At 33.4% G+C, this 57,671-nt stretch carries 50 protein-coding genes and 1 tRNA gene (2 of these 51 cut by a window edge); 28 read left to right on the top strand and 23 right to left on the bottom strand.

The features are described 5' to 3' along the window. Nucleotides 1–964: the start of a tetratricopeptide repeat protein gene (locus IQ05_RS06775; protein WP_144891307.1), read on the bottom strand. 1,097 nt of this gene lie to the left of the window's left edge; only the first 964 of its 2,061 coding nucleotides appear in the window; it begins with the start codon at nt 962–964; its stop codon lies beyond the left edge, outside the window. A gap of 153 nt (nt 965–1,117) precedes the next feature. On the opposite strand from IQ05_RS06775, the gene IQ05_RS06780 reads away from it, so the two are divergent. The 3 genes from IQ05_RS06780 to IQ05_RS06790 are packed head-to-tail and all read left to right on the top strand — an operon-like array spanning nt 1,118 to nt 3,909. Beyond that, complete coding sequence (locus IQ05_RS06780) at nt 1,118–1,408, top strand: STAS domain-containing protein (RefSeq protein ID WP_144891309.1); 291 nt, start codon at nt 1,118–1,120, stop codon at nt 1,406–1,408. A gap of 24 nt (nt 1,409–1,432) precedes the next feature. Beyond that, a complete protein-coding gene (locus IQ05_RS06785) occupies nt 1,433–2,692 on the top strand; it encodes an MATE family efflux transporter (protein ID WP_144891311.1) in 1,260 nt (419 codons plus the stop codon). A 38-nt stretch (nt 2,693–2,730) separates the two neighbouring features. Beyond that, complete coding sequence (locus tag IQ05_RS06790) at nt 2,731–3,909, top strand: glycosyltransferase (protein WP_144891313.1); 1,179 nt, start codon at nt 2,731–2,733, stop codon at nt 3,907–3,909. Here IQ05_RS06790 and IQ05_RS06795 read toward each other — a convergent pair. The 3 genes from IQ05_RS06795 to IQ05_RS06805 are packed head-to-tail and all read right to left on the bottom strand — an operon-like array spanning nt 3,906 to nt 9,764. Then, the gene (locus IQ05_RS06795; RefSeq protein ID WP_144891315.1) at nt 3,906–5,459 is read right to left on the bottom strand and encodes a cellulase family glycosylhydrolase; all 1,554 of its coding nucleotides are present in this window, start codon (nt 5,457–5,459) and stop codon (nt 3,906–3,908) included. The two genes, IQ05_RS06790 and IQ05_RS06795, sit on opposite strands and share 4 nt — an antisense overlap. After that, a complete protein-coding gene (locus IQ05_RS06800; RefSeq protein ID WP_144891317.1) occupies nt 5,443–6,672 on the bottom strand; it encodes a hypothetical protein in 1,230 nt (409 codons plus the stop codon). The genes IQ05_RS06795 and IQ05_RS06800 overlap by 17 nt, the downstream gene beginning before the upstream one ends. Continuing rightward, complete coding sequence (locus tag IQ05_RS06805) at nt 6,672–9,764, bottom strand: hypothetical protein (protein WP_144891319.1); 3,093 nt, start codon at nt 9,762–9,764, stop codon at nt 6,672–6,674. Before IQ05_RS06805 ends, IQ05_RS06800 begins: the two co-directional genes overlap by 1 nt. 144 nt (nt 9,765–9,908) lie before the next feature. Here IQ05_RS06805 and IQ05_RS06810 point away from each other — a divergent pair, with 144 nt between their 5' ends. Continuing rightward, entirely contained in the window at nt 9,909–11,081 is a 1,173-nt protein-coding gene (locus IQ05_RS06810) for a glycosyltransferase (protein WP_144891321.1), read from the top strand. Between the two features lie 120 nt (nt 11,082–11,201). Next, the gene (locus tag IQ05_RS06815) at nt 11,202–11,915 is read left to right on the top strand and encodes a PH domain-containing protein (RefSeq protein ID WP_144891323.1); all 714 of its coding nucleotides are present in this window, start codon (nt 11,202–11,204) and stop codon (nt 11,913–11,915) included. A 73-nt stretch (nt 11,916–11,988) separates the two neighbouring features. Here IQ05_RS06815 and IQ05_RS06820 read toward each other — a convergent pair whose 3' ends face one another. The 3 genes from IQ05_RS06820 to IQ05_RS06830 all read right to left on the bottom strand — a co-directional run bounded on the left by IQ05_RS06820 (nt 11,989) and on the right by IQ05_RS06830 (nt 15,334). After that, complete coding sequence (locus IQ05_RS06820) at nt 11,989–13,089, bottom strand: DUF4407 domain-containing protein (RefSeq protein WP_144891326.1); 1,101 nt, start codon at nt 13,087–13,089, stop codon at nt 11,989–11,991. A gap of 177 nt (nt 13,090–13,266) precedes the next feature. Next, on the bottom strand, nt 13,267–14,868 hold the full coding sequence (gene pckA / locus IQ05_RS06825) for a phosphoenolpyruvate carboxykinase (ATP) (protein ID WP_144891329.1): 1,602 nt from the start codon (nt 14,866–14,868) through the stop codon (nt 13,267–13,269). 64 nt (nt 14,869–14,932) lie between these two features. Beyond that, nucleotides 14,933–15,334 carry a DUF423 domain-containing protein gene (locus IQ05_RS06830; RefSeq protein ID WP_144891331.1) on the bottom strand — a complete coding sequence of 134 codons (402 nt, stop codon included), beginning with the start codon at nt 15,332–15,334 and terminating at the stop codon, nt 14,933–14,935. Nucleotides 15,335–15,514: 180 nt separating this feature from the next. Here IQ05_RS06830 and IQ05_RS06835 point away from each other — a divergent pair, with 180 nt between their 5' ends. From IQ05_RS06835 to IQ05_RS06890, 12 genes are all read left to right on the top strand, one after another. Further along, nucleotides 15,515–16,885, top strand: coding sequence for a saccharopine dehydrogenase family protein (locus IQ05_RS06835; RefSeq protein ID WP_144891333.1), 1,371 nt, complete (start codon nt 15,515–15,517; stop codon nt 16,883–16,885). A gap of 360 nt (nt 16,886–17,245) precedes the next feature. After that, entirely contained in the window at nt 17,246–17,914 is a 669-nt protein-coding gene (locus tag IQ05_RS06840; protein ID WP_144891335.1) for a hypothetical protein, read from the top strand. Between the two features lie 272 nt (nt 17,915–18,186). Beyond that, nucleotides 18,187–18,954, top strand: a complete 768-nt coding sequence (locus IQ05_RS06845) for a GLPGLI family protein (protein ID WP_144891337.1) — start codon at nt 18,187–18,189, stop codon at nt 18,952–18,954. A 51-nt stretch (nt 18,955–19,005) separates the two neighbouring features. Continuing rightward, nucleotides 19,006–21,636: a TonB-dependent receptor gene (locus IQ05_RS06850; RefSeq protein ID WP_144891339.1), complete on the top strand. Its 2,631-nt coding sequence runs from the start codon at nt 19,006–19,008 to the stop codon at nt 21,634–21,636. Nucleotides 21,637–21,975: 339 nt separating this feature from the next. Then, nucleotides 21,976–22,497 (top strand): hypothetical protein, encoded by a 522-nt coding sequence (locus tag IQ05_RS06855; RefSeq protein WP_144891343.1) that lies wholly within the window; start codon nt 21,976–21,978, stop codon nt 22,495–22,497. Between the two features lie 104 nt (nt 22,498–22,601). Next, a complete protein-coding gene (locus tag IQ05_RS06860) occupies nt 22,602–23,492 on the top strand; it encodes a DUF1963 domain-containing protein (protein WP_144891345.1) in 891 nt (296 codons plus the stop codon). 486 nt (nt 23,493–23,978) lie between these two features. Continuing rightward, nucleotides 23,979–24,806, top strand: coding sequence for a M23 family metallopeptidase (locus IQ05_RS06865; protein WP_158634578.1), 828 nt, complete (start codon nt 23,979–23,981; stop codon nt 24,804–24,806). A 55-nt stretch (nt 24,807–24,861) separates the two neighbouring features. Next, nucleotides 24,862–25,404, top strand: a complete 543-nt coding sequence (locus IQ05_RS06870; RefSeq protein ID WP_144891349.1) for a GNAT family N-acetyltransferase — start codon at nt 24,862–24,864, stop codon at nt 25,402–25,404. Nucleotides 25,405–25,877: 473 nt separating this feature from the next. After that, on the top strand, nt 25,878–26,933 hold the full coding sequence (locus IQ05_RS06875; protein ID WP_144891351.1) for a serine hydrolase domain-containing protein: 1,056 nt from the start codon (nt 25,878–25,880) through the stop codon (nt 26,931–26,933). A gap of 9 nt (nt 26,934–26,942) precedes the next feature. Next, entirely contained in the window at nt 26,943–27,869 is a 927-nt protein-coding gene (locus IQ05_RS06880; protein ID WP_144891353.1) for an alpha/beta fold hydrolase, read from the top strand. Between the two features lie 10 nt (nt 27,870–27,879). Continuing rightward, nucleotides 27,880–28,767, top strand: a complete 888-nt coding sequence (bla, locus tag IQ05_RS06885; RefSeq protein WP_144891356.1) for a class A beta-lactamase, subclass A2 — start codon at nt 27,880–27,882, stop codon at nt 28,765–28,767. 268 nt (nt 28,768–29,035) lie between these two features. Then, a complete protein-coding gene (locus IQ05_RS06890; protein WP_144891358.1) occupies nt 29,036–29,479 on the top strand; it encodes an acyltransferase in 444 nt (147 codons plus the stop codon). A 154-nt stretch (nt 29,480–29,633) separates the two neighbouring features. Here IQ05_RS06890 and IQ05_RS06895 read toward each other — a convergent pair whose 3' ends face one another. Genes IQ05_RS06895 through IQ05_RS06910 form a run of 4 tightly spaced genes read right to left on the bottom strand, consistent with a single transcriptional unit; the run spans nt 29,634 to nt 33,296 of the window. Further along, a complete protein-coding gene (locus tag IQ05_RS06895) occupies nt 29,634–31,097 on the bottom strand; it encodes a M56 family metallopeptidase (protein ID WP_144891360.1) in 1,464 nt (487 codons plus the stop codon). 28 nt (nt 31,098–31,125) lie between these two features. Continuing rightward, nucleotides 31,126–32,490, bottom strand: coding sequence for a M56 family metallopeptidase (locus tag IQ05_RS06900; protein ID WP_144891362.1), 1,365 nt, complete (start codon nt 32,488–32,490; stop codon nt 31,126–31,128). After that, nucleotides 32,487–32,861 (bottom strand): BlaI/MecI/CopY family transcriptional regulator, encoded by a 375-nt coding sequence (locus tag IQ05_RS06905; RefSeq protein ID WP_144891364.1) that lies wholly within the window; start codon nt 32,859–32,861, stop codon nt 32,487–32,489. The genes IQ05_RS06900 and IQ05_RS06905 overlap by 4 nt, the downstream gene beginning before the upstream one ends. A 9-nt stretch (nt 32,862–32,870) precedes the next feature. Next, complete coding sequence (locus IQ05_RS06910) at nt 32,871–33,296, bottom strand: hypothetical protein (protein ID WP_144891366.1); 426 nt, start codon at nt 33,294–33,296, stop codon at nt 32,871–32,873. 290 nt (nt 33,297–33,586) lie between these two features. Between IQ05_RS06910 and IQ05_RS06915 the strand changes: the two genes are divergently transcribed. The 6 genes from IQ05_RS06915 to IQ05_RS06940 all read left to right on the top strand — a co-directional run bounded on the left by IQ05_RS06915 (nt 33,587) and on the right by IQ05_RS06940 (nt 38,354). Then, nucleotides 33,587–33,940 carry a lysozyme inhibitor LprI family protein gene (locus IQ05_RS06915; RefSeq protein WP_144891368.1) on the top strand — a complete coding sequence of 118 codons (354 nt, stop codon included), beginning with the start codon at nt 33,587–33,589 and terminating at the stop codon, nt 33,938–33,940. Between the two features lie 133 nt (nt 33,941–34,073). After that, entirely contained in the window at nt 34,074–34,514 is a 441-nt protein-coding gene (locus IQ05_RS06920) for a VOC family protein (RefSeq protein WP_144891370.1), read from the top strand. A 16-nt stretch (nt 34,515–34,530) separates the two neighbouring features. Further along, complete coding sequence (lgt, locus tag IQ05_RS06925) at nt 34,531–35,358, top strand: prolipoprotein diacylglyceryl transferase (RefSeq protein WP_144891372.1); 828 nt, start codon at nt 34,531–34,533, stop codon at nt 35,356–35,358. A gap of 378 nt (nt 35,359–35,736) precedes the next feature. Beyond that, a complete protein-coding gene (locus IQ05_RS06930) occupies nt 35,737–36,750 on the top strand; it encodes a hypothetical protein (RefSeq protein ID WP_144891374.1) in 1,014 nt (337 codons plus the stop codon). Continuing rightward, nucleotides 36,747–37,877 carry a hypothetical protein gene (locus IQ05_RS06935; protein ID WP_144891376.1) on the top strand — a complete coding sequence of 377 codons (1,131 nt, stop codon included), beginning with the start codon at nt 36,747–36,749 and terminating at the stop codon, nt 37,875–37,877. Before IQ05_RS06930 ends, IQ05_RS06935 begins: the two co-directional genes overlap by 4 nt. Before the next feature lie 24 nt (nt 37,878–37,901). Next, a complete protein-coding gene (locus IQ05_RS06940; protein WP_144891378.1) occupies nt 37,902–38,354 on the top strand; it encodes a hypothetical protein in 453 nt (150 codons plus the stop codon). Nucleotides 38,355–38,744: 390 nt separating this feature from the next. On the opposite strand, the gene IQ05_RS06945 is transcribed toward IQ05_RS06940, so the two are convergent. Beyond that, a complete protein-coding gene (locus tag IQ05_RS06945) occupies nt 38,745–40,133 on the bottom strand; it encodes a dipeptidase (RefSeq protein WP_144891380.1) in 1,389 nt (462 codons plus the stop codon). A 111-nt stretch (nt 40,134–40,244) separates the two neighbouring features. Between IQ05_RS06945 and IQ05_RS06950 the strand changes: the two genes are divergently transcribed. After that, nucleotides 40,245–40,326, top strand: a tRNA-Leu gene (locus IQ05_RS06950). Between the two features lie 129 nt (nt 40,327–40,455). On the opposite strand, the gene IQ05_RS06955 is transcribed toward IQ05_RS06950, so the two are convergent. From IQ05_RS06955 to IQ05_RS06970, 4 genes are all read right to left on the bottom strand, one after another. Then, complete coding sequence (locus IQ05_RS06955; protein ID WP_144891382.1) at nt 40,456–41,214, bottom strand: LytR/AlgR family response regulator transcription factor; 759 nt, start codon at nt 41,212–41,214, stop codon at nt 40,456–40,458. Between the two features lie 2 nt (nt 41,215–41,216). Then, nucleotides 41,217–42,227, bottom strand: a complete 1,011-nt coding sequence (locus IQ05_RS06960) for a sensor histidine kinase (protein WP_144891384.1) — start codon at nt 42,225–42,227, stop codon at nt 41,217–41,219. A 47-nt stretch (nt 42,228–42,274) separates the two neighbouring features. Further along, the gene (locus tag IQ05_RS06965) at nt 42,275–43,009 is read right to left on the bottom strand and encodes a hypothetical protein (protein ID WP_144891385.1); all 735 of its coding nucleotides are present in this window, start codon (nt 43,007–43,009) and stop codon (nt 42,275–42,277) included. Between the two features lie 261 nt (nt 43,010–43,270). Next, entirely contained in the window at nt 43,271–45,034 is a 1,764-nt protein-coding gene (locus IQ05_RS06970; protein ID WP_144891387.1) for a DUF885 domain-containing protein, read from the bottom strand. Between the two features lie 180 nt (nt 45,035–45,214). Between IQ05_RS06970 and IQ05_RS06975 the strand changes: the two genes are divergently transcribed. Further along, on the top strand, nt 45,215–47,362 hold the full coding sequence (locus IQ05_RS06975; RefSeq protein ID WP_144891389.1) for a M3 family metallopeptidase: 2,148 nt from the start codon (nt 45,215–45,217) through the stop codon (nt 47,360–47,362). 76 nt (nt 47,363–47,438) lie between these two features. On the opposite strand, the gene IQ05_RS06980 is transcribed toward IQ05_RS06975, so the two are convergent. The 7 genes from IQ05_RS06980 to IQ05_RS07010 form a co-directional block, all read right to left on the bottom strand. After that, entirely contained in the window at nt 47,439–47,801 is a 363-nt protein-coding gene (locus IQ05_RS06980; RefSeq protein ID WP_144891391.1) for a nuclear transport factor 2 family protein, read from the bottom strand. A gap of 75 nt (nt 47,802–47,876) precedes the next feature. Further along, nucleotides 47,877–48,785, bottom strand: coding sequence for a pseudouridine synthase (locus IQ05_RS06985; protein WP_144891393.1), 909 nt, complete (start codon nt 48,783–48,785; stop codon nt 47,877–47,879). A 386-nt stretch (nt 48,786–49,171) separates the two neighbouring features. Then, nucleotides 49,172–50,128 (bottom strand): geranylgeranylglycerol-phosphate geranylgeranyltransferase, encoded by a 957-nt coding sequence (locus IQ05_RS06990; protein ID WP_144891395.1) that lies wholly within the window; start codon nt 50,126–50,128, stop codon nt 49,172–49,174. An 89-nt stretch (nt 50,129–50,217) separates the two neighbouring features. Continuing rightward, nucleotides 50,218–51,156: a mevalonate kinase family protein gene (locus IQ05_RS06995; protein WP_144891397.1), complete on the bottom strand. Its 939-nt coding sequence runs from the start codon at nt 51,154–51,156 to the stop codon at nt 50,218–50,220. A 52-nt stretch (nt 51,157–51,208) separates the two neighbouring features. Next, nucleotides 51,209–51,400, bottom strand: a complete 192-nt coding sequence (locus tag IQ05_RS07000; protein WP_144891399.1) for a hypothetical protein — start codon at nt 51,398–51,400, stop codon at nt 51,209–51,211. Between the two features lie 41 nt (nt 51,401–51,441). Continuing rightward, nucleotides 51,442–52,524, bottom strand: a complete 1,083-nt coding sequence (locus IQ05_RS07005) for a diphosphomevalonate/mevalonate 3,5-bisphosphate decarboxylase family protein (protein WP_144891401.1) — start codon at nt 52,522–52,524, stop codon at nt 51,442–51,444. A 101-nt stretch (nt 52,525–52,625) separates the two neighbouring features. Further along, nucleotides 52,626–55,025, bottom strand: coding sequence for an outer membrane beta-barrel family protein (locus IQ05_RS07010; RefSeq protein WP_144891403.1), 2,400 nt, complete (start codon nt 55,023–55,025; stop codon nt 52,626–52,628). A 203-nt stretch (nt 55,026–55,228) separates the two neighbouring features. Between IQ05_RS07010 and IQ05_RS07015 the strand changes: the two genes are divergently transcribed. From IQ05_RS07015 to IQ05_RS07025, 3 genes are all read left to right on the top strand, one after another. Further along, on the top strand, nt 55,229–56,275 hold the full coding sequence (locus tag IQ05_RS07015; protein WP_144891406.1) for a sensor histidine kinase: 1,047 nt from the start codon (nt 55,229–55,231) through the stop codon (nt 56,273–56,275). Between the two features lie 3 nt (nt 56,276–56,278). Beyond that, entirely contained in the window at nt 56,279–56,992 is a 714-nt protein-coding gene (locus IQ05_RS07020; protein ID WP_144891407.1) for a LytR/AlgR family response regulator transcription factor, read from the top strand. Between the two features lie 204 nt (nt 56,993–57,196). Continuing rightward, nucleotides 57,197–57,671: the 5' portion of a TspO/MBR family protein gene (locus IQ05_RS07025; RefSeq protein ID WP_144891409.1), read on the top strand. 5 nt of this gene lie beyond the right edge of the window; the window shows 475 of its 480 coding nt (coding positions 1–475); it begins with the start codon at nt 57,197–57,199; the stop codon falls past the right edge of the window.

The following is a 57,671-nucleotide window of genomic DNA, read 5'->3' on the forward strand; positions in this document are numbered from 1 at the left end:
TATCTGGGAAATTACTTTTGTAAATATCCAGCGTTGCGGCAAGTGACAAAACCCAGTTTTCATTAGGGTATTTTATTTGCAACGCTTCAATATAAACTTTAGCTTCTTTGTATTTTTTGTTCCAAATCAAGGCTTGAGTATAGCGCTCTTGAGTTTGTTTTTTTAAACTTTCATCAGTTATATTTTGCGATAAGGATAATGATTCAGTAGCTAGTTTTAAGGCCTCTTTTTCTTTATTGTCAATATGTGCTAGAAGTGAAAGTCCATTTAATGCTAGTACGGGATGGTCTTTTGATAGTAATTGGTACACCGCATTACCTTTGGCAATATCTTTTGTGATGAGGTACATATTTGCCTTATTCATCAAGGTCTCTTTATCTAATGGAAAGTCAACTAGGATTTCATCATAAAACGCCTCGGCTTCTGAGTATTTTTTTTCATTCACATATTGGTAACCATATCCTAATTTAATATATTTCCTTGAAACCAAAGCACCTGGGTTTGCAGCTGACAATTCTAGGGCTTTGTTTACGTTTGCTAATGCAGTAGGATATTCTTTCAAATTGGATAAAGTATTGGCAAAACCAAGATGCGCTACAAAATTGGTTGGATTTTTTTGAACAAGCTCGCTGTAGAATACTTTAGCTTCGTCAAACTTTTTGTTCCAAAGCAAAGATTCGGCATAATTTAATTCGATTTCTAAATCTCCAGGATATTCACTCTTTAATTGAATGAAATTTTCAAGTGCTGCTGGAGCTTGATTGTTTAAACCAATGGCCCTTGCATAGCATAGTCGGGCTGTTTTATTTTTTGGATAAAATTTAAGGATATCTTTAAAAAAAAGTTCTGCTTTTGCAAACTCTCCTTTTTCTAGATGGCTAAATCCCACATTCATGTCTTGTGCTTGCAGTGTAAAACTAAATATACTTATAAATACAAGCGCAATTTTTTGTAGTAAATTCATATTGGTTAGGTGTAAGATTCGTTATTGCAAGTTAAGTATTAAATCGTAATATTTCGTCTACACTTTCAGGTTATTCATCTAAGTATTAATGCTTGTTTTTAATAATGTGCGATATTTGGTAACGAAACTAATTCTAACTTCAATATAAATAAGATGGCAGTACACATTACATACAATTCTGGAGTTTATGAAATTAAAGGATTGTTGAGTTCAGAAAACAGTGTATATTTAGAGAATCATTTAAATAGTTTGCTCTCTACTTCAAATGGTATTGTAGTTTCATTTGAAAAAGTAGAAGCTATGGATGCATATACAACCCGAAATATTCTAGCTATATATGACAAAGCTCAAAAGGATGATAAATCATTTTTTATCATAGGTAGAAAAAATAAATGTATTTCGGCTTGTTTTGATGCACTTGGTTCAACTGATGTGTTACTTTAATATTGAATTAAAAATGTGTCTCAAATGAAATTACTTGCAAATATTACCTCAAAAATACCCAGAAAACTAGGTCCTGAGCAGCTTTTTATGTTGACCATATTATTGGTAAACGGAGGTAATTATTTGTACAATCTTATTTTGGGGAGGCTTTTAGGTCCCGAGGCATTTTCTGATGCGGCTATATTAATTACACTCTTACTGATACTTTCTTTTGTTGGGATGACTTTTCAAATAGTAGCTGCAAAATATGCTGTTCTTTTTCAGGAGAATCAGTTGTTGTTATTTCTTAAATTTATTTTGAAATATGCTCTCATACTTGGAATTATTCTAGGTTTAGGCATTGTGGTTTTTCACAAGGAACTTCAAATACTTTTTCATACCCAAACCGCCTCTATGTTTTATATTTTTGGTTTTGGTGTTCCCTTGTATTTTGTCATGAGTGTAAATAGGGGTTTGTATCAAGGTCAAAACAACCTTTCTCGATTAGCTACTACTTACCAAACCGAAATGGGGAGCAGGTTGTTATTTACAATTCCGTTCTTATTGCTTTTGCCTTCAATTCCTAGTTCTGTTGTAGTTGCTATAGGTATTTTACTGTCTTTTGTAGCTGGATTAGTTCCATTTCAAAAAACAATGTTTAGTAAAGTAGAGGCTAACAGCAACGCTGCTATCAATCACAAATCTATTGTGGTGTTTTTTGCGTTGACAGCGTTTTATGAGTGTACACAAATCATTATTAATAATAGTGATATTATACTTGTCAAGCATTTTTTTAGCAACAAAGATGCAGGTTTGTATGCATCACTTGCCTTAATAGGGCGCGTGGTATATTTTGTAGCTTGGATGTTTGTTATGCTTTTGCTACCTAAAGTGATTCAAATGAAAAAAGACAATAAGGATACGCTTCCTATTTTGCTTAAATATGTGAGTTATATTGTAGTTTTATCTTCGTTTATTGTTTTGTTTACTGCTATATTTCCAAATTTCGTAGTGCAAATCATGTTTGGTAAAGCTTATGTTTCTATCTCTTACTTACTTTGGAAGTATGCGCTTGCAACCTCACTTTTTGCTGTTGCAAATATTTTTGCCTATTACTATTTGTCTTTAAATCAATATATTCCTGTAGTAGTCTCGGCTGTTTTGGGATGTACACAAATTGTTTTAATTATTTTTTACCATAACTCTCTGGAACAAGTGGTTCACATGCAAATTATTGCCATGGTAACCTTGCTTTTTTTCCAATTGTTATATTTCTTTTACAAAAATCGTATTTCATTACAGTAAATAACCAATGCCTAAGTATTAAACCAAATTTAAAGCACATGAAAGTAGCCGTAATCACAGCTTTTCCGCCAAGTAAAGTAACTCTTAACGAATATGGGTATCATTTAGTTAAAAATTTTGCACAAAAAAATGAAATCTCAGAGGTGATTTTACTGTGTGATAAAACTCAAGATGCTAAGCAACTGGACTTTGAAAACAGTGATAAAGTAAAGGTGAGGGAATGCTGGTCATTTAATAGTTACACCAATATTATCTCAATAATGGATGCCATACGTGCTGAAAAACCGGATGCTGTTTTGATTAATCTGCAATTCATGAAATTTGGCGATAAAAAGGTTCCTGCAGCTTTAGGACTTATGATTCCTTCGGTTTTACGATTGAATTCTATCCCAACAGTTTCCTTGCTACACAACATCCTAGAGCAAGTTGACCTGGAGAGTGCTGGTTTTACAGATAATAAACTAGCGCAACGTTTCTATAATTTTGTAGGCACTTCATTGACCAAATTCATATTAAAGTCTGATGTCGTGGCAGTAACTATCAACAAATATGTAGAGGTACTGGTAAAGAAATACAAAGTAAATAATGTTATTGTAGTACCACATGGAACTTTTGATACCATTGACGAACCCTCGTTTGACTTAGTTCCTGGACCAAAACAAATTATGGCTTTTGGGAAATTTGGAACCTATAAAAAAGTCGAAATTTTGATAGAATCAGCTATAATCATTAGAAAACGTAGTTCAGAAGCCATAGAAGTAGTTGTCGCAGGTACTGATAGTCCTAATACGCCTGGCTATTTAGCGAGTGTTCAAGAAAAATACAAAGATATTCCTGGTATTCGATTTACAGGATATGTTGAGGAGAAAGATGTACCCGTAATTTTTGGAGACAGTACAGTTGTTGCTTTTCCGTACACTTCTACCACAGGGAGTTCTGGGGTGTTACATCAAGCAGGGAGTTATGGCAAAGCCGTAGTCATGCCAGATCTGGGAGATTTAGCCTTACTAGTAGAAGAAGAGGGGTATAAAGGCGAGTTTTTTAATCCTGAAAGTGCTGAATCACTTGCAACTGCAATAGAGAAAATAATTAATGATGATGCAAATCGAAAATCAATTGCTATGCAGAACTTTAAAGCAGCAAGCGCTTTATCTATGGCAACAATTACAGACATGTATTTGAAAACATTCCAAAAAATTATAAAATCTAAATTTTAATTCGAAATGTATTTGTACGCGGGTTTGTTTTTGCCTTTAACATCAATAAACCCAAATTGTTTTTGCCTGTTTTTTTGCCAAGGCCATTTTCCAGCAACTTGATCCGGTACTTTTGGAAAATCATACAATGTCCAGGACATAAATGAATAATTGTTTTTCTTGAAATACGCTTGCATTTTTTGGTGGTATTGGGCTTGATTTTCTAAACTACTTTCCCATAAATTCCAAATCCCGCCGTAAGAAGGAACTCCAAATTCTTGAATTACAACCGGTTTCTTAACTGTTTTGATTAAAGTATTGGTTTCATACTCAAGGTGCTTTATATCATTGTAAAAGTGATACGAAACAAAATCTACTTTATCAGCCAGTTGTGAAGCCGCCACAGAGTTTGACCAGCCAATTGTAATTAAGTGGTTTGGGTCATTTTCTCTAATTACCGTTACCATGTGGTCAAGCCATTGCAAAACATTTTCTTTACCTCTGTTTTCAAAATCTAAATTAGGCTCGTTTTTTAAATCCCAAGCTATGATTGCTTTATGATCTTTAAATGTAGATACTATTTGCTCTGCATGTCTGTGTGTTAGAGTCCAACTGTCTAGTGAGTAATCGCTGTAAAAATCAAATAAGGTTACCATAACTCCTAGATTTTTGGCTGCAGCCAAATCTAAAAGGGTTTTAAGTTTAACCATCTTTTCAGGATTTATATTTGCTTTCCCAAAATCATCGTATTGAATAAAAACCCGTATAGAGTTTAAATTTGATTTTTTGATGATGTCAAAATCCTTTGCAATAGTATCCTTGCGAAATTGTTCCCCAAAGGTATCCCAAGCTGAATTTTTTGGATAGTAATTAATACCTTTGATAACAAATTGTTTTTTGTTTTTAAGAATTTTATCCTCTTGAATACTGTACTCGGGCTCTGGTTGTATAGAGTCTTTAACAAATGGAGAGGGTTCCATTTTTTGAAAATGACGCACACGCCAGTAGCCATCCTCAAGGAGCATCATTACTTTGTATGTTGCGGTATCTTGTACGGTAGTTAACAACTTTTTATTGAGGTAAATTTTTTGAAATTCAATCACGTTTTTATCCGTAAAAACGACTAGCTGTCCGTCTTCGCTGTAAAATTCTAATTCAGGAAAGTGTTTTAGTGTGGTGTTTTCTATTGTGATTTCTTGGGCTTTATTGTGTTGAATGACTTTGTATAGATTATCACGAGTGTTCATGGTATAATAATCGTCAATGCCTTTTGGGGTGTTATTTTGTAGAGCTTTGTTTTTTATGTGCCAAGAAAAAAGGTAGTCCCGTTCAATTTTTCCTAGTGTGTTTTTCTCCATTTTACGCGCTGGATTTTCAAGTTTGGTCCAGGTCACTTTAGGTAAGTAGACATCCTCACTTTTTGTTTCAAGGTGCAACATGGCACTTCTGTCAGCACCCGTATTCAAGTAATCCAGAATTTTTGCCATACCAAATAGCGTAAAAATACTAATAACGATAAAGGATAGTATAAAGGCCGCTTTGTAAATATTTCGGTTATTGATAATTTTCATACGGTATGGTTTCAGTTTTCTTGGTTACGCCAAGAGTGGTAATTTCAAATTGATAAGCGGATTGTTTGTAAAAAGGAGGTAATAGTATAAATGTAGCTAATCCTTTGGCACTTTCAACAATTTTTGTTTCTATTAATTTATTTTTATGAAATATTTTTAGCTCTACTTTTATTCCATCAGGAACTATTTGATTCATGAAACTAGTTAATGGTCCTACCACAATTTTACGATTTTTTTCAAGAAACTGATATGGGAAATCTCTTATCAGTGCTTGATACGCAATTTGAATGGGTTTGCTTTCGGCCATGCCCGTAACATAGGCTTTTACCGTATAAATTTCTTGGTGATCTGGATGCAACAACTGTGCAATTGCCACACCATTTATTGTGGCTGCAAATGTTTTTAGGAAAATATTATTTTTTGTAGTAACTTGAAATGTAACTAAGGTTCCGTCTCCTACTAAATTGCCAAATTGATCTTTAATGACCGAAGTCCTTAGTCTGGTAATTTGGTTTCCATCTGCAAATTGATGGTTCCTAGCATAATCAATAGTAAAGTTTGTGGCTATTGATGGCGTGATGTCAGTTTCAAATTCCTTTGATAATGCCGTGTTGCATTGTGTTGAAATGAGCATTTTCCCCGAGGCTGTTCTGGAGTAAATGTTTTTCCATGCTATAAAATCAGCCGTTTTCTTAGTGGTAACAGTAATGTCATCTAGGAATTGATCTTTTATAAACACAGTGGTGTTGTCTGTTTTTGGGTTGTCATAACTGTCCGTGGGGATTGCAACCATCATTGTGTAATGATCTTGCCCTGTGAGAATGGTAGTTGGACCCAAATAATTTTCAATCAAAGTGGGCGTGGCATCATTAGGTACAATTTCAAATTGTCCAGCCGCAATATTCTTTCTATCTTGGATAAGATACCAAGAAACGGTTCCTGTTTTTTTGGCATACAATTCGGGAATACTAAACCGCAATTTATTCTTGTCAACTTTTCCTTTGACGATTGTTTTTCCGTAGGAATGAATCAAAAATAAATCAGCATTTTTAACTACTCTTAGTGAGGAAAACTGAATCAGTATTGGTGTTCCAGCAGTAAATTTTTTTTGGGATGTATCCAATTTAATTGTAGCTGCAGTGTTAGTTGTTTTTACAACTGCAAAAACGACTAGGCAACAGATACAAAGGAGAATGACTGCTATTTTTTTCATTATTTAGGATTACCAATATAGTTGTTCAATTCAATTTTAACATAACTAAAACCTTTTCCGTTTACTTTTTGTAAAAGTTCCTTTTCCATTACCTTGTTTCTATTGGGAACAATAGTTTGTGCCAGATCTTTATTTGGTAAACCATTTACAAAGCAATTTTCTAATGATGATAAAATAATTTTACAGTTCGTCAAGTCAAGGAGTTTGTAATCAAAATATTGTTTGCGTTGCACCCGAACACCTTCCCTAACAAAATAATGATCAACATATAAAAGTTCTTTTTCTTTAGTGTAATAAGATACAATCAATTCTGGAACGGTTACTTCTTGAATCCCATAATTAAAAAGCGTTCCCTTTAGATGGTTATTTTCTACTACAAGGTCTGACAGGGCTACTTGTATATAAAAATCTGTTATGGCAACATTTCCTGCTGATTGAATGTCAAAGTTAGACGGTGTTTCGGCAATATTTTTAGGGGTATATTCATTAGGGTTGAACGTTGTAGGCTTGTTTACCTCTTTTTTTAACCAAGAAATCTCTTCAAAGTTTACTTTAAAACTAGTTGTCTCTTTGGGTAAAATTTTATGCTTAATAGCGTCTTTGGCATTGAATGTTGCTAATTCTTTGTCGTATTTATTATACAAAGTAGATTTTACAATAACATCTGCAGGACTGTTATCAAGGTTTTGTAATTCCCCTACAATCATGTATTCATTGTTATACTGAATTAATTTGGCCGATAGGATTTCAAGCTCAGGTTGCTTTAATACATCTTCATGATAGGTTTGTTGGGTGGTGATTTTTCGTCGTCCTTGTTTGTAATACTCCGTTAAATTACTAGATAAAAATTGATCTGGCGGTATGTCTAATGGTGTTTTTTGAGGAAGAATAAACCATTTTCCGTTACGTTTGATAGTTTCGTGATAGTAATCCTTATTAATGATTTCTAAGGGTGTAATCCATTTTGTTTTGGCAACAAGCGTAGTTCTTTGATCGGTTTTCTTTACAATTTGAATTTCTATGGCATCAAGTTTAGCGTATGAATTTAAAATTCCGTCAGCTACTGATGTTTCCAGCATAAATTGTGATATAGAAAGTTTGCTCCTAGGGTCAATAAAAGAGTGGGCTTTTTCATAAAACTTAAAATCGAGCGCATCATAGTAGCTTTTTACCACATTTTCAGGGCTTATTTGGGTAGCATTGGCAACATAGGTTTTATATCCTCCAAAGGCCATAATGATAAACAATATAAGGACCCAAAGATGTAATACACTAATGAGTTTTAGAGGAAACCGAGTGTAAGAAACTTTAAACTTAAAAAAATCGGGTTTTGGTTCTTCCTTTAACTTCAACGCTTTGAAAAAAATACTTTGTACATTTACCATAAAGGCAATAATAATTGTAAGTATTGGTATAATACCCCACATTAGTTTAAGATAAACTGGAACTTCATCTTTAGGAAGTACTTTTGGTAACGGAGCAATATTAAGTCTTTCCCAAACCATAATGCCATTTTCTAACTGAGAAAGGCGGTGCCACCCACAAAAATATAGTATGGGATCATAAAATTTATCATTCGAAAACACATATTTTAAATTGTATTTTTCGGGTACGGTTAAAAATTGTTGTAAAGAACCAATTCCTTCCATACCTCTAAACTTAGAATTCTCAAGTCGTTCTATTGCTCGTGAGGTAAGCTCGGGTAATCTCCTGGCTGAGTGGTAATTTCCATCAACCGTTTTGGCATTGGTTTGTGAGGATAACGTTGCCATTTGATCCCCAAAACCTAAGGGTAAATACCGCCATTGATCGTGTTGATCTTGATTTAAAAAGTTGACTAGCGGGAGAGTATTTATTTTTTGGGGTTGAAAAGGTCTAAAATAACCAAGAGTAATTGTAAAACTGGCAAAAAACAAAAAAGAACCCGCAAAGGCTGCGCCAAGAATTCGATGGTAAATATTCCCAAATTTATTTTGAATAGCCGTTTTTAAATCGCCTTCAATTAAGCGGTATACAAACTCTCCAGACATGGGTAAACTCATAATAGAAGCCCAAAGGGTAAAACGGTCAAGCGTAAGAATGTTAAACGCATTTTCTCCTAAAACCTTAAGCGGTATAGGTGTTGTACCTCCAGTTCCTAGTATGGTGAGCAAAGTGATTGACAATCCAAAACAAATGTATCTTTTGCTGAAATAACGGTAAAATACATAGGGTAAAATAAAAAATAGGATTCCCCAGGGTATGACAAAAAACATTAACCCAGATGAGGTTACTTCTAGAAAATTATCACGGCTGCCATGAGGTATGGGTACTTGCGTGATAGGATTAGCTTTGGAGTTGACCCAATACGGAAAAATACAAAATACAATAAGCACTAGTGAACCAGCTCCAAAAATAATAATCCTTTTTAAGAGTTTGAACAAGGTCTGTACAAATAATTTGAATCGTATTTCCTTATAGGAGTTTACCTTTTCCCGAGATACATCCATAACAACAGTACCTATCAAAGGGAAAATAAAGAAAACCATCCCGAAAATAGGGGTTACATGATGGGAGCATATGGTAACTGCAAGCAATGAAAATGCACTAAGAAGGTTCTTGATTTTTCCAGTTTTTATCCAAAGATAAATTTCTGGCATACAGTGCATTAATATTGAAACACCTACTATGCTGGGCAATTGCCCAAAAATATGCAAGGTCTCAACAAATGATGACGAGAATACGGCTACTAAAGCAGCATAACCAGCTACAGTTCTATCGGCAGTAATCAATAGGGTATAGCGGTAAACTCCTGTTATAAACAAAAGAATACCAATAATAGCCACAGTAAATAAACCAAACTTTAAACCACCTAATAGCGATAACAGCCCTATAGCTTGATGCACAAGCGGTGGATACCCCATAACGGTAAAACCGGTGTACCAACTGTAATTCCAGGGTTCAAACCAACTTGTAGCATAATGATTGGCAAAAAACATATGAATTAAAGCATCATACGTACTTTCTAGCGTGAAAAATATAGCGCTACCATGAAAAACCACTCCTATAAGTAGGGCTGCAATTAAATATTTATTTGATTTTTCGGTAGACATCCAGTTTGTATTGATGTTTTTGTAAATGTATTAATAAAACTGTTAATTTAACGCTAGATGACAGTCATTAACAAAGATTTTATTGTGTATTTCAAATCAAATTTGATATATTTACGATAATCAATCTATCATAAACTCATACCTATGAAAATATTAATTATTGACGATCAGGAGTTAGTAATACTCTCTTTAGAAAAAAGCCTTGTTGATTTAGGTTACGAAGTATTTTCAGCCAATACCATTTCTGATGGAATTAAAAGCTATGATTTACACTTGCCCAATCTTGTTATAGCTGATATTAACATGCCTTATTCTAATGAAAAGGAAATCACTAAGGAAGAACTTAATGTGTACAATGGTCTTGAAATTGCAAAACACATAAAAGTAGTTAGAGGGCATAATACTCCCGTTATGATTTTATCGGGTAATACAGAGGAGGATATTATTGTAAAAGGATTTGATTTAGGAGTTGATGATTACATGAAAAAACCACTCAGTCTAAGTGAGATAGGAGCGCGTGTAAAAAGGTTGATAGGTGTGGGCGGTAAGCCGGCTAAAATAACGCAAAAAAATCAAATCATTCAAAACAACTGTATTGGGGTTGTAATTCCATGTTATAATGAGGAACTTCGTTTGTTAGGGGACGACTTCAAAGCTTTTATTAATTCAAATTTAGGATACCATTTGTGTTTTGTAAATGATGGTAGTAAAGATAAAACCCTTGAAGTTCTTGAAAAATTAAGAGAAGGAAATGAAGATCACATTAGTATTTATGATTGTGAAAAAAATGGAGGCAAAGCCGAAGCAGTACGATTAGGGATGCTTCACCTAGCTAAACAAGATCAATTTGATTACATCGGTTTTTTAGATGCTGATTTATCTACAGATTTTGAAGATTTTCATGATTTGGTGACTACCATTTCAACGTCAAGTTTTAAATTTGTCGGGGGCTCTAGGATGGCTCGTATGGGTGCAGATATTACTAAGGAATCCGCTCGTGCTATTATTAGTAAAATCATTAATTTTATCATTCGAAGAACAATTGGAATGGAATTCAATGACACGCAATGTGGTGCTAAAATCATGAGCAAAGATGTGATTGAAAAAACCTTTCAAACCAAGTTTTTGACCAAGTGGTTGTTTGATGTAGAAATTTTAATGCGAATGAAACAAGTGTACGGGGATGAAGAAACTAAAAAGCTAGTATGTGAACAGCCCTTAAAAAGATGGATTCATGCTGATGGATCTAAACTTTCTTTTAAAGATTCCTTGAAAATTGTGTTCCAAATAGGCCAAATTGCCATTCACTATAGATAATTAACTAAAATTAAATTTTAAAATAAGGAAACAAAAATACACACCTTGAGTGCAGAAAAATAAAATTGGTATTACTTTTGACAGCGTATTAATACAAAGTCTAAAACCACTGTAAACACAATGATAGATCAAATTAAAAAATTTTTAAACGAAGACCAAGACCCAAAAGCAATAGAAAAAATTGCTGCTAAACTGAGTGATTTATTAATGAAAAACGAGGAAGTAGGTTATATAGCGGTTCAAAAAAAACCAGCTATTACAGTCTTACCAGACAGTATTGTCCTTACTAACAAGCGAATCATTATTTGTCAGCCTAAAAACCTTGGGCTATCTATGAATTTCATTGATTATACTTGGGATGAAATAGAGGGAACTTTTGTTAAGGAAAACATTTTAGGGTCAGAGTTTTCATTTACAACTAGAACCAACATGGAAGTGTCAATTGATTATATTCCAAAAATACAAGCCCGTAAAATTTTTACGTATGCCAAGGAGCAACTTGATATTTTAAGAACAGGCGCGGTAAGTGCTATAACTGTTGAGGAGGCACAATCAGCTGCAGTTGTTCCTGATGCTGAAATTATTGAGGAGATGGAAACTGAAGAAGTGACTAGTTTTGCCGAAATAATGCCAGTTGCTGTGCTGCCAGCTTATAATTATGAAAAGGAACAAGAGCCAACAGTGCCGGAGCCAAGTAAAGAAGCAGGACTTGCTAGTTTATCTCAAGACGAATTGTTTGAAAAACTACAGAATTATAAAAAACTACTCGATAACGGCTTGATCTTACAAGGCGAATACGATGCTTTTAAGAAAGAAATTTTGAGTCACATGTAAATAGTGTTAGAGTCATAAAGTCAAAAGTCCTAAAGCCAAAAGATAGTTTACCTTTTGACTTTAGGACTTTTTTTTAAAGTGTTCTTTTCTGTTTTTCTACAAAATTATTAGATTGCAATTCTAGTAAATCAGTGGCGTTTTTGCGCTGTAAATCATACAATTTTTTATCATCGGCGATGTCAGCATATACTTTATCATGCATCGTAGCACTAGTTTTTACTAGCAAAGAGCGTTGGTATTTGTCTTGCTCAATAGTTGCTTTTAATGCGGTTTCAAGATCTTCTAATTTAAAATCGTATTCGCCTTTTGGTGCTAATAATTTGGCGATAATAGGAGAAGTTTCAATGGCTAAAAATAGCAACATGATAAAAAACGATGGCAACCAAGGCAGTTTGTTCAAAGCATTGATTCGAGCCATTAAACCATCAAATCCATCAATAATGGGTTGGGTTTCGGTTACTTTTTTGTCTAAATCAGCTTGTAAAGTTTTTGTACTCTTTTCCATATCGGCAATTTTGGCCAAATTGGTTTTTTGTAAAGTGTCTAGTTCTTTTTTGGCCAGATCATGCTTGGCAATTTTTTCTTTAAAGACAGGACCTTTGCCTAATTTTTTGGTTCCTGCTGTTCCTTCGGCCTCTTTGATATAGGTTTCGTATAAAGTATTGACCTCTTTCTCTTTGGTTGTTATTTCTAATTTTAACTTATCAACTTCGGCTTTGTTTTTGTCTAAATCACTTTTGAAATACGTAGCTACTTCTTTTTTATTGGCTAGAGCCATCGCATTTTTCTCTTTCAACAAAACGGTATTGATTTCTTTTTCGAAAATTTTAATTTCTAAGGGTTTTGAGATTACAATGGCAATGATTATCGCTAAAATGATTCGGGGTGTAGCTTGTAAAAATTCGGCACCAAACTGATCTCGTTTTCGAATAGTAGAAACAATAAAACGATCCAAATTAAAAATAAGAAAAGCCCATACAACACCAAAAGCGACGGCGGGATAAACACTATCAAATACGGTGAATAGGGCATAAGCACTGGCTAAAAATGCCATAACGGCTGTAAAGAATACGGTGGCACCTATCCCTACATATTTTGTTTGCTCACCTTCTGAGCACGTTTCTAGAAGGTCTTTGTCTGCCCCTGAGCATAGAATGAAAAATTGTTTTAACATGATTGTAGATTGTTTTGATTGATTTGTGTTTTTGTCACGAGGACGTTTTGATTACTTACAAATTTAACGCCAAAAAACGAATCGCATGCTAAAATGTTGATTTCTTTTGTCTTACCACATAAAAAAAGTAAAGCCGCTCTTTACGAACGGCTTTACAAGTGTTGAATTATAATTAACTTATGCTAGTGGAGCACCTGCCATAATCTCTGGATTGGCAAATTCTTCAAATTTCGCAAAATTTTCTTTAAATTTTTGAGCAAGTTCTAATGCTTTTTCATCGTAAAGCTCTGGGTTTTCCCAAGTATTTCTAGGATTCAAAATTTCACTAGGAACATTAGGACACGATTGTGGTTTTGCAATTCCAAAAACTTTATGGTTTTCATAAGCAACATTATCAAGCTCACCGTTAAGTGCTGCTGTGATCATGGCTCTTGTGTATTTTAATTTCATACGGCTTCCTACTCCGTATGCACCACCTGTCCAACCTGTGTTGATCAACCAAACCGTTACATTAGCATCTTTCATTTTTTTGCTTAACATTTCAGCATATTTCGTTGGGTGCAAAGGCATAAATGGCGCTCCAAAACAAGCCGAAAAATTAGGCTGTGGTTCTGTTACTCCTGCTTCTGTTCCTGCAACTTTAGCGGTATAACCAGATATAAAGTGGTACGCTGCTTGACCTGGAGTCAATTTTGCAATAGGAGGCAAAATACCAAATGAATCAGCCGTTAAGAAAAATATGTTTTTAGGATTGTTACCTATAGATCCTGGTTGGATATTGTCTATATGTGTAATTGGGTAGCTTACGCGTGTGTTTTGAGTGATGCTTACATCTTCAAAATCTACTTCATTGGTACCTTCTTTAAAAACTACATTTTCAAGAATAGCTCCTTTTTTAATAGCTCTAAAAATGTCTGGTTCGTTTTCCTCGCTAAGATTAATTACTTTGGCGTAGCAACCTCCTTCAAAGTTGAAAACGGTATTTTCATTGGTCCATCCGTGCTCATCATCACCAATTAATTTACGATCTGGATCAGCTGATAAAGTTGTTTTGCCAGTTCCAGACAAACCAAAAAATATAGCCGTATCTCCTTTTTCACCCACATTGGCACTGCAATGCATAGGCAATGTGTTTTTGAAAACTGGTAAAATGAAATTCAATGCAGAGAAAATTCCTTTTTTCATTTCTCCTGTATATCCTGTACCGCCTATTAAAACTACTTTTTTAGTAAAGTCTAATATGGCAAAATTACTTTGGCGTGTACCATCTACAGCTGGATCTGCCATAAAACTTGGTACACAAAGTACCGTCCATTCTGGTGCAAAAGTAGCTATTTCTGATGCTTCTGGTCTTAAAAACATATTGTAGCAAAACAAGTTTGCCCAAGGAGTTTCGGTTACCACACGTACATTTAATCTGTAATTTGGATCAGAACATACGTACGAATCACGTACATAAACTTCTTTATTTGATAAGTAAGCAGTTACTTTATTGTATAGTTTTTCAAAAGCAGCAGGCTCAAACGGAATGTTTACTTTACCCCACCATACTTTATCTTCACTGATGCTATCACGCACAATAAAACGATCTTGTGGAGAACGGCCTGTATATTCTCCTGTATTTACGGCTAAAGCTCCTGTAGAACTCTCAACTCCTTGACCTGATTGTATTGTAATATTGTGTAATTCTTCTGGAGATAACTGGTAATGAATGTTTACGTTTTCAATTCCTAAATCTGTTAACGAAATCGATTGCGAGAAATGCATAGTATTATCCATAAATTTAGTGTGTATAGTTACATTTAATAGACTACAAAAGTAGAAATTAAATTTCAGTTAGCCTTTAATTCTGATGATTTTGTGATTTTTTATCAAATATTGATGTCAATAGCAGAAACCAAGCAATAATTAGTAGGAGACCGCCTATTGGCGTTACGAATCCTATAATTTTAAAATCGAAAGAAGTGATGCTGTTGGTAGCCAAAAGATATATTGACCCTGAGAATAATGCAACGCCCGAAAGCACTAAATAATAAATGGCTTTTTGCTTTTTTTGTGAAAGCGCATCATAGTTCCCTATAAAAAGTAAAAACAAAGCATGATACATTTGGTACCGAACTCCCGTTTCAAATGTTGCTAATTGGTCTATTGATAAAACTTTTTTCAAGGCATGCGCGCCAAAAGCGCCTAAAATAATGGCAATCATTCCTAAAACAGCACCGCTGGCTATGATTCTTTTTTTCATGGATCTTGTATTTAGTACAAAAGTATTTGATCTAATATGAAAATGAAAGTTTTCGCGGTCTTTGTTTTGGCGAACGCATGTTAAAAAAGAAGCTGTATTTGTAGGTTTTAAATAAAATAATCACACTTCATTTGTTATAAATACAACAATTATGTATGTTTGTGTTATAAATATACAAAAATGAGAACAATTTTAATCATTGGCGCAGGAAGATCGGCCTCTTCTTTAATTCGGTATTTGCTTCAAAAATCGGAACAAGAGCAGTTGCATCTTGTTATTGGTGACTTGTCATTGGCTTTGGCCCAGAAAAAAACCAACAACCATCCTAATGCTACCGCAATCGCCCTTGATATCTTTGATGAAAAGCAACGGCAACAAGCCATTCAAAATGCCACCATTGTCATTTCCATGCTGCCCGCACATTTGCACATTCAGGTTGCACAAGATTGTATCACGTATAAAAAGCACTTAGTTACGGCCTCATACGTGAGTGATGCCATGCAAGAATTAGATGCTCAGGCTAAAGCAAACAATCTTATTTTCATGAACGAAATCGGACTTGATCCGGGAATTGATCACATGAGTGCTATGAAAGTGATTGATGAAATTAAGGAGAAAGGCGGCGAAATGATTTTGTTTGAGTCCTTTTGTGGCGGACTGGTAGCACCCGAATCAGACACGAATTTGTGGAATTATAAATTTACTTGGGCGCCGCGCAATGTGGTGCTGGCAGGTCAAGGAGGCGCTGCTAAGTTTATTCAAGAAGGCACCTACAAGTACATACCCTATTGCAATTTGTTTCGTAGAACCGAGTTTTTGCAAGTAGAAGGTTACGGTCGTTTTGAGGCGTACTCTAACAGAGATTCCCTAAAATACCGCTCTGTTTACGGACTAGATGATGTACTTACCTTGTACCGTGGCACCATTCGTAGAGTAGGTTTTTCTAAAGCTTGGAACATGTTCGTACAACTTGGCATGACCGATGATAGTTACATCATGGAAAACTCCGAAAACATGAGCTACCGTGAATTTGTCAACTCGTTTCTGCCGTATCATCCTACTGATTCGGTTGAAATCAAGACTCGTTTGATTCTCAAGATTGACCAAGACGACATCATGTGGGACAAATTATTAGAACTTGATTTGTTCAATCCCAACAAAAAAGTAGGTTTGACAAACGCCACACCAGCCCAAATATTAGAGAAAATATTAACCGATAGCTGGACCTTACAAGAAGAGGACAAAGACATGATTGTCATGTACCATAAATTTGGCTACGAGATAAACGGAAAAAAAGAACAAATAGATGCAAAAATGGTTTGTCTTGGTGACGATCAAACCTATACTGCCATGGCCAAAACTGTAGGTTTACCCGTTGCCATGGCCACATTATTAATCCTGAATGGCAAAATCACCACGCCAGGCGTACAGTTACCTATTCTTAAAGAAGTATACGAGCCTATTTTAAAAGAGTTAGAACAATACGGCGTAATCTTCAATGAAACCGCCATGCCGTATTTAGGATACAATCCTGATAAAGAGTTTAGTTAGTAGTTTTGTTAGATTTATAGTTGGATGAATCCGCTCCTTTTCACTAAGTAGCGGATTTGTTTTTTTAGATAGTTTTATTTTCAGTCCTTGGGCGTGCCCCTCCGTGAAAAACTTCGGGTCAGGCTGTACACTGCAATCTTTGTGTTTTTAAAGAAAAAACACAAAGGATTTTCGCTGCCATCCTTCACGCGAGCCCAGTTTTCAGTTGCTGATTTTTTAATAATTTGTAAGATAATTTTAATATATTTGGAAAACGCAAAGCGAAACAAAACTTTGATTATCTACTCATGTTTAGTTGTGTGTATGAAGGTTTGTTTTGCTTATATACAAGTTGGTAGTAATTTTAAAAAAATACGAAAATTGAAAGATTTTATAATTAATTTAATTTGTGGATTTCTTGGAGGTTTGTTCGTTTATTATATTCAAATTAGAAACGAAAAAAATAAAAGAAAAAATCATATTAAAGAAAAATTAGAAGACAACAGAAAGATTATTCCAAAAGATTTTATTCATTCTATAACTATTGGAATGTCGATGGTTAAACTTGAAGAATTTATCGGCTTACCATTATTTGCTTACACGATTGATGAAAATGAATTATTTGGAAATGATTTAATTGTGAATATTAATGAATATAGATTTGAAAATTGTCTTATAAAAATTTTACATCAAAATAATCAATTATCAGCTATTCTTATTTCAAGTTATTTAGAAAGTAAAATAGAACTAATAAAATACGATTCAGAAATAGAAAATCCAACAATTGGAAATTTTTGCGTAGACTATACTTTTGAATCAGATAATAATGAAATTATACACGAAACAACTTCGAGAGATAGTTGGTTTGGAATTATTGAATATCACGGAAGAATGGGAAATTATAATCATTTTTGCTATTATGGAATGAAATTTTTTGGAATTGATGAAGCGGAAAATTTAAATATTGAAAAATTGAAGGGAAGTGTAATTGATGGGTTTGGGATTTCGTCTAATCCAGAACTTTTTAAATATTATTCATCAACATTTTAGAAAAAAACTACTGCCAACAGCCGTTACACGAGATTTGGGCATTTGGCTGAATTTAAAGATGGTTTTGTATTTGGGATGATTTGGCAAATCCGAAAAAAAAGTAGGCTTAATTTAGTACAAAACTGCGTATAGCACTTGAAAGTTATGGCTTACTTATTCGCCCAGATCAATCAAAATCAAATGACAACAACAAAAGTTACACCTACGCTTTCCAATTAAAATTAATTAGGGCTATCTAAATTTATTTAGGTAGCCTAATAAATACTATAATAATGAAATTAAGATACATTAACCTTTTACTTACTTTGTTCGTTTTTACAACAGCAGTCTCTCAAAACATTAATTCCGATTATGTTTGTTTGTATAATTTTAAATATACCCGAAATGACAATTCTTCGGATAATGAACAATTTATTTTATTAGTTGATAGTAAGAGTAATAAGTCGGCCTTTTTAAGTAGTACCGTATATTCCCTAAATTCCTTAAAAAAAACCAATCCAAACGATTATGCATCATATAGTTCAGAATGTCCTGAGATTGTATATCATAATAACAACAAGATTGATGTTTTTGAAGATATAAAAGAGTTTAAGTACAGGTATATTGAGAACGAAAAACTCAATTGGGAAATAATGAAGGAAAAAAAGAAAATTGGTAAAGTGAATGCGCAACTAGCTAAATGCAATGCATATGGCAGAACATGGTATGCATGGTTTACAGCTGAAATACCGCTTAATTATGGGCCATATAAATTCAAAGGATTACCAGGTTTGATAGTAAATATGTACGACTCTGAAAAAAAATTAAATTTTACACTTGAGAGCTATAAAAAGAAAACAGAGACATACACACTGCCAAGAATAAAAGATTATACTTTAATAGGAAAAGATAAATATTATAAAAATAGATTTAAAATTTTAACTGCAGATGATGGTGTTGTACTATTTAAAACTTCTGAGGAAAGAAAAAAATGGTTTAACGGAGTAAAAAGAATGTATAGAGCAATTGTACTCCTAGATGTTAAATACCCACAAGAATAAGTTAAACAAGAAAAGGTTAATTTTTATTTGTGGAAAAAAATCGGCGCACTAATGATGAGAATGATAATTCTATTTATTTTGATAGGGAACTATGGATACGCACAAACTACCATCAAAGGAAATATATACGACAAAAAAGGATCTCCAATTGCTAACGCAAATATTTTAATCAATAATAAAGCTACGCAAGACATCATTTCCTATTCCACTTCAGATGACAAGGGAATGTACAGTCTAAATTTCAATGTAGATCAAAAAGAAATAGATATTCAAATAAGTTCTATAGATTTTGAAACGGTTATTGAAACACTCAAAAATGAGAATCAAAAAAAAGATTTTGTATTACAAGACAAAGTATTTGAATTAAAAGAAGTTGTAATAAAGTCTTCCCCAATTACTCAAAAAGGGGATACGATTAATTATGCTGTAAATTCATTTTCTAAAGAGCAAGATAGGAGTATAGCCGATGTTTTGAAAAGAATGCCCGGAATAGAAATTTTATCAGATGGAAAAGTTTTATATCAAGGCAAGCCTATCAATAAATATTATATTGAGGGACTTGATTTATTAGAAGGGAAGTACAATTTAGCTAATGATAACTTATCCTACAAAGCTGTTTCCCAAGTGCAAATCCTTGAGAATCATCAACCCGTTAAGCTGCTGGACAGTTTAAAATTTTCTAATGATGCAGCATTAAATATTAAACTAAAAAAAGACTACACCTTTACTGGTCAGGCTAAACTAGGTGTAGGTACGGCTCCATTTTTATGGGACATCAATGTTACACCCATGCTCTTTACAAAAAAAAGACAAGTATTAGTTTCCTATCAAGCTAATAACACGGGTAATAATATAGCCTCTCAACTCAAGACCTTAACTATTGACGATTTATTAAGTCAATTTGAAAGTAGTAACGAAAAAACAAATTGGTTATCCATTCAAAAATTATCAAACCCTAATTTTTCAGAGAAACGATGGTTAGACAATAACATTAATTTGCTCTCCATTAACTGTTTGCAAAAAATGAAAAATGATTATGAATTAAGGTTGAACTTGTCCTATTTAAACGACAATCAACGGCAGGAGGGATCTACTAATACTCGTTTTATAACACAAAATAATACCGTGAATCTTCTGGAAGAAAACAGCAATCTATATGCTACAAATCTGGTACAAACTAACATTACGATACACAAGAATTCTAAAAAAAAATATTTTAAAAACAGTTTAGATTTTGAAGGGAACTGGGACCGCCAGCGAGGATTTATTGACACTGGAAATCAAAATTTGACACAAAATGTAAGGAGTGAATATCTTAAAGTATCAAATAGTCATAAATCAATTTTTGGTTTGGGAAAACAATTGTTAACTTTTAATTCTTATGTAGGTTATAATAAAACACCACAAAAATTAAAAGTAAATCCGGGACAGTTTGAAGAAATTTTAAACAATAGTAATCCTTATGAGCAAGTAACTCAAGCTGTAGATTTAAAAACGTTTTACACAAACAATTCTTTCAGTTTAACTAAAGGAATCTATCAATTTACATTTGAACCCAAAATAGGTTTTCAATTAGAAAATCAAAATTTGAATAGCCAGATAGTCACTACGAGTAATGTTCCTTTGGGAGGTGATTTGTCCAATAATTTAGATTGGATGCGATCAAAAATTTATTTTGATCTCCTAACACAGTATCAAAAAAACAAATGGCATTTAGACTTGACAACACCCATAAACATGCAAACTTATGCCATAAATGACGAGCCTTTACAAAGAAAAAGGAACTTCAATACGGCAACATTTGAACCACGACTATCGATAGTTTATGATTTAAATTCCTATTGGAAAATCAACTCAACGGTAAGTTTTAGCAATCAGTTTGGGACAATAAATCAATTGCATTATGCCTATATTTTGCAAAATTACAGAAGCATACAAAAAATTGATGCTCCATTGCCGCAAATTTTTAATCAGAATAAATCGCTCGGGTTTGGGTACAGAAACCCACTAAAAGCCTTGTTTTGGAATATTGCCTACACGAACACTAAAAGCACAAATAATTTGCAATATGACACACAAATTTTAGCTAATGGAGCAACAGAGATAAAAGCGATCGAACAAAAAAACACTGTTTTGGGTCAAAATATTTCATCACGTATCAACAAACAATTCAATGAATTAAAAACTAATGTCACCCTTAATTTTGGGTACAGCTTAGCAGAGGCACAACAAATATTAAATGCAAATACTACTTCAATAAAAAACAAGAGTTGGAATCTAGGAAACAAAATTGATATTGATATCGTTAAAGGGATCAATATTGAATATGAATCTAGAATGAACTTTTCTAAAAATAAAATTCAAGAAAAGTATAATCCCTTAATCATACAGCAAAATCATTTGCTAAATTTAAATTGCAATAGGTTTGAAAATCAAATTTTTATCGTAAAATCGGAGTATATTAAAAACAATTTATTTTCCGAAGATTCAAAAAATGTATTCCTGGATTTTATTTATAGATACACCATAAAAAAGAAAAAAATTGATTTTGAATTTCAGGTTAATAATATATTCAACAACTCAACTTTTAAAACCGTTAGCATAAGTGATTTCAGTTACATAGAGACTAATTTTAATTTAAGGCCAAGACAAGCCGTTATCAAAGTTGTCTTTGCCTTATAGCAATGAAGTTGATATTGTTACATTTTTTTCATAGTTAAGTCTGTATTCTCTACATAAAGAGCTAATTTATTTTTTTAACAATTTGGGCGTGCCCCTCCGTGAAAAACTTCGGGTCAGGCTGTACGCTACAATCTTTGTGTTTTTAAAGAAAAAACACAAAGGATTTCCGCTACCATCTTTCACGCGAGCCCGGTTTTCAGTTGCTGATTTTTATTAAATAGTAAGAAAATTTGTTTATATTTGAAAAACGCAAAGCGAAACAAACCTTAGATTATTTCCACATGTTTGGTTGTGTATAAGAAGGTTTGTTTCGTATATATTAAAGTTAGGTGTAATTTAATGACAGACATTCAAACCATATTGACGAGCAAATTTCCGAAGACAGAAGAACGGGTTGAGGGTCGACTTGTTTTTCTAGACCAACATGAAATTATTAGACTAGACAGTCCGAAACTTCAGGCAATTACAAAGCTCGACTTTTATAAGACGAAATTTTTTACTGGTTATCGCAAATTTACAATAATTGACACTGTAGTTGGAGTCTCAAATGACAACGAAGTGTTTTTATTGACCAACCCACTTTTCTCAGACAAATATTCAGACCTTATCAAAATATTTGAGAACGTAAAATCCGCACACGTTGACAAAGGCTTCGTTTCTGACTTAGTTGACATGTATCGAGCGACCGGAGCAAAGATTACTGAGATTGGTGCTGACAAGTATCAAATTTGGTTTAGCGACAACAAGTGGAGAATACTAGATTTTGAAATAAACGGAACTTTGAAAATAAAAACTACACCTAACAGCACCTTGCCAAAAGCGGGGCATTCTTGGTGGCAAAAACTACTCGGCTCCGAATAAACTTTAATCGTAGCTTGACAGATGGCGCTCCGAAAGCCCCGCCTTCGGCAAGCAGCAAAACGTTGTGTGTAATATTCCCAAAAAAAAACTGAAAAACAGAAAATATGTTTAATTTCAAGAAAAGTAAATTAGAAAAACTTATTAAGTTTATTAAAAAATCTGACAATAAACTTTCAGTAGATGATAAAGAAAAAATCATTAAATTAATTAAACCTGCTATTGGAATACTAACAAAAAAAATGGAATCTGATAATTGGAAAATTGGAGGTTCGAAAATTGGAGGAAAACCAGATTTGCCTAAAGATGTTTTGTGGCCAAGAGTAAATGATTCTGATTTAGTTTTTTGTGCTCAATATAATTTTTCAGAAATTAAAAAATTTGATGTTGAAAATTTACTTCCTGAGAAAGGAATGTTGTATGTATTTATTGGAATTAATGGCGAATACAATGAATTTTCTATTGAACAAAAAGATTGCAAAATATTCTTTATAGAAAACCTTGAAGATTTAGAACGAAAAGAATATCCAACGACTTTAAAAACAGAAGGAAAAGTTGAGCCAGCAGAAATTCAATATTTTGAAAGTATAACTATTCCAGATGATGAAAATTATAAACTTATTTATTTTGATGAAAAGTATGAAGATTTCTACTTCCATTTTTATCAAGATACAGAGGAATATATTGCGGAAGAATTAAATGGAATTGCAGACAATATGCATCAAATTCTTGGAGAGGATAAATCTATTCAGTCAAGTGTTGTTTATGAATACAGTAAAAATGAATTGAATATGTCAGATGAAAAATATACAGAAAAGTGGAATGAAATTCTTGATAATTCTAAAACATTCAGTAATTTACTTCAACTGGATTGTATGGATTCAAATACAAATTTAGATAAATTTGGGGGAAGTGGTGTTTTCTATATTGGGTTAAAAACAAAAGAATTAGAAAATAAGAATTTTAACAATTTGATGATTTCATTTCAAACAACGTAAAAACACTTCCGCTAACAACTAGGGTTTCGTTGCGTGCGAAGCACGAACAATGAAACTCGTGTTGAACGGAACCGGTCATTGGCAGGAACTATGGAGTTATCGAAAAGTGTAAATAAGGCTATTTGAGAAGTGTTTTTATTTCTATTACGGAATTATCAACAATAAATTGATAATCAATTAAGTAATACAAATATAAACTTACTTATTCTATTCCAAAAAGTACAAAAAATAGTTTTTGATTTTTTTTTAATGGTTGTTTTTGAAAGGAATTTATTTTAAGGCTCGCAAGCTGCCGTAGGTTTAGTTCAACAGCTAGTAAGCAATAGTTGGGAATTAGGCTTAATCGAAAAGTAGTTTTGTATTTGAGATAATTTACTTCTTATATTCGCTATCGCTCTAATGGCAAATCAGAAAATAGAGCTTAATTTAGTCTCCAACCCGCCTTTGCAAAGCAGCAGGATGTTGTGCAATCATAGAATAACAATCATGAGGAAAAACATCCTATCAATAGTAATACTAGTATTTGCTTCTTGTTCAAGTTTGAGAAAACTTCCAAAAGAACATTACTATGAGTTTTTGTACTACTTCAATAGAGAAATCAAAAACGACACAATATCTTTCCACTTAAAAAATCCTCTAAAATGTCCTGTAAATGTTAAATTAGTAAAAGATTCTCTAAACCCAAATATCGAAAATTTGTTTGGTCATATTACATTAAGAGAATTACAAGACACTGTAATTAGTTTTAAATACCGCGATTTCAATCAAGCCAATGAAACAAAATATATTGTTAAATACGGAGATTTAAATAAAAAAATATTAAAAAATCAAGTTTCTTACCCTTTCCCAAAAGGCAAAGAGTATAAAATCATTCAAGGCTACAACGGGAATTTTACTCATAACACGCTTATTAGTCAATACGCAATAGACTTTGATTTAAAAATTGGAGATACAATAACAAGTGCTGATAGTGGTTATGTAGTTGGGTTAATTGAAGATTATAAAGATTATGGAACAAGCAAAAAATGGTTAAAAAATGACAAAAGTAATTATATAACCATATACCACCCACAAAGCGGAATCTTCACTCAATATGTACATTTAAACCACAAAGGCTCTCTAGTTAAGTTGGGAGATTTTGTAGTTAAAGGACAAGCAATTGCAATTAGTGGTATGACAGGCTTTACGACTACACCACATTTACATTTTAATGCAAAAATACCAACAGTAGAACATGGATTAATATCAACAAAAATTGAATTTGAAAGTGGCGTTAAAGGAGAGGATTTAAAGAAAAAAGATCGCGTGAAATAGAAAAAATGCCTCCAAAAGCACTAACACAACGATTCATTACCCGCAAAAAAATACAATGACAACAGAATTTCCAATATTAAGAACCGAAAGACTTTTACTGCGACAATTTGTTGATGACGACCTTGAGAATGTTTTCAAAGGACTTTCGCACCCATACATTATCAAATATTATGGAGTGAGTTTTCAAACATTGGAAGCAACGAAAGAACAAATGACTTTTTTTGCTGACCTTGAAAAAAATGAAACTGGAATTTGGTGGGCTGTTTGCTCAGCTGACAACAAGATATTTTACGGAGCAGGCGGACTCAACAGTTTAAGTAAAGAACATAAAAAAGCAGAAATAGGATTTTGGTTAATTTCAGACTTCTGGGGTAACGGAATTATGAAAGAAGCGATGCCACTACTTTGTGATTATGGCTTCGACAATTTAGGACTTCATAGAATTGAAGGATTTGTAGAGTCTGAAAATAAGAATTGTAAAAATGCAATGGCTAAACTAGATTTCCAACACGAAGGAACGATGAAAGAATGTGAAATTAAAAATGGCAAGTTTATAAGTCTTGACATTTATGCAAAACTGAAGTCAACTAAATCATAAGTGAACTAAAAAGAAATCAACAAAAAAATCGCCTTAACGATTTCGTGTTATAAAGTGTTTTAACATCTAAACCCAGTACATTAAAAAACAAATCCGCTTCAGGTCTAGTCTTGAAGAGGATTTCTTTTTAAAAATCCCTTTGGTTTGAGTTCTTGGGCGTGCCCCTTCGTGAAAAACTTCGGGTCAGGCTGTACGCTGCAATCTTTGTGTTTTTAAAGAAAAAACCCAAAGGATTTCCGCTGCCATCCTTCACGCGAGCCCAGTTTTCAGTTGCTGATTTTTATAAAATAGTAAGAAAATTTTAATATATTTGGAAGGTGCAAAGCGAAAAAAACTCTTGATTATCTGCACATGTTTGGTTGTGTATACGAAGGTTTGTTTTGCTTATATGCAAGTTGGCGGCAATTTTACGAACCGACGTAACCTCAAAACACAAATAAACGAACAAATATTTAATAATTTTCAGAACCTAAATGGAACAATTTTTTAGACTAATAATACTTGCAACAACAATTTTATTTGCAAGTTGCAATTTATCAGCACAACAAAAAGACAACTACTCCACAAAAATTGATAGTTTACTAACAACTAAAATTCCTAGAAGTTTTAACGGAGTAGTTTATATTCAACAAAACGGAGAATTTAAATATGCTAAAGCATACGGATTTGCTAATTTAAACAAAAAAATACCTCTGAAAATCGACGACAAATTCTCTACAATGTCGATAGCAAAACAATTTACGGCTACGCTTATCTTACAAGAAGTTGAAAAAGGAACAATTGATTTGCAGACTCCTATTCGTAAATATTTACCCGATTTAAAATATTCTTGGGCAGACACCGTTTCTGTTCATCAATTGCTTAACAACACTTCGGGTTTGTACAGCGAAAGCTTAGACAAGCCTTTAAAATTTAAGCCAGGTACTGCATTCAACTATTCAAATATTGGTTATTATGTGGCTGGAATGGTTTTGGAAAAGCAAAGTGGAAAAAGTTTCGAAACCTTAGTAACGGCACTATTTAAGAAATGTAAAATGAACAACAGCTATTATCCTAACGAAACCAATAGTAATTTTTTGACCAAAGGGCACCTTATAAAAAAAGAGGGAACAATAACGCAATTTGAAAAAATTAGCTTTACACCTGACCAGTATTGGGGAAGTCATTTGATTGTTAGCGCACCAGATTTAGCTAAATGGAATGAGTGTTTGCATAATGGAAAGTTATTAAAAACAGCTACTTACAAACTGATGACCAATTATTCTATTACTAACACTCATACTCTTTTTGGCAAAAATCCTATTGGTTACGGTTATGGTTTGCGAATTAATGATAAAGCCGACATCTACGAAATTGGACATACAGGATTTCATCCAGCCGAAGGGTTTACTGCCGTAAATCTATATTACCCAATGACCAAAACAAGTATAATTGTAATGCAAAATCAAGCCCATGAAAACTTTGAAATTGCTTATTATTTTGAGCAGGAAATTAGAAAAATAGTTAAAGAAAGTAAACTTTTGAAATAAATCGCTTCAATGAAAAAAGTACTATTGCTGTTTTGTAATATAATCTCATTCATTGCAAATGCACAAACAAATCACACTATTTACTCAAAAACGTATGGACAAAGTGGAAATCCTGCAATCCTATTTATTCACGGGGGACCGAGAGGAAATTCGACACTTTTTGAAGGAACAACTGCCCAAAAATTAGCCGAAAAAGGGTTTTATGTAATTGTTTATGACATGCGTGGCGAAGGTCGTTCCATTGATACAACTGCAACTTTTACTTATCAAGAAGCGATTGATGATTTAAATGAACTATACAAAAACTACAACATTGCAAAAGCAAACATTATTGCTCACAGTTTTGGTGGTTTAGTTGGAACGCTTTTTACGGAGCAAAACCCTGAAAAAGTAAATGCGCTAATTCTGGCAGGTGCTTTGTTTTCTCAACAAGAGACGTATAACCATATATTGAAAACATCCCAGAAAAGTTATACAGAAAAAAAAGATAGTTTGATGCTTTCTAAAATTTCTGAAATTGAGAAGCTTCCTAAAAATTCCGCTGAATACAGAAAGCAATGTTACGAAATTGCAAGCCAAAACAATTATTTCAAAATGCCATTACCCACAAAAGAAGCGAACCAACTTAGAGAAAATTATGAGAAAAGTGGGTTTGGGGAAAATAACATCAGAAATGACAATGCACCCATTTTATTCTATAAAAATGAAGTCAAAAACAATATCGACACAAAACCAATTTTAAAAAACCTGAAAAAACAAGTAAAGTTATTTGCAATTTATGGACAAGAAGACGGCGTATTTTCAGAAAAACAATTGAATGATATAAAGAAAATAGTAAATAATCAAAACTTTAAAATCATTGAAAACTGTTCACATTATTTATTTGTTGATCAACAACAAATATTTATCAACACCATAGCAAAATGGTTAAAATAATAATTTTATTATGAATAAAATAATATTCCTACTCTGTCTTTCTCTATTTTCGGTTCAACTATTTGGTCAAAACACGAATGAACTTCGGGAAGAACTGAACAAAATTATCTCCACAAAAAATGCAACCATTGGAGTTTCCATCAAAAGTATTGAAGACAAAGATACGTTGAGCATCAACGGAAAGTTGAATGCACCGTTGATGAGTGTTTTCAAATTTCATATTGCTTTGGCAACTTTAAACTTGGTAGACAAAGAAAAACTTACTTTAACACAGAAAATTTTTATAAAAAAACAAGATTTGCACAAAAATACTTGGAGCCCAATACGAGACGAGTTTCCCGAAGGAAATATGTATTTGACAGTAGACCAATTATTGAAATATACCGTTTCACATAGTGACAACAATGGTTGTGATATTCTTTTAGACCTGATTGGTGGAACAGAAGCGGTTCAAAAATTTATCAATAATCAAGGAATAAAAGATTTTACAATAAAAGTAAATGAACAGGAAATGCAAACTCGGGAAAATCTTTACATAAACACAACAACGCCATTAGCTACAACAGAACTACTTGAAAAATTTTATAAAGGAAAAATCCTCAAAAAGAAATCAACAAACTATTTGCATCAAATTATGGTAGAATGTTCGAGAGGAAGTACTTGGATGAAAGCAGGACTTCCCGATGGAACCGAATTAGCACACCGAACAGGGATTTCAGGAACCAATGATGATAATCTGCGAGTTGCATTGAACGATGTTGGAATTGTAAAACTTCCAAACGGAAAACATTTAATTATTTCAGTTTACTTGAAAAACATAACAGAAACAAAAGAAAATACTGAAAAAATAATTGCAGATATAACAAAAGCAACTTGGCATCACTACACGCAAAAATAAAAACTGCCACCAACACACTACAAGCAATATGGGTTTTAGGCTTAATTTGAAGTTGTTCTTGTATTTGGGAGATTTACATCGTCTATTCGCTATCGCTCGAGTGGCAAATCCGCAAATAGAGCTTAATGTAGTGCCAAACCCGCCTTAGTGGCAGAACGTTAATTAGAATGCGACAGAAACTCAGGTAATAAAAAAAAACAAAGTGAAGTCATCAACTTGACGAATGCCAGGAAACAATCAATATCTAACCCGAAGAGAATAAAACTAAATGAAATTATCCGAATTTATAAAGAAGAGAAATGGCGTTCCAATCGGACACCCTAACTCGCTTCGTAATAATTTAGAAAGGTCGCTTGGTGCAAATAATTTTTCAATTTTTTGGGATTTCTGGAACCCAATTTTCGGCTATTATTTAGGAACAAAAGTATTTCGACCGTTAAAAAAAATATTTCCAATTGGATTTTCTTTAGTGTTGACATTTGTTTTTTGTGGACTCATTCACGATTTAGTAACGACAGTAATAAGAGGTGAAATTTCACTTTTCTTTGCAGTTTGGTTTCTTTTAATGGGGATATGCGTTGTGATTTCAAAAGAAATTAACTACAACTTATCAAATCGGAAATGGATTTTTAGAGCTTTAATAAATTTATTAATAATTGGTATTTGTTTTTTTCTAACAAAAGGCCTCAATGCAATATTCAATTTTTATTAAAACTCAAGATTATCTCATTACATATTCCTCGTGGTAAGGAACAAAAGACATTTTAAAAAAATCGCCTTAACGATTTTGTGTAATAAAGTATTTCAACATCTAAAACCAACAACATTAAAAAAGAAATCCGCCTCATAGAAGCGGATTTTTTTAATTATGATTTGGCTGATTGTATAGTTATTGGTAAACTGTACAGCACTCTCACAGGGACGCCATCTACTTTACCAGGAATCCATTTTGGGCATAAGTTCATCACACGTATCGCCTCGTCACCTGTGCCAAAACCAATATCACGAAGGTTTTTTACTTCACTAATACTGCCGTCTTTTTCAATGATAAAAGTGATGTAAATTTTCCCTTTTAAATTGGGTTGTTCAGGAGTTTTGTAATTGTTACCTACGAATTTGTAAAAACTGTTCATACCGCCAGGGAAATCTGGTTTTTCCAGTATTTCTGAGGTATTATAGAGGTCGTTTTCTCCTTTTTTTACAATCTTATTTTCAAGGCTAAACGGATCTATTTCCATAGTTTCAGGAGCACCTTTGCTTAATTTGGTTAAAAGTTCCTCGTTGGTTGGGAGTTTTTCTTCTTTTGATAAAATCGATGGGATCGCCCTTTTTTCGGTAGGAGTTAAGTCGTTGTACTTTTTTTCGGCGGCAATTTTTCCCTTTTCATCTTTTACCTTAAAAGTGGTTTTATTGTAGTAGGTAGTAAACAAACTCCCCACTTTGTTAGGTTGCGCATTTTGTTGGGTACCTATTTGTTGCGCCACTACCTTGGTGCATAGTGAAAATAGTAACGCTGTTACCGCAGGCAAGAGCAAGGCTTGCTTGGCAATGGCTTTTCTTTTTGATGTGGTTTTAGTCATCATAAGTAATCGTTTTTTAGTTATTAAATAGTTCAAATTACTGGCCAAGTAAAAAGTTGGGTTCGCGTTTGCCTTTGAGAGCAACAGGGATTGGTAAAACGGAACATTGTTATAAGAGTGCACTACTTTCTCATCGGCGAGAAATTCGTGGTTGAGTTGAATGGCTTTTTTATAAAAAATGAAAACGGGGTTGAACCAAAAAACAGTTTTCAATACTTCAATAAATAAAATATCCAAAGTATGTTTTTGAGTCACATGCGTAAGCTCGTGGGTGTACAATTCGGCCTCAACTTCGCGGTTGTTGTATTCCATTTCGTTGATGAAAATGGTATTCAAGAACGTGTGCGGTAACGTTTTTTCGGGAACCAAAATCAGTTGAGCATTCTGGTATGCAATGGGAGTATTGGACTTCATTTTTTTTGAAATCTGAACCACATTGCGCAGAAATCGAAACCCCAAAACAAGAGTGACCAATCCATACAAACCCCAAAGTGCTATGCCAAAATAGTTCGTTTCTTCCACCACAACCGCAGTTACCGGTAGGATTTGGATATTTCCCGGTGTTACTGTGGGTTGCGCAATTTCCTGAACAACTTCAATAGTTATAAAAGGAATCACCATCGAAAAAACCAAAGCAAACAACAAGTAAAACCTATTGAAATGGTGCATTTTTTCCTTTTCTAGCAGCAAGTGATACACTCCTAAAAGTACCACAAGGCTAAGAGTCGATTTGATTAGAAAGTCGGTCATTTTTTCTTTTTTAGAATTTCATTGTCTATTAGGTGTTTCTTTCAACCATCCTAATCAAAACGGGATTTGAGAATGTTCCAGCTTTTATGGTTTTTTCAATTACTTTATAAGAAACACTTTTTCTGCTTTTTTTTATAATCATTTCACGTTCAGAGTTGGTGAATAGAGCATAATGATTTAGATCAATATCATAAGGTTTACCGTTTCGTGATGGACTGTAAAATCTTATATAACCAGCAATTTCTTTTATATCATGTTTTTTTAGATCAATATTGTTTAATTTTTTTCCTTTAAATAGTCCTGAAAACTTGGGATCTTTAGTCCAACTGTCAAACTCTTTTTGTGTTGGCTTTTTCATTGAAGTTTCTGGTGGAACATTGCTAATATAGAAACGCTTTTCATTTGGAGTTAGTGCTTCATATTTTTTGTCCAATAGTACTTTTTTCGTATCATCCTTTACAATCAATCGAACTCCTTTGTAATAAACGTCTCTTTTTTTAATTTCAGACTGTATGGTAGTGTTGTTGTTTGTGCTGGATTGAGCAATTGTTTGTGTACACATTAAATTTACTAGTCCAGTAAATAACGGAATCAAAATGATTTTCTTCGCAAATGATTTTGAGCTTGATGTGGTTTTAGTCATCATGAGTAATCGTTTTTTAGTTATTAAATAGTTCAAATTACTGGCCAAGTAAAAAGTTGGGTTCGCGTTTGCCTTTGAAAGCAACAAAGATTGGTAAAACGGAACATTGTTATAAGAGTGCACTACTTTCTCATCGGCGAGAAATTCGTGATTGAGTTGTATGGATTTTTTGTAAAAAATAAAAATAGGGTTGAACCAAAAAACGGTTTTCAATACTTCGATAAACAAAATATCCAAAGTATGTTTTTGAGTCACATGCGTAAGCTCGTGTGTGTATAATTCGGCTTCAACCTCACGGTTGTTGTATTCCGTTTCGTTGATGAAAATGGTATTCAAAAACGTATGCGGTAACGTTTTTTCGGGAACCAAAACCAATTGAGCATTTTGATATGCAATGGGAGTATTGGACTTCATTTTTTTTGAAATCTGGATCACATTACGCATAAATCGCAACGCCAAAACAAGGGTAACCAAACCATACAATCCCCAAAGCGCTATTGCTGTATAGTTTGTTTCTTCCACTACAACGGCAGTTGTTTGTAGAATTCGGATATTTCCTGCTGTAACCGTGGGTTGTGCAATTTCCTGAACAACTTCAATAGTTATAAACGGAATCACCATCGAAAAAACCAAAGCAAACAACAAGTAAAACCTATTGAAACGGTGCATTTTTTCCTTTTCTAGCAGGAAGTGATACACTCCTAAAAGCACCACAAGGCTGAGGGTTGATTTGATTAGAAAGTCGGTCATTTTTTCTTTTTTAGAATTTCACTGTCAATTATTTTCTTGAGTTCTTCCAGTTCCGTTTGCGACAAATTAGTTTCTTTGGTAAAGAAAGAAGCAAATTGTGATGCCGAATTGTTGAAGAAATTACTAATCAATCCGTTAACGTGTTTCGAGAAATAGTCGGTTTTTTTGACCAAAGGATAATATTCTCTTGAGTTTCCATATTCGCGGTAGGCTACAAATTGCTTGTCAATCATGCGTTTTAGCAAAGTAGCAACCGTTGTGGTAGCGGGTTTTGGCTCTGGATAGGCTTCGAGTAAATCTTTCATGAAGGCTTTTTCGAGTTGCCAAAGGTGTTCCATGAGTTGTTCTTCTGAGTTGGTGAGCTGTTGCATGTGTATTTTTTAATTGGTGTATGTTTCTTGAACGGGTATTCCTTTTTCGTAGATTTTGGTGCCTAGTAAAACTCCTTCGGAATCATAAAATTGCCAATACCCGGTGGGTAGCCATTCTTCTTTTGAGTCGATTAGGTATTTTTTTGAAAATCCTATTTGCTGAATTCTTCCAGTGTTGTGGTATTTAATCACATGGCAACTGTTCTTTTTAAATTTTTCTTGCGATACTAATCTTTCGCCCAAGAAGTACTTCCACGTTCCGGTTTTGTTTCCTTTATGGTAACGCCCGATAGCGCTAGATTCAAGTTTCATAAACTCCTTACTTTCTACCCATTTGCCGGTTTTATATCCGTTTTTAGTTTGATTGATGCTGCAACTTGCTACGCTGATGCAGAGGCTTATAAGGATAATAAGATAGCAATTGTGGTTTTTCATATTCTACAGTTTGAAACATTGCTCTACAAATGTAGAGTAAAATTTGAAATAAACAAATGTTTTGTAAAAAAATTGTCCGTCAAGGATTTACAGGAGTAATTGAAATAGAGTCTTGATATAGCCATATATCGATTTAACAGTAGACTCCATCTAGCCGTAAGAAATTTGTTTATATTTGAACAAGAAAAATCGAAACATACCATCGAAAATGTAGCTTGACTTAGGTTTGTTTCAAATAAGTACAAGTCCGCAGTAACGACCTGTTGAACCAAAATAAAATAACAACTAAAATGAAAATAAAATATTATACCACTGTTCTAATTGCTTTATTTTTTTCTATTAATTCATTTTCTCAAACACAGTTAGAAATGAATAAAGCGGCTGATGCTAAATTTAAAAAAGCTGATGCCGAACTCAATAAAGTGTACAAGCAATTAATATCAATTCTTGATCAAAATGATAAGTTATTATTGATTCAAGCTGAAAAGGATTGGGTTAAATTTAGAGATTCAAGCTGTAAATTTGAATCTTCACAATATGAAGGCGGAAGTATAAAGCCTCTCATTTATTCAACTTGTTTGGAAGAATTAACAAGGAAAAGAATTTCAGAAATTAGAGTAAGTATAAAAGAAAGAGATAAATAACGCAATGCTTACACAAGCCAAATAAAGGCCTTAATCCAATCATAAGCCACGAACAGTAATGGAATCCTAATGAATTGAGCAGAAGCAACTAAACTAGCTATAATTCCTATTGTAAAACGTAAAAATAAAAAACATGGCACTTATTAATCCTCATCTTAACTTTAATGGAAACGCGGAAGAGGCATTCCATTTTTATAAATCAGTTTTTGGCGGAGAATTTTCCAAGCTACTGCGCTTTAAAGACTTGGCAAGTCCTGAATTTCTTATTGCAGAAAATGAAGAAAATAAAATAATGCACATTGCTTTGCCTATTGGCCAAAACATTTTAATGGGTAATGATGTTCCCGAAAGTATGGGGAGCACAAATGAAAATGAACACAGAAGTAAAATTGCTATTAGAGCTGATAGCAAAGATGAAGCCGATACATTATTTTACGGACTTTCATCAGGAGGAAGTATTGAAATGCCTCTTGTAGATAGCCCTTGGGGTTCCTACTTTGGAATGTTTAGAGATCAATTTGGGATAGAATGGATGGTAGAATATGACAGTAATGCTATAAAAGTGCAGCAATAAATAGTAATAATAAAATATGACAACACTATATATCAATTGGGATTTTGATTCCGAAATAATAAATATTTTTGGTTTCCCCTTAAAATATTATGGGCTTTTATTTGCCAGTGGCTTACTTTTAAGCATGTACATTCTTAAAGTAATTTACAGAAGAGAAAACTTAACAGATAGCGCTCATGAAGCATTGTTTCTATATGGAATTATAGGGATTTTTGCTGGAGCAAGATTGGGACATTGTTTGTTTTATGATTTTGACTATTATTCAAAAAACGTATTAGAAATTTTTTTACCCATTCAAAAAACGATAAACGGAGGATATAAATTTAGTGGTTATGCGGGTTTAGCCAGTCATGGTGGAACGGTTGGGTTGATTGTTTCACTTTTTTTATATTCAAAAAAATATGAAATAAAATACCTGAAAATACTAGATTTGATTGCTATTGTTGCGCCATTGGGAGCTGCATTTATAAGACTTGCCAACTTAATGAACTCAGAAATGATAGGCAACCCCACAACCTTGCCTTGGGCTTTTATTTTTAGTAGGATTGATAGTGTTCCTAGACATCCAGCCCAACTTTATGAAGCCATTGCGTATCTGCTCATTTTCGGGATTGTTTTTGCTATTTACAAAACGAAAAACATTACGCTAGGAAATGGATTTTTGTTTGGTCTGGCAATAACTTTAATTTTTACGATGCGCATTTTAATTGAGTTTGTCAAAATCAATCAAGTAGAATTTGAGGAGGGAATGCTATTGAATATGGGGCAATTGTTGAGCCTGCCTTTTATAGCAATTGGGATCTATTTTATGGGAAAGAATGTAACAAGAAAGCGGTCATACTAAAAATCCAGAGCATTGAGGGTTAAACAACAGTTTTGGGAATTGACTTAATGTATAGCTTGTTTCGGATTTGTAAAATAAGGATGAATCAAAACGTTTGATTTCAATAAATTATACAATATCAAAACAAGGAATTTCCATCTAGCGAAAAACCTAAATCATGAATTTTTCAAAAGCTACTGTTGATTTCATGGTGTTATTGATTTAACGCTAATGATGCAGAGATACGTAAGAATTTTTGTTTATATTTGGAGAGTACATATTGAAACATACTTTTGTTAGCTTAGTAAGATTTAGGTTTGTTAAGCAAGATTTGTTTTGAAAATATATTAATTGGTAGTAATCATGCTGTAAACCACTAAAAAAACAAATTTATAATTAATGAATTACACTTTTACAAATACAGAAATTAACAATAAGAAAGCTTCTGATTTTGAAACAAAATCTCTGTTATATTTAATAAGTCGTAAGAAAGAAATAGAATATATTACTTTTGATTGTTTTAATGATGTAAGTGGTGTGAATAAAAATCATGATAAAATTTGGGATGTACAATCCAAAAATGAAAAGTCATTAACGCCAAAAAAAATCGGGAAATATCTCTTTACTTTATTTGATAATTATATTTCAACTTTTTCATTTCATGAATTCATTTTTTTCTCACCGATATTGAATGAAAATTACAAAATAAATTCAAAATTAAATGTCTATAATCTTGACAATATTGAAGAAACAACTTTAAAAAGAATATTGAACGGATTAACAGAAGAAGTTGAAAGAGTAAAAGGAGATTCATTTGACTATTCTGAAAAAATTGAACTATTCTTGCGGAAAGTTTTCATTGTAGAAGATAATAGTACAGAAAATGAATATATAAAGTCAGTAACCAAGTTTAAGAAAGTAGGAATAAAATCTGATGATTTTTATACAAGTATATTTACAGATTTAAGAAATATACAAAGTGCAAAAAAAAACACTTATATCGAAAATGAAATAATTTCAGAAATCCGTGACGTATTAACTTTTAATCGCCATTTAACGAAGAAGGACATTGAAATTCTAATTATTAGTCGAATTATTGGAGTAGAAATTTTTAATTATGCTTCGATTCCAATTACTTTTTTTCCAATAATCAAAAGTTTTGACAACGAAGAGATAAAAGATATTTTACAAGAATGTAATTCTAATCTTTCTCGTGCGTTTTTCAACAAAAACAGTAATAGAGTTTTTTGGAATGTTTGTGAAAAAATAATAATCTTCTTAAATGATAACAAATCTAGCGACGTTGAATATATTTATTCTGAAACGTTTAAAGATTATACTTTCCGAATTTCTTATTTAAAAGATTTTACAATCAAATATTTAATATCAATAATAATAGAAGGAACGAAATGATAGTAAAAGAAGTAGCGTTTGGAAACTTAAATGAAGCTTTCATTGAGAAACGATTTGAAAATAAAACAAATATAATTTTTAGTAACGATAATAATAGAGGAAAAACTTTGCTAATGCAAAGTTTAATTTATTCAATAGGTTATGAATCAATATTTCCAAATAGTTTCAATCCAAAGAAATATTATTTTTATTCAAAAATAGAATTTAACAATTCAATTTTTGAATTCTTAAGAAAAGGAAATTCCATTTTAGTAATAAATAATGAAAGTTTTAATGTTTTTAGTACTATAAGTGAATTCAAATATTTTTTCGATAAAGAGATATTTAAACTTCCAAAAATTGATAAAAATGGTGAACAAAAATTAGTTGATTTAAGTCTTTTCTATGAATTGTTTTTTCTTGGTCAAGACAATAGAAATACTTCAAATCTGATAGTTAAAGGTCAAAATAATAAAGTCGATTTTTTAAATATGATTTATTCACTTTTAGGTGTTTCAATTTCAACAAGTAATAAATATGATATTGAAAATCTAAAAAAAGAAAAAGCAAATGTTGAAACTAGAATAAAAGCTGAAACAAGAAAAATAAAAGTCATTAAACAAAATCCTCAAATTGCATCTTTTATTAGTTCTGCATCTAATAATTTGGATTTTAAAAACACTTCTAATCAATTAAAAGAATTACACTTAAATATAGCTGAATTAAGAAAACAGAGAAATAGAGAAGAAAACAGAAAAATAAAATTAGAGAATTTAATAACTGAATTATCTTCACTTAACAGAACCTTAAATGAAGGAAAAGTTAAATGTCTTGATTGTGGTAGTAATAAAATTATTTTCTCAAATGAAGATTTTGAATTTGAAGTGAGCAATAATTACGTTAAAAAAAATATTATTGAATCAATTAAAAATAACATTTCAATAAAATTTGAAATAATAGATGAATTAAATCAAAATATTCATCGAGAACAAATTCAAATAAATAAATTATTAGAAACTTCAACTCCTGATATTAAAAACTACATTCTCTTTCAAGACGAAATTACAGACTCAAAAGATGTAGATAAAATTATAGCTGAACTTCAAAAAGAATTGGATGAAATAACTAATAAAATTCAAAACAACTAGATTAAAACTTCATCAAATAAAGATTTGCAAAAAGATATTTTATCAGATATTATTTTGCAAATGAAAAATTATTATTCGACAATTGATCCACAGGGGTTAATAATATTTGAAGATTTATTTACAAAAACAGGTGAAACATATTCGGGAAGCGAAGGGCAAGAATATTATTTCAGTAAAATATTATCTCTAAATAACATTTTGCAACATAAATTTCCAATAATAATTGATTCTTTCAGAGAAGGAGAATTGTCATCTTCAAAAGAACTCTTAATGTTAAATGAATATATAAGCCTAAATAAGCAAGTAATACTAACTTCTACCCTTAAAGACGAAGAATACGATGCTGATAAATATTATAATATTGAAAACTTAAATGTTATTGATTATTCAATGTTAGCCGATAGTAAAATATTACAAAGTGATTTTGCTTCTGAATTTAAACAAATATTGGCAAAATTTAATGTTGAAAATAATTAATAAAATATACTCAATAAGTAATTAAACATCTGTTATGTTAAAAGAAAAGAACTTGTAAATTCAAATTCTTTTGCGATCCTATGTTTACTTCCAATCATTGGCAATATTGTTTAGTTAGCTATTAACCCAACAGGTTAACTACAAATTTTCTACAACTAAAACCATTTTATCTCCTCAAAAAAAAACTATCAACGAGCACTATTTTGCGTTAAGGATGGAAGTGGAAATCCTTTTTAGGCGCCTTTTTTTGGCGGCTAAAAAGATTAAGAACGAACAGCCTGACCTTGTTGCTTGACGAATGGTGTTTTTCAAGAAGGATTTTGTGCAACAAGTGAACGCCCAAAAAAAATCCGCCCTGTGGAGAGCGGATGATGTGGGTTTTGACAGCATTTATTTTGACAATTCTACAAAATACTTGTAAAACAACGGTATGGTTTCGATTCCCTTGAGGTAATTGAAGATTCCGAAGTGTTCGTTTGGCGAGTGAATGGCATCGCTGTCGAGACCAAATCCCATGAGGATGGTTTTTGATTTCAATTCTTTTTCGAATAATGCTACAATAGGGATGCTGCCTCCGGAACGCACGGGAATGGCTGGTACACCAAAGGTTTCGGTATAGGCCATGTTTGCGGCTTTGTAGCCAATGCTGTCTATTGGGGTTACGTAGCCTTGCCCGCCGTGATGCGGTTTTACCAAAACGGTTACGCCTGCAGGGGCAATGCTGGTGAAATGTTTGGTGAATAATTCAGTGATTTCTTCCCAGTCTTGATTAGGTACCAAACGCATAGAGATTTTGGCGTATGCTTTACTGGCAATTACTGTTTTGGCACCTTCGCCAGTGTAGCCGCCCCAAATTCCGTTTACGTCTAGCGTAGGACGGATGGAGTTTCTTTCGTTGGTTACATAGCCTTTTTCGCCGTAAACATCGTTGAGTTGCAAGGCGTTTTTATATTTTTCTAAGCTGAAGGGCGCTTTGGCCATTTCGGCTCTTTCTTCAAGTGATAATTCCTCAACATTGTCATAAAAACCCGGAATAGTAATGTGGTTGTTGTCGTCGTGAAGCGAAGCAATCATTTTAGCCAACACGTTGATTGGGTTTGCCACGGCACCACCGTACAAGCCAGAATGCAAGTCGCGGTTTGGTCCCGTAACTTCCACTTCTACATAACTCAAACCACGCAAACCAGTTGTGATAGATGGTTGCTGATTAGAGATCATTCCTGTATCTGAAATTAAAATGACATCGTTTTTAAGTTTTTCTTGATTGCGTTCTACAAACCAACTCAAACTTTTGGAACCAATTTCTTCTTCGCCTTCAATCATGAACTTTACGTTGCAAGGCAAAGTGTTTGATTGTACCATGTATTCCAGCGCTTTAACGTGCATGTACATTTGGCCTTTGTCATCACAAGCTCCACGGGCAAAAATGGCGCCTTCGGGATGAATATCAGTTTTTTTAATTATGGGTTCAAATGGAGGAGACGTCCACAACTCCATTGGGTCTGGCGGCTGCACATCATAGTGTCCGTATACTAAAACGGTAGGTAAATTAGGGTCGATGATTTTTTCGCCATATACGATTGGGTATCCTGGTGTGTCGCAAATTTCGACAAAATCACAGCCGGCTTTCTCTAAACTGGCTTTTACGGCATCGGCAGTTTCAAAAACATCGTGCGAATAGGCGGTATCAGCACTTACGGAAGGAATTTTTAATAATTCGATTAACTCATTGATAAAGCGTTCTTTGTGTTCTTGAACGTATGCTTTTATGTTTTCCATTAGTTGAATGTTGTTTATATTTTCAAAAGTACAAAAAAGAGTATGAATATTTTTTATCAAAATTGTTTTGAATATTCGAAGTTAAGTGTATCTTTGCACCCACAATAAGCCGCGGATATGGTGAAATTGGTAGACATGCCAGACTTAGGATCTGGTGCCGCAAGGCGTGTAGGTTCGAGTCCTATTATCCGCACGAAAAGCCCAAACGAAAGTTTGGGCTTTTTTTGTGGAGTTAGGACGAGAAGTTTATCCCGATTTTATCGGGAAGAACTATTATCCGCACTAAAAAAGCTTCTCAAATCGAGAAGCTTTTTTTTGGAATTTATTGATTGATCCAGCGTCTGAATTCAGCTGTTGATGAGGTGCTTGTAATGAAACGTTTTTTATAGTTTTTTAACTGAATTGCTAATCGGTCATTAAAATAATTTTCTATTTTTAAAATACAATTGATATTAATAATCTCGCCACGGTTGATTTGAAAAAATACTTTTGGATTGAGTTCTTGTATCAATTCGCTTAAAGTATCCTTAAAGGCATGTTCTTTTCCTGAGGTGTCAATTGCAACACATTTGCCTGATTCTGCTACTATTGCTGCGATTTCATTTGTGTTCAGCATAGCTATTCCTTCATTATTTTTAATGATAATTCGCTCTTTGTATTTTTTCTCCTCGCGTTGTAATAATGACATTGCCATTTCATGCCAGTTAACGGTGTTTTCCTCTTTCTTTTTTAGGTTGAGGAATTTTTGCATGGCTTCGTTAAAGCGATTATAACTGATAGGTTTTAGTAAATATCCAATGCCATTTGTGTCAAAAGCTTCTTGATAAAAAGTATTATAGGCTGTCGTAAAAATAATTGGAGCGCTGACGATATTATCTTTTAACGATAAAAAAACCGTTCCATCTAATAGCTCAATATCTGAAAAAACGACGTCTACAGTTTCCTTTTTTGTGGCCCAATTTCGCAACTCTTCATTGCTTTTAATTTGAGCAAGTATAGTAATGTTTGGGTCAAATTTATGAATGTGATTCCTAATGATTTCAGCATTATGATTTTCATCTTCAATGATTATGCATTTCATATTTAGTAAATTAAAGGAATTGCTACACAATACTCATTTTCTGTTTTTGTGAAAATGACATCCAAGTTAAACATGAGTTTATAGTGTTTTTTTAGGTATTGGTTTCCTAGTTTAGAGCTGTTTAGTTGTTGTATTGTATTCAATTGGTTTTTGATGAATATCGTGTTTTCATTACGATACAATTCAATAATCAGAGGATTTTCTTCGCTTCCCTTATTGTGTTTTATGGCATTTTCAATTCCTAATTGCAAAGTACAAGGCAATATAAATCCTGATGTGTCATTGATGCTTGAAACAACTTTATAGGCATTATTGAATCTTTTTTTAATTAGATTACGGTATCGTTTTGTAAATTCAAGCTCTTCAGATAGTGGTACAATTTCCTGTTCGTAATGGTCTAAAAAATAGCGGTACACTCCCGAAAAATCGTCGATAAAGTTTTCTAAATCTTCTGGATTTTTATGAGTTAAACTAGAAAGCACGCTCAAATTGTTGAATAGAAAATGAGGTTCTAAGTTTTTTTGTAGCATTTTAGATTTAAAAATTTCTTTTTCTCGCTCTAATCGTGCTATGTCGAGTTCCAATTTTTTAGAATTATTAAAATAAAGGTAAATAAGCGTAAACCCGCAGGTGTACAAGTGATAAGTGGTGACGCCGAAAGCAATATTACCAATCAAAAGCCAGGTTGACGTAGCTAAGCCATGTACTAAATAGCGGTAAGAAATAAAAAATAAACTTGTAAAAACAGCGAATATTAATAAGGAGAGTGCAAATGAAAGTATGATTTTTTGGGTGTTTTTGAACTGCTTTTTAGAGATGATTTGCCATGATAAGTAGGAGCTAATCAAGGCCAGGAAACAAGTAGAGAGCCCAAAAATATGATCTTCGATTGCAAAAAAATTAATGGAACCAAACTTACGTGTTTGGTACAACGTATAAATCTGTGTAGTGTTGACACCAATTACCACTAGTATTGTGAAGAAAATATTTTTTAGGCTACTTTTTGTTTTCATTCCTGCTGTTTTTACAAATATAATAAAACCTTGTAAGGAGTATCAGTTTACAAATCTTCAGTTATCACATTTTTCATTTCGCCTTTTGTGTTGAATGTTTGAATTTTAGGATTGCCTTTTTCGTCTACATAAATCATTAGTTTGGGCTTGCCTGTAGCGTCATTTAAAAACAAACCTTGCGAGTTTGCTCTAGTTTTCCCCAAGAACAAAAGATTGCGCTCACCATGTTGCTCGTATATTTCATTTATCTTTTTTTTGCGTGTTTCAGGATCGGTTATTTTTTCAGCTTGGGCAAAAAGTTCCATTCTTGTGGTAATATTACTTTCTGCAGGATAATCATTGATGTTAATGCCACGTTGCGACATGATTTTGCCATTAACAATTGATTCTTGATTGGATAATTGTAAAACTTGATCGTCTTTATAGCGGTCCATCGTAATTGACATTCCAGAAATCAAGCCGTTCTTTGTTTGCTTTGTTTGATAAATAAGTCCACCACATTCATCGCCTTGATCGTTAAAGAAAATAAGTCCTGATGGTCTTTCCCTTTTTTCCCAATCTTTGCCATCCATTCTGCCTGAATGTTGCAATTCTTTATTGCTAAGTACCATTCTTAGAGTGCCATCGTTTTCGATAATATTGATTCTTTTTACGTTGATTTCTTCAAAATTTTCAATCTCTTTTAGTTTGTTAAAGGAGAATAAAAAAAAGCAAAGCATTAGTAAGGTTAAAAAAGTTGAGTAGCGCGTTAAAAATTTCAATTTTGCATCGGTTGTGTTCATGATATGTTGTCTTAAGGATTTCTATGTTGCTAAAGTAGAAGCTTTACGCTTGCCTTAAAACGGATTAATTCTCAATCAGGGGAAAATGAACTTGAAACAAGGGAAATTTGAAATGAACTATAAAAGTAAAAGTGATTTTTAAATTAAAAAGCTGAAGGTGCTTTTACCAATGTATATTAAGGTTGCATCAGTGAATTGTAGTTCAGTAAGGTTCAAAAAAAAGCTTCTCGTGGTGAGAAGCTTTTTGTAATATGATTGTTTTTATTTTCCTTCAACCCACTCATTTATTTTTTGTTCCAATAAAGCCAAGGGCATTACACCTGACTCTAATACTTTTTCATTGAATTTTTTAATGTCAAATTTGCTGCCCAATTTAGTTTCGGCTTTTTTACGAAGCTCCATTATTTTTAATTGTCCAATTTTATATGACAAAGCTTGTCCTGGAATTGCCATGTAGCGCTCTATTTCAGGAATAATACTCGCTTCACTTTCGGCTTCGTTTGCTAAGGAATATTTAATAGCTTGTTCTCTTGTCCAGCCTTTTGCGTGTAGTCCAGTATCAACTACCAAGCGTACCGCACGGTGCATTTCGTTGCCCAACATCCCAAAATATTGATACGGATCTTGGTACAAACCTAGCTCTTTACCTAAACTTTCGGTGTACAAAGCCCAACCTTCACCATAAGCGCCAAACCAATTGAATTTTCTAAAATCTGGAAGACTTTTGTTTTCTTGCTGTAATGAAATTTGAAAATGATGTCCCGGAATGGCTTCGTGCAAAAACAAATCTTCGTCGCCATACATGTTGTATTCTTTTACATTCGGAATCGGAACATAAAAAATCCCCGGACGCGTTCCATCAGCCGTTCCTTGATTGTATTCGGCGCTAGCGGTTTGCTCTCTAAAAGCTTCGGTGCGTCTTACCTCGAATTTTGTTTTTGGCTGTAAAGCAAATAGCTTGTCAACATTAGGTTTAATTCGGGTGTAAATACTGTTAAAGTTAGCAATAACCTCTTCTGGTTTGGTAAAAGGTTTTAATTCTTTCTTGTTTCGTACTTCTTCAAAAAACTCAATCAAAGTACCTTTGAAACCAACTTGGGCTTTTACTTTTTCCATTTCGGCAGTCAGTCTTGCTACCTCTTTCAATCCCAATTCATGAATTTCCTCAGGAGTTTTATTGGTGGTAGTCCATTGTTTTACATAAGCTGCATATAGTTTTTTTCCAAAAGGTAAACTGCCTATTCCGCTCGTTGCTCTTGATGCTGGCAGGTATTCTTTGTTCAGAAAATCAGCCATTTTCTTGTACTGCGGAATCAATTTAGTGGTGATTGTAGCCGTATATTTTGCCGTTAAGTCTTTCTTGATGCTTTCAGGAAACGATGCTGGCATTAACTTTATCGAAGAATAAAACAAATTGTCTTCGATATTTGGAGTTTCCATCGAGGCAAATTGAGGAAGTAATTTTACGGTCAACGCTTTTGGTAAAACCACTCCTTTGTCTAATCCTTTTTTCATGTACACCATTGCCGAATCAATCCAAACGGCATATTTGTCCATTCGTTTTAAAAAGTTGGTATAATCTTGTTCTGTTTTAAAAGGCTGTGCACCGGTTCCACCTGCAAACTGACCCATGGTTAAGTGTGTTCCCCAAAATTGATGAACCGGAATTAAATTAGTTGGCTGTTCTAACACTTCTTTTCCAACTTCTAATTCCCATTTGATGATTTCGTAACTGTTTTTTTCTTCTTCAGATAAATCGGCTACGGCAACATTTTGCAACTCTGTTTGGTATTTGTCAAAAAAAGCCGCTTGCGTTTTTCTGTAACTATCGGTCATTTCAAATTGCAACTGATCGTTGTACTCGTTTTGGCCACTTTGGGTTGCACCCAATGGATCTAGTGCATTCTTATCGTCAAAATAGCTTTTTGTTAAGCTAGTAAAATCTTGCTTTTTATCTTCAGATTTACAGTTCACTAACAGCATTGCAGTAGTTAGTGTAAAAAGTAGAACGGTTATTTTTTTCATAATTTAGGTTTGTGATTTAAATAGCTAATGTATTGATTTTATTTCAATACTTAAATTATGATCTTGAAATCCTTTTAGAGAACTAGCTCTTATTTATCATAAAATTAAGTTAAGGCAAAGCTGTGATTGGTGTATGAAAAGGATTTAGGTTAAATTTACGTTACTAATTAACAAATTGAAATGAGAAAGAAATCCCTTTTTCTGATGCTAGTCATCGGAAATATGCTCACCATCCAAGCACAAGAAAAAAAAGAAAACACCACTATGAATCCATTTTTTCAGGCTTATAACACGCCTTTCAATGTTCCGCCGTTTGACAAAATCAAGAACGAACATTTTAAACCCGCTATTTTAGAAGGAATAAGTAAACATCAAGCGGAAATTGATGCTATTGCCAATAATACGCAGCCTGCTACTTTTGATAATACCATCCTAGCGATGGAAAATGTAGGCGAATTGTTAGCCAATGTGAATACGGTTTTTTCTAATTTGAACTCTGCGAACACCAACAAGGAAATTCAAAATATTGCCAAAGAAACAGCTCCCAATCTATCGGCGCACCGCGATAACATTTACTTGAACGAAAAATTATTTGCTAGAGTAAAGTCGCTTTGGAACCAAAAAGAAAGTTTAGGTTTGAATTTAGAACAAGCTAAAATTTTAGACAACGCCTATAAAGATTTTGTTCGAAGTGGAGCTAACTTGTCTAATTCAGATAAGGAAATATTACGCAAAATCAATGGTGATTTGTCCTTGACAAGTTTAAAATACGGTCAAAACATTTTGGCGCAGACCAATAGTTATGAATTGGTTATTGATTCTAAGAAAGATTTAGCTGGATTGCCTCTAGGACTTATTGATGCCGCTGCCGCCGATGCTAAAGCAAAAGGCAAAGAAGGCAAATGGCTTTTTACACTTTCTAATTCTAGTGTGATGCCGTTTTTACAATACAGTTCAAATAGAGAATTGCGCCAACAAATTTGGAATGCGTATCAAACTAGAGCCAACCATGACGATGCTTTTGATAATAAAGCAAATGCGGTTGCACTAGCTAATTTACGTGGACAAAAAGCACGTTTATTAGGGTACAAATCACACTCTGATTATGTTTTGGAGGAATCAATGGCTAAGACACCTAAAAATGTGAACAAGCTCTTGAATGATTTGTGGAAACCAGCTCTTGAAATTGCCAAAACAGAAGCTGCTGATATTCAAAAAATGATGGTGAAGGATGGCATTAAAGGTGCGGTTCAACCATACGACTGGCGTTATTACACCGAAAAAATTAGAAAAGAACGTTTTGATCTTGACGAAGAAGAATTGAAACCTTATTTCAGTTTGGATAATGTGCGCAAAGGTGTTTTTCAAGTAACCGAAAAGTTATATGGGATTCAGTTTAAAGCCTTAACAGATGTACCAAAATACCATGAAGATGTAACGGTTTGGGAAGTTTTAGAAAAAGACGGAACGCACTTAGGAGTTTTATACATGGATTTTCATCCACGTGAGTCGAAACGTGGCGGCGCTTGGATGACATCCTACCGCAGCCAAAAAACGGTTGATGGCAAGCGTGTTGCCCCCGTAGTTTCTATTGTTTGTAATTTTACAAAACCCTCAGCAACTGCGCCAGCATTGTTAACTTTTGATGAGGTGACCACTTTCTTTCATGAATTCGGACATTCATTACACGGTTTATTGTCTAATGTAACGTACAGAAGTCTTGCAGGAACTAGTGTTCCAAGAGATTTTGTTGAACTTCCATCGCAAATTATGGAGAACTGGGCTGCAGAGCCTGAGGTTTTAAAAATGTATGCCAAACACTATCAAACTGGAGCAGTAATACCAGAAACGCTAGTAAACAAACTAAAAAAAGCAGGAACTTTTGATCAAGGTTTTACAACGACAGAATACCTAGCAGCTTCGCTATTGGATTTAGAATACCACTCACAAACCAAAGACATTACTGTTGATGCTAACGTTTTCGAAAAAGCAGCCATGACAAAAATTGGTTTAATTCCATCGATTATTCCTAGATACCGCAGTACGTATTTTAGTCATATTTTTTCTGGCGGATATTCTTCTGGGTATTACAGTTATATTTGGTCGGGAGTACTAGATACAGATGCTTTCGAAGCGTTTAAGTCTACTTCATTATTCAATCCAGAGAAAGCTAAATTATTCCGTGAAAATGTGTTAGAAAAAGGAGGAACTGAGGATCCAATGGTTTTATACAAACGTTTCCGTGGAGCTGAGCCTAGCATTGAACCACTTTTAAGAAAACGTGGTCTGGACAAAAAACAAGAGCCAGTAAAGAAGTTAAAAGGCTAGTCCTAGTTATTGCATACAAGAAAGCCCTAGAGCAGCACCTTGCTGTTGTAGGGCTTTTTTTAATATAAAAAAGAGCTTATCCGTGGTATACGCGAGAAGCTATTATTTTGTTGTCTTTAATTTCAAGGACCTCTGCAACTAGCAAATCTTCTACGCCTACAACGGTACGGGTATATTCCATAAAAACACGATCACCATTTGCAGTAAGTGATTTTACTTTGTAATTTAAACTCGGTAATCGTTCAAAGGCATCTTGCCACCAAGCGCGCAACGCTTCTTTACCCGTTACAAAACCGTCACTTTCCGGTTTGTACATTTTTAATTTTGGACTATAATGTATGGCTTCATCATCATACAGAGATAGTAATTTTTCTAATTCTTTAGCATTGAAAGTTTCAAACCATTTAAAAGCAATAGATTGTAATTTTTCTGGAGTCATACGTGTTTGTTAGTGTATAAAAAAATCCCTTTTCGAAAAAACCGAAAGGGATTAAAATGAAATTTTGAAAAACGTTTATACGTTTTTCAAATTGATAATTTCTTGTTCAGTAAGCAACCTCCAGTTTCCTCTTGGTAAATTCTTTTTGGTCAAACCAGCAAAAGCAACTCTATCGATTCGCAATACATCATAGTCAAAATGCTCAAAAATAGAACGAACTACTTTCACATTTGAAGAACGCAATTGCAATCCAATTTCACTTTTTGCTTCGCCATCAATATAACTTACGTCTTCTACAAAAACACGGTGACCGTCTAGCGTTAATCCTTTTTGGATTTTTTCTAAATCTTCAAATTTTAGATTTTTGTCTAATGAAACTTGGTAAATCTTAGATGATTTTTGACTTGGCAACGTAAATTTACGAATCATATCTGTATCATTCGTGAACAACAACAAACCAGTTGTGTTTTTGTCCATTCTCCCAACCGCACCAATTTTTGCAGTCGTTGAACCTTTAACCAGTTCCAAAACGTTACGGTATTCCTGACCTTCGTCCATGGCTGTCGTAAAGTTTTTCGGTTTGTTCAACAAGATGTATACTTTTTTCTCCGGAGTCAATGTAGATCCATCAAAATTCACAACATCGCCAGGTTTTACCATGTATCCCATTTCGGTTACAGGAATTCCATTTACTTTTACCGTCCCAGATTGTATGTAAATATCGGCATCACGACGTGAGCACGCACCAGAATTGGCAATATATTTATTCAAACGAATTTCGTCTTTTACTTTCGGTCTCTTTGGTGCTTGATTTGGTTTTTTCTCTACTTTATCAGTAGCAATATCGGCAACTTTAGTAGTAACTTTAACTTTTTTCGGCCCTTGAGCGCGCTTCTGCATGGCAGGTTTTGGCTTATTCGAACTTGGTCTTGAGCTGTTTGCTCTTGGACCACTTTTCTTATTATTGCCTTCCTTGTTATTCATAATATTCCAATAATTTATGCAAAGATACTATTTATATACTTGGCAATCAATAACCACTAATTATAAAAACACTAACTGGCTAGTTAGTAAGCTAATTAATATGTTTAAGTATCGTTTTTTTGGGAGCTATTTAGCTGCGCTGAATCTTCGATGTTCCGCTATCGTTTCAAATGGAATTCACTGAACTCCAATAAAAATAAAATATTGTGAAGTAATCTTTTATTTTTTAAAGAAAAAAATTAAAGGATTTCCACTACAAACGAAGTTTACTGAATTCCGCTGAAAGTAGAAATATAGTGAAGTAATCGGGGCTATCTTCAATGAAACATTTGGTAGTCTTTCAGCGTATTCATGCAACCTTTTTATATGCTAGAACTAGAATAAATCTATACCGTCATCAATAATTTTTTTCCGTGCCACAGTACACTCGGATTAATGAGTACAATACAAAAAACACCTGTAACAATAAGAAATTTCAAGACGTTGTGAAGCAATAAATATTGAGATTTAGCATTGGATTTCCACAAGTAAAGCAAGAAAAAAATCAAAACAATAAGGCTGGAGTAAAAGTAAATATCCATGTACCCCACATCATAAATAGCAATCAAAAGATATACAGGCACTATAGTGAGTAGTGTTAATAAAGTAATGACTTTTTTAGATTGTGATTCACCATACACCACAGGAATAGTCTGGTAACTATTGATTAAATCGCCTTTTAAGTTCTCTAAATCTTTGATCATTTCTCGTATGAGCAGTAATAAAAATAAAAAAGATGCATGGGCAAAAATAACACCAAGTTGTTGTTTGTAATTTTCAATTTCTTCAAATGGAATCCGAGTATAAAAATACAAAAGTATCGCAAAAAAAGGCATTACAGCCAGTAACGAAGCGGTAAGATTTCCTATTATAGGATGTTTTTTTATTTTATGAGAATAAAACCAAATGAAAAAGATGTATCCTGAAAAGAATAAAAATACACGCCAAGATACAAACAACGCCATCAAAGCTACGATAAAGTTTAGTGTAAAATAGACTTGTAATTTGGTTTTTTGACTCACCAAACGATCTAACATCGATTTAGTAGGCCTGTTGATTAAATCCTTTTGACTGTCGTAAAAATTATTGATGATGTAACCCGAAGCAATCGTAAGTGACGAGGCAAAAACCAGTATAAAAAGATTGAAATTGAGAACAATGTCAAGTGCTCTTTTTTCTGGTGCCAATATAAAAATCGCCGAAAGGTATTGTGCGATAATAATGACAGGTATGTTATATCCTCGCACAACAGAGAACAAACTTGCAATTTTCATTATTAGAAGTTTGTGTTGTCTGCTTAACATTTTAAATTGGTTAAAGAGTATTTGAGTACGTGGTACAAATGAGTGTATTAAGAAACTCCCTGATGAATGAGTCAGGGAGTTTGTATTTTTTAAAACTGATAAACTACTTCTAGTTTGTAATCTTTAAGAGAAGCTTTTGCTTTTTCTAAGTCCTCGGTAAAACCAAGAATGTAACCACCTCCACCAGATCCGCAAAGTTTCAGGTAATAGTCATTACTGTCAATACCTTGTTGCCAAATGCCGTGAAATTGCTCAGGAATCATTGGTTTAAAGTTATTTAAAACTACTTTTGAAAGTTTCTTCGTGTTCATGAATAGTGATTTCATATCTCCGCCTAAGAAATTTTCAACGCAAGCATCGGTGTATTTTACAAATTGATTTTTCAACATGGTTCTAAAACCTTTGTCTTTCAGGTTTTCCATAAAGATATTTACCATCGGTGCGGTTTCGCCCACAATACCTGAATCTAACAAAAATACAGCGCCTTTGCCATCAAAACTTTGAGTAGGAATTCCAGTTGCTTCGATATTATCTTTCGAATTAATCAAAATTGGAATACTCAAATAACTATTTAAAGGATCTAAACCAGAGCTTTTCCCGTGGAAAAAGCTTTCCATTTGAGAAAATATATTTTTTAATTGTAATAATTTTTCACGAGTTAAATTCTCTAAAACCGTGATTTTATTGTGTGCATATTTATCGTAAATAGCTGCAACTAAAGCGCCACTGCTTCCTACGCCGTAACCTTGGGGAATACTAGAGTCAAAATACATTCCCGTATTAACATCTTCTTTTAATAAGTCAAGGTCAAAAGTAACCAGTTCCGGTTGCTCCGTTTGCAAGGTTTCTAAATAAACAACAAATCGTTTTAAATGACCGTTTGATTTAATAGCCTCATCAGATGGATTTTCGTCTCTTTTTAAAGCGCCGTTGTAAAAGTTATAAGGAATAGAAAGCCCTTTTGAATCACGAATGATTCCGTATTCTCCAAAGAGTAATATTTTTGAATAAAATAATGGTCCTTTCATATGTATTTTTAAATTAACAATTTGGGGTTGGTAATTATACTGTATTTATTTTTTATAAATCCAATTGATCACCTCGATTGTCTTCTTGGATTTTAATTTCAATTTGTTCTTGCTCTTCAGGTGATAATTCCGTCCAAACAGTTTGTTGTTTTTCAAAAACGTTTCTGACCGCTACTAATAAAGATGCATCAGTAGTTGCGAGTAACATTTTGATCAATTCTATTTTTTCTGATTGAATATCCATCAACTTTTTTTTAAGAATGTTTAAAGATACACAAAAAAAGATTAAACAAGCGTTGCTCCGTTTCCTATTTGATCACAAATGTACTGCCCATTTTGACAATAGCCAACTAATTCGTCTTTAATAAATTGCAGAACTTTTTCGCTAACGTTTTCGGGATACAAAACATGTACATTGGCACCAGCATCTAGCGTGAAACAAACAGGTATTTTGGTCTCATTTCTGAATTTCCAAATAGCATTAATGATTTGTAATGTGTTTGGTTTCATTAATATAAAGTAGGGCATGGAGGTCATCATCATGGCGTGCAATGTCAAGGCTTCGCTTTCTACAATTTTGATAAAGGCGTCTAAATCGCCACTTTCAAAAATAGTAATCAGTGCATCTAAATTTTCATGCGCTTGTGCAAATCGCCTTTCGGCAAAAGGATGGTTGTGCATCAAGTCATGACCCACAGTACTCGAGACTTGTTTTTCTCCTTTGTCAACTAGTAAAATTGTATCTTGAAAATTCTTAAAATTAGTATGAATCGCATGCGGAAATTCCACTCCAAATAAGTCTGAACTTCCAGGAATGTTCGCCTGATTGCCCCAAACCACGACTTGTCCTTTTACACTTCGGCAAGCACTTCCGGAACCCAAACGGGCTAGTAAAGACGCTTTTTGGTAGAAATAATCTTCAGACATTGCTGGGTTTAACGCTTGTTCTAAACTCATCAAGTTCATTGCCAAAGCAGCCATTCCTGATGCTGATGACGCAATTCCGGAACTGTGTGGAAACGTATTTTCGGTATCAATTGTAAAATGATAGTCTTTTAAAAACGGCAAATAGATTTCTATTCGCTCTAAAAACTTTTGAATTTTCGGTTTGAAATCTTCTTTGGGCTGCCCTTCAAAAATTAAATTAAAAGAAAAATTTCCGGTGTTTATTTTTTTGGCGAAAGCCAATTTGGTAATCGTTTTGCAATTATTCAACGTAAAACTCACCGATGGATTCGCTGGAATTTGATTCTCTTTTTTCCCCCAGTATTTTACAAGTGCAATATTACTGGGTGCGCTCCATTGAAAATTCCCGCTTTCAACAGTATTTGTATATGATGATGGAATAAAATCGTTTGCTGCAATCATAAAATGAAAAATTTACGCAAAGATACTTTTTTTTAGCAACCACTGATTCGTAGTTTTTTTAAATCGGCACCATTTTTAGAGTAAAACCGAATTACTTACCCTTACAATCTGTTTTGCTCCTCATTCAGGTCGGCCTCTTTTACTTCTTTCTTTTTTGCTGTTCCAAAATTGTACGTAAGGGACAACGTTATTTTGCGAGTTTCCCAACGATTGACCCAATTAGTAGTTACATTATCTTGTTTGGTACTTTGTATCCATTGACTCTTTCTTAATACATTTTGAGCACTCAAGTTCAAACGAATTTTTTTGTTAAAAAAGTCTTTTCTCATCGTAAATGACATGTCGTAGGATGGTTTGAAAGTGGTGTTTCCGTAAGCGCCATTTTGGCTATAAAAACTATTCCATGTGGCACTCCAATCTTTAGCCAGAGTAAATGATTGATTTAATGCTCCCGAAAATGAGACACCACTATCGTTAAATTTGTAGCCTTCCAAATCAGAAGTTGCTTGACCATACGTAAGCTCGCTACTGAACTGTGCTTCCCACCATTTTTTAACGGTAATACTTGTATTGAGTGACAATCCAATAGTTTTTGATTTTCCGATATTGTCAAAGAACATGGTGGTAATTTTAGTATCAGTATCATAATCAATGATTTGGTACATTTCATCTTTTGAAAAATTAGCAAAAAGAGAAACTGACGTTTTTTGTTTTTTAATCCACACCACTTCAAAAGCATCTGTAAATTGAGGTGTTAAATTTGGATTTCCTACAGAAACATTATAGGTGTCAATATATTCAAAATATGGATTTAAGTACAAGTAGCGTGGTCTTTGAATACGGCGGCTGTATGAAAACTTGAATTGATTGTTCTTGAAATTTCCGTTAATACTAAAGGAAGGGAAAAGCGATAAATAGTTGTCTTTGTTGGTGTTATTTGAGGTTAATGAGGTTGCATTGTAATTGATATATTCTGCTCTTAGTCCGGCTTGAATGTCAAAATTTCCTTTGGTGAAATTGGTAATGCCATAGCCCGATAGAATGGATTCTTTATAAATTAATTGATTGCTTCTGTTAGTGTTGGTAACGTATTCTCCTTGATCATTTCTATCTTTTAAAATAATGGTGTAGTCGTTGTTTACGTAACTCAGTTTGCTACCGGTTTCAAAGTTGAATTTGTCATTGATCTTTTTTTCGAAGTCTACCCGTGCGCTGATGATATTGAAGTTTGTGGGGTTTTGATATTTAACATCTTCGGTGATGCGGTACATTTCATTCGTATCCGATGTGAAGTAGGAGTTGGTCGTTATGCGGTCGCTATCATTTATATAATTGGCATAATTAAGTTGAGCATCTATTTTGGTGTCTAAACTATCAGATGCAAAGTTGTAAAATACAGTTCCCGTTAGGGTATTGTTCACCAAGTCGTTTTGAGTGTTTAAGATCGTGTATCTTTTGTAAACCATATCATCAAATTCGTTGGTACGTCCTTTTGTAAATTCATCACTTTTGTATAAAGAATAATTAGCTGATGCACCCATGCTCGCATTTTTATTTATTTTATATCCTGCTCCAAAATTTCCTGAATAATTGTTTGAAACCGGTAGCCAATCATTTTTTTGTTGCAAAGTAGTTGTAATTGTTGGTGTTACTACGGTTTGGTCTATCGTTCTGCGATTTACACTTTCTACGTAACCGTAATTCATACCCAATTTAAGATTCCATTTTTCGGTATTATTGTACAGGTTTAATCCGTTATTACTTTTGATAAATTCAGCATATCCTACTGAGGTTCGTGCATTTCCAGTCAAACCGGTAGCAGCTGATTTTTTTAGAACGATATTAAAAATTCCTGCACTTCCTGAAGCATCGTATTTTGCCGAAGGATTTGCTATTATTTCAACGGATTTAATGTTGGCGCCATCTACTGATTTAAGATATTGTTTCAACTCCTCGCCTGATAAAAGGGTTGGTTTTCCATCAATCATAATTTGAAGATTGGCGTTGCCTCTAAAAACCACATTGTCATCTTTGTCCAATTGTACACCGGGCAATTTACTTAAGGTTTCCAGTCCGTCATTGCCATTCCCAAAACCTGCTTTGTCAATATCTACAATCATCTTGTCTCTGCTGAGTTTTATAACGCTTTTCTTTTGCAGCACAACTACTTCGTTTAACGCTACCGAATCTTCCTCTAAATCAAAATTTTGAGTTGCATTTTGAGTAGTTGATGCGAAGGTTTTTGACTGTAAGGTTTTATAACCTAATAACTCGATTTTGATGTAGAATGCTGCAGCAGTAAGAGGAATTTCATACTTTCCATTTTCATCAGTTGTGGTGAATGCTATAAAAGAATTTTTATTGGCATCAAAAAGGGAAACAGTTGCAAAAGCTACTTTCTCGGTGCTTTTTTTTGTAGTAACTACTCCTGTAATTTTTGGGCTTTGTGCAAACAGTAGGCTAATGTTGAAAAATAATAAAAAGGCGATTGTGGTTTTCATGTTGTTTGGTTTTGTTATCAGCAAATGTATAGGAGATATCCAAGGCTAAAAGTTGTTTTACACCAGATTGCTTTTCTACTACATGAAACCTGAAAAAAGAATTTTTTTATTGTTTTGGTTAAAAAAAACCTGTTCGTACAGAGAAATTAGGCGTTCATCCAAAAAAAAATAATAGGTAAAACTAGAATGCGTAAATTCGATTCATGGATATAAATAAAAAACAATGGTACTTTCATATTGGGCTCGTGCTCATTATTGTATTGATGGATCTTTTTTCGGATTATGTGTATGGAGGCAGCAAGGGCTTTTTGAGGAATTTTCAACTCCCTCTAAACTACAATCAAATCATCATGTACACAGCAACATTCACAACGTATGCGGTTAATTTTTACTTTGTAAGTCCCTACACTTTAGGAAAGAAACACTATTGGAGATTTGCTATTGGTGTAGTACTCCTTATCGTTCTTTTTGGACGAGTTCGTTACTTGCTTGAGGAAGTGATACTGTATCATTTTACAGGGAAACACAATTATTTTGAAGAATCTCGCAAGTTTTTGTTCTACACTTTTGATAATTCGATTTTTGCTATAAAATCAATTTTGTATAGTACCGTAGTGTATTACTTTTTTGAATTTGCTGCCAATCAAAGTAGACTGCACAAACTAGAACTCGACTACAACAAAGCAGAATTGAATTTGCTTAAATCACAAATCGAACCTCACTTTTTGTTCAATACGTTAAATACTTTTTATACTGATTTAATTGATGTACAACCCAAGGTGGCCAAAGATATTTATCGGTTGTCACAACTCCTGCGGTATGTAACGTATGAAGCTGGAAATGAATTTATGCCCCTCAGCAAAGAGATTAAATTCATAGAAGATTATATTTATTTGCACCGAAAACGATTTGAAGATACTTTATTTTTAGAGTACACCGTTGAAGGAATTGTTGGCGAGCAAAGAGTGCCTTCGCTTGTATTTATACATTTTGTAGAAAACATTTTCAAACATGGCATGATTAATAATGCGGCCTTTCCAGCAAAAATTAAAATACAAATTACGGAGCGAGAAGTGATTATTGAAACGTCAAATAGTATTTCTTCTTCAGAAAAGTATACCAACACAGGCATTGGAAAAGATAATTTAGAACGTAGATTGAGTGCGATTTATAAAGAGGATTTTGTTTTACTTTACACCAATTCAAATGATGTATTTACAACCTTGCTTCAATTGCCCTTTAAAATATAAATTATGAAAGTAATAAAATGCCTAATTGTTGATGATGAACCGCCTGCTATCCGATTGATAGAAAAATATTTGAGTAGAGTTCCCTTCTTGGAATTAGTTTCTTCGACTACCAGTGCACTTACAGCATTATCTCTTATCGAAGAAGGAGGTATTGACCTCGTTTTTATGGATATTCAAATGCCCGATTTAACAGGCTTGCAATTGTCTAAACTCGTGAAAGGCAAAACAAAAATTATTTTCACGACTGCTTATCCGCAGTTTGCCATACAAAGTTACGAAGTGGATGCCGTTGATTATTTATTAAAACCATTTGAATTTGAACGTTTTTACGAAGCGGTTTTAAAAGTGAAAAGTAGTTTTAAAACTGAGGTAAAAGAGGTTTCAAAAGAAGTGGATGATTTTATTTTTATCAAAACAGATGGTAAAAATAATTTTGAAAAAGTGCAAATTAATGAGATTTGCTTTATTGAAGGGCTTAAAAATTATGTTGCCATTCATTTAAAAGACAGACAAGTGATCACCAATAATACCCTAAAAAGTATCGAGGATTTTTTACCAACAAATGACTTCGTAAAAACTCACAAGTCATTTATTGTTTCGTTGCGTCATGTCACGAAAACGGATTCTTTAAATGTTTTTATAAACGGAAAAAGTATCCCAATTGGTGATACCTACAAGAAAGAATTATTTGAAATCATTCAACAAAAAAAACTATAACATCTTTAAACTCTCTTGATATTCAAAGCGATTTTTTTGCAATTAATACCCTAGCAAATTTTTTGGATTTATTTTTAACTGTAATGTTTTGCTTAGAAATAGTTCCAATTGTACTCCATTTTCCGGTTTAGCGAAAGCTTTTATTGTTTTATGAAATCCTACTGAATATTTGAGTAAATTTGACTTATATTAAATAAAATAAACATGAATAAAATCACCCGAATACTAGTCGCAGTTGTTATTTGTCTTGCTATTGGATATACATCAGGAATGGTGACCCGCTCTTCTATTACAACTTGGTACCCTACCTTGATAAAACCTAGTTTTAATCCGCCCAATTGGATTTTTGCACCGGTTTGGAGCACCTTGTATGCCATGATGGGTGTAGCTGCAGGATTGGTGTGGAACGAAATTAAAAGCAATGAAGAGGTCGTGAAAAAAGCCTTAATTTTCTTTTTGATACAACTCGGACTAAATGCTTTGTGGTCGTACTTGTTTTTTGGTTTGCATAACCCAATGCTCGCAGGATTAGAAATAATTGTACTGTGGTTGATGATTTACGAAACCTATGTTCAGTTTGCAAAGATTGACAAGATTGCGGGCTATTTGTTTATTCCTTATTTGGCTTGGGTGAGTTTTGCTGCGGTTTTGAACGGAAGTATTTGGTGGTTGAATAATA

Source organism: Flavobacterium tiangeerense (genome assembly GCF_007830355.1).
Lineage (GTDB): Bacteria > Bacteroidota > Bacteroidia > Flavobacteriales > Flavobacteriaceae > Flavobacterium > Flavobacterium tiangeerense.

Bases quoted from the DNA above. Each gene is read 5' to 3' on its own strand.
- IQ05_RS06780 (WP_144891309.1), top strand. From the start codon at position 1,118: ATGGCAGTACACATTACATACAATTCTGGAGTTTATGAAATTAAAGGA.
- IQ05_RS06785 (WP_144891311.1), top strand. From the start codon at position 1,433: ATGAAATTACTTGCAAATATTACCTCAAAAATACCCAGAAAACTAGGT.
- IQ05_RS06790 (WP_144891313.1), top strand. From the start codon at position 2,731: ATGAAAGTAGCCGTAATCACAGCTTTTCCGCCAAGTAAAGTAACTCTT.
- IQ05_RS06795 (WP_144891315.1), bottom strand. From the start codon at position 5,459: ATGAAAATTATCAATAACCGAAATATTTACAAAGCGGCCTTTATACTA.
- IQ05_RS06800 (WP_144891317.1), bottom strand. From the start codon at position 6,672: ATGAAAAAAATAGCAGTCATTCTCCTTTGTATCTGTTGCCTAGTCGTT.
- IQ05_RS06805 (WP_144891319.1), bottom strand. From the start codon at position 9,764: ATGTCTACCGAAAAATCAAATAAATATTTAATTGCAGCCCTACTTATA.
- IQ05_RS06810 (WP_144891321.1), top strand. From the start codon at position 9,909: ATGAAAATATTAATTATTGACGATCAGGAGTTAGTAATACTCTCTTTA.
- IQ05_RS06815 (WP_144891323.1), top strand. From the start codon at position 11,202: ATGATAGATCAAATTAAAAAATTTTTAAACGAAGACCAAGACCCAAAA.
- IQ05_RS06820 (WP_144891326.1), bottom strand. From the start codon at position 13,089: ATGTTAAAACAATTTTTCATTCTATGCTCAGGGGCAGACAAAGACCTT.
- pckA (WP_144891329.1), bottom strand. From the start codon at position 14,868: ATGGATAATACTATGCATTTCTCGCAATCGATTTCGTTAACAGATTTA.
- IQ05_RS06830 (WP_144891331.1), bottom strand. From the start codon at position 15,334: ATGAAAAAAAGAATCATAGCCAGCGGTGCTGTTTTAGGAATGATTGCC.
- IQ05_RS06835 (WP_144891333.1), top strand. From the start codon at position 15,515: ATGAGAACAATTTTAATCATTGGCGCAGGAAGATCGGCCTCTTCTTTA.
- IQ05_RS06845 (WP_144891337.1), top strand. From the start codon at position 18,187: ATGAAATTAAGATACATTAACCTTTTACTTACTTTGTTCGTTTTTACA.
- IQ05_RS06850 (WP_144891339.1), top strand. From the start codon at position 19,006: ATGATGAGAATGATAATTCTATTTATTTTGATAGGGAACTATGGATAC.
- IQ05_RS06855 (WP_144891343.1), top strand. From the start codon at position 21,976: ATGACAGACATTCAAACCATATTGACGAGCAAATTTCCGAAGACAGAA.
- IQ05_RS06860 (WP_144891345.1), top strand. From the start codon at position 22,602: ATGTTTAATTTCAAGAAAAGTAAATTAGAAAAACTTATTAAGTTTATT.
- IQ05_RS06865 (WP_158634578.1), top strand. From the start codon at position 23,979: ATGAGGAAAAACATCCTATCAATAGTAATACTAGTATTTGCTTCTTGT.
- IQ05_RS06870 (WP_144891349.1), top strand. From the start codon at position 24,862: ATGACAACAGAATTTCCAATATTAAGAACCGAAAGACTTTTACTGCGA.
- IQ05_RS06875 (WP_144891351.1), top strand. From the start codon at position 25,878: ATGGAACAATTTTTTAGACTAATAATACTTGCAACAACAATTTTATTT.
- IQ05_RS06880 (WP_144891353.1), top strand. From the start codon at position 26,943: ATGAAAAAAGTACTATTGCTGTTTTGTAATATAATCTCATTCATTGCA.
- bla (WP_144891356.1), top strand. From the start codon at position 27,880: ATGAATAAAATAATATTCCTACTCTGTCTTTCTCTATTTTCGGTTCAA.
- IQ05_RS06890 (WP_144891358.1), top strand. From the start codon at position 29,036: ATGAAATTATCCGAATTTATAAAGAAGAGAAATGGCGTTCCAATCGGA.
- IQ05_RS06895 (WP_144891360.1), bottom strand. From the start codon at position 31,097: ATGACCGACTTTCTAATCAAATCGACTCTTAGCCTTGTGGTACTTTTA.
- IQ05_RS06900 (WP_144891362.1), bottom strand. From the start codon at position 32,490: ATGACCGACTTTCTAATCAAATCAACCCTCAGCCTTGTGGTGCTTTTA.
- IQ05_RS06905 (WP_144891364.1), bottom strand. From the start codon at position 32,861: ATGCAACAGCTCACCAACTCAGAAGAACAACTCATGGAACACCTTTGG.
- IQ05_RS06910 (WP_144891366.1), bottom strand. From the start codon at position 33,296: ATGAAAAACCACAATTGCTATCTTATTATCCTTATAAGCCTCTGCATC.
- IQ05_RS06915 (WP_144891368.1), top strand. From the start codon at position 33,587: ATGAAAATAAAATATTATACCACTGTTCTAATTGCTTTATTTTTTTCT.
- IQ05_RS06920 (WP_144891370.1), top strand. From the start codon at position 34,074: ATGGCACTTATTAATCCTCATCTTAACTTTAATGGAAACGCGGAAGAG.
- lgt (WP_144891372.1), top strand. From the start codon at position 34,531: ATGACAACACTATATATCAATTGGGATTTTGATTCCGAAATAATAAAT.
- IQ05_RS06930 (WP_144891374.1), top strand. From the start codon at position 35,737: ATGAATTACACTTTTACAAATACAGAAATTAACAATAAGAAAGCTTCT.
- IQ05_RS06935 (WP_144891376.1), top strand. From the start codon at position 36,747: ATGATAGTAAAAGAAGTAGCGTTTGGAAACTTAAATGAAGCTTTCATT.
- IQ05_RS06945 (WP_144891380.1), bottom strand. From the start codon at position 40,133: ATGGAAAACATAAAAGCATACGTTCAAGAACACAAAGAACGCTTTATC.
- IQ05_RS06955 (WP_144891382.1), bottom strand. From the start codon at position 41,214: ATGAAATGCATAATCATTGAAGATGAAAATCATAATGCTGAAATCATT.
- IQ05_RS06960 (WP_144891384.1), bottom strand. From the start codon at position 42,227: ATGAAAACAAAAAGTAGCCTAAAAAATATTTTCTTCACAATACTAGTG.
- IQ05_RS06965 (WP_144891385.1), bottom strand. From the start codon at position 43,009: ATGAACACAACCGATGCAAAATTGAAATTTTTAACGCGCTACTCAACT.
- IQ05_RS06970 (WP_144891387.1), bottom strand. From the start codon at position 45,034: ATGAAAAAAATAACCGTTCTACTTTTTACACTAACTACTGCAATGCTG.
- IQ05_RS06975 (WP_144891389.1), top strand. From the start codon at position 45,215: ATGAGAAAGAAATCCCTTTTTCTGATGCTAGTCATCGGAAATATGCTC.
- IQ05_RS06980 (WP_144891391.1), bottom strand. From the start codon at position 47,801: ATGACTCCAGAAAAATTACAATCTATTGCTTTTAAATGGTTTGAAACT.
- IQ05_RS06985 (WP_144891393.1), bottom strand. From the start codon at position 48,785: ATGAATAACAAGGAAGGCAATAATAAGAAAAGTGGTCCAAGAGCAAAC.
- IQ05_RS06990 (WP_144891395.1), bottom strand. From the start codon at position 50,128: ATGTTAAGCAGACAACACAAACTTCTAATAATGAAAATTGCAAGTTTG.
- IQ05_RS06995 (WP_144891397.1), bottom strand. From the start codon at position 51,156: ATGAAAGGACCATTATTTTATTCAAAAATATTACTCTTTGGAGAATAC.
- IQ05_RS07000 (WP_144891399.1), bottom strand. From the start codon at position 51,400: ATGGATATTCAATCAGAAAAAATAGAATTGATCAAAATGTTACTCGCA.
- IQ05_RS07005 (WP_144891401.1), bottom strand. From the start codon at position 52,524: ATGATTGCAGCAAACGATTTTATTCCATCATCATATACAAATACTGTT.
- IQ05_RS07010 (WP_144891403.1), bottom strand. From the start codon at position 55,025: ATGAAAACCACAATCGCCTTTTTATTATTTTTCAACATTAGCCTACTG.
- IQ05_RS07015 (WP_144891406.1), top strand. From the start codon at position 55,229: ATGGATATAAATAAAAAACAATGGTACTTTCATATTGGGCTCGTGCTC.
- IQ05_RS07020 (WP_144891407.1), top strand. From the start codon at position 56,279: ATGAAAGTAATAAAATGCCTAATTGTTGATGATGAACCGCCTGCTATC.